The 57671-nt window shown below is 71.7% G+C and carries 36 protein-coding genes, 2 rRNA genes and 1 pseudogene (2 of these 39 cut by a window edge); 20 read left to right on the top strand and 19 right to left on the bottom strand.

Features of this window, described 5'->3' with window-relative positions; translation table 11 throughout:
• From prfB to OHS82_RS25935, 3 genes are all read right to left on the bottom strand, one after another.
• Positions 1 to 229, bottom strand: partial view of a peptide chain release factor 2 gene (gene prfB / locus OHS82_RS25945; protein ID WP_057574410.1) — the start only. The gene continues 875 nt to the left of window position 1, outside the view; only the first 229 of its 1104 coding nucleotides appear in the window; the start codon lies at positions 227 to 229; its stop codon lies off the left edge, out of view.
• A gap of 135 nt (positions 230 to 364) precedes the next feature.
• Entirely contained in the window at positions 365 to 1612 is a 1248-nt protein-coding gene (locus OHS82_RS25940) for a serine/threonine-protein kinase (protein WP_266718267.1), read from the bottom strand.
• Between the two features lie 143 nt (positions 1613 to 1755).
• On the bottom strand, positions 1756 to 3459 hold the full coding sequence (locus OHS82_RS25935) for a serine/threonine-protein kinase (protein ID WP_328434634.1): 1704 nt from the start codon (positions 3457 to 3459) through the stop codon (positions 1756 to 1758).
• Between the two features lie 394 nt (positions 3460 to 3853).
• Here OHS82_RS25935 and OHS82_RS25930 point away from each other — a divergent pair, with 394 nt between their 5' ends.
• The 8 genes from OHS82_RS25930 (at position 3854) to OHS82_RS25895 (ending at position 19104) form a co-directional block, all read left to right on the top strand.
• Entirely contained in the window at positions 3854 to 7447 is a 3594-nt protein-coding gene (locus tag OHS82_RS25930; RefSeq protein ID WP_328436106.1) for an FHA domain-containing protein, read from the top strand.
• A 166-nt stretch (positions 7448 to 7613) separates the two neighbouring features.
• Positions 7614 to 8990, top strand: a complete 1377-nt coding sequence (locus OHS82_RS25925) for an ABC transporter substrate-binding protein (protein WP_057574403.1) — start codon at positions 7614 to 7616, stop codon at positions 8988 to 8990.
• Between the two features lie 69 nt (positions 8991 to 9059).
• Positions 9060 to 10343 (top strand): carbohydrate ABC transporter permease, encoded by a 1284-nt coding sequence (locus OHS82_RS25920; RefSeq protein WP_057574401.1) that lies wholly within the window; start codon positions 9060 to 9062, stop codon positions 10341 to 10343.
• Between the two features lie 20 nt (positions 10344 to 10363).
• A complete protein-coding gene (locus tag OHS82_RS25915; protein ID WP_242432936.1) occupies positions 10364 to 11191 on the top strand; it encodes a carbohydrate ABC transporter permease in 828 nt (275 codons plus the stop codon).
• 152 nt (positions 11192 to 11343) lie between these two features.
• Entirely contained in the window at positions 11344 to 13620 is a 2277-nt protein-coding gene (locus tag OHS82_RS25910; protein WP_328434633.1) for a bifunctional glycosyltransferase/CDP-glycerol:glycerophosphate glycerophosphotransferase, read from the top strand.
• 152 nt (positions 13621 to 13772) lie between these two features.
• Positions 13773 to 16019 carry a bifunctional glycosyltransferase/CDP-glycerol:glycerophosphate glycerophosphotransferase gene (locus OHS82_RS25905; RefSeq protein WP_328434632.1) on the top strand — a complete coding sequence of 749 codons (2247 nt, stop codon included), beginning with the start codon at positions 13773 to 13775 and terminating at the stop codon, positions 16017 to 16019.
• 5 nt (positions 16020 to 16024) lie between these two features.
• Positions 16025 to 18316 (top strand): bifunctional glycosyltransferase/CDP-glycerol:glycerophosphate glycerophosphotransferase, encoded by a 2292-nt coding sequence (locus tag OHS82_RS25900; protein WP_328434631.1) that lies wholly within the window; start codon positions 16025 to 16027, stop codon positions 18314 to 18316.
• A 179-nt stretch (positions 18317 to 18495) separates the two neighbouring features.
• Positions 18496 to 19104, top strand: coding sequence for a hypothetical protein (locus OHS82_RS25895; protein ID WP_328434630.1), 609 nt, complete (start codon positions 18496 to 18498; stop codon positions 19102 to 19104).
• Positions 19105 to 19206: 102 nt separating this feature from the next.
• Here OHS82_RS25895 and OHS82_RS25890 read toward each other — a convergent pair whose 3' ends face one another.
• Positions 19207 to 19620: an organic hydroperoxide resistance protein gene (locus tag OHS82_RS25890; RefSeq protein WP_057574394.1), complete on the bottom strand. Its 414-nt coding sequence runs from the start codon at positions 19618 to 19620 to the stop codon at positions 19207 to 19209.
• 118 nt (positions 19621 to 19738) lie between these two features.
• Between OHS82_RS25890 and OHS82_RS25885 the strand changes: the two genes are divergently transcribed.
• Complete coding sequence (locus tag OHS82_RS25885) at positions 19739 to 20239, top strand: MarR family winged helix-turn-helix transcriptional regulator (protein WP_057574392.1); 501 nt, start codon at positions 19739 to 19741, stop codon at positions 20237 to 20239.
• A 145-nt stretch (positions 20240 to 20384) separates the two neighbouring features.
• Here OHS82_RS25885 and OHS82_RS25880 read toward each other — a convergent pair whose 3' ends face one another.
• Together OHS82_RS25880 and OHS82_RS25875 are read right to left on the bottom strand one after the other, a co-directional pair.
• The gene (locus OHS82_RS25880) at positions 20385 to 21926 is read right to left on the bottom strand and encodes a glycosyltransferase family 39 protein (protein WP_328434629.1); all 1542 of its coding nucleotides are present in this window, start codon (positions 21924 to 21926) and stop codon (positions 20385 to 20387) included.
• Positions 21927 to 22238: 312 nt separating this feature from the next.
• Complete coding sequence (locus OHS82_RS25875) at positions 22239 to 22874, bottom strand: TetR/AcrR family transcriptional regulator (RefSeq protein WP_057574822.1); 636 nt, start codon at positions 22872 to 22874, stop codon at positions 22239 to 22241.
• A gap of 186 nt (positions 22875 to 23060) precedes the next feature.
• Between OHS82_RS25875 and OHS82_RS25870 the strand changes: the two genes are divergently transcribed.
• Both OHS82_RS25870 and OHS82_RS25865 read left to right on the top strand, forming a co-directional pair.
• Positions 23061 to 23978, top strand: a complete 918-nt coding sequence (locus tag OHS82_RS25870; RefSeq protein WP_057574390.1) for an ABC transporter permease — start codon at positions 23061 to 23063, stop codon at positions 23976 to 23978.
• 1 nt (position 23979) lies between these two features.
• Positions 23980 to 24831: an ABC transporter ATP-binding protein gene (locus OHS82_RS25865; protein WP_057574821.1), complete on the top strand. Its 852-nt coding sequence runs from the start codon at positions 23980 to 23982 to the stop codon at positions 24829 to 24831.
• Positions 24832 to 24923: 92 nt separating this feature from the next.
• Here OHS82_RS25865 and OHS82_RS25860 read toward each other — a convergent pair whose 3' ends face one another.
• The 3 genes from OHS82_RS25860 to OHS82_RS25850 all read right to left on the bottom strand — a co-directional run bounded on the left by OHS82_RS25860 (position 24924) and on the right by OHS82_RS25850 (position 32065).
• Positions 24924 to 29870 (bottom strand): NAD-glutamate dehydrogenase, encoded by a 4947-nt coding sequence (locus OHS82_RS25860; protein WP_057574388.1) that lies wholly within the window; start codon positions 29868 to 29870, stop codon positions 24924 to 24926.
• 550 nt (positions 29871 to 30420) lie between these two features.
• Positions 30421 to 31086, bottom strand: a complete 666-nt coding sequence (locus tag OHS82_RS25855; RefSeq protein ID WP_057574386.1) for an HAD family hydrolase — start codon at positions 31084 to 31086, stop codon at positions 30421 to 30423.
• Positions 31087 to 31489: 403 nt separating this feature from the next.
• Positions 31490 to 32065 carry a DUF6912 family protein gene (locus tag OHS82_RS25850; RefSeq protein ID WP_057574384.1) on the bottom strand — a complete coding sequence of 192 codons (576 nt, stop codon included), beginning with the start codon at positions 32063 to 32065 and terminating at the stop codon, positions 31490 to 31492.
• Between the two features lie 357 nt (positions 32066 to 32422).
• On the opposite strand from OHS82_RS25850, the gene OHS82_RS25845 reads away from it, so the two are divergent.
• Entirely contained in the window at positions 32423 to 33046 is a 624-nt protein-coding gene (locus OHS82_RS25845; protein ID WP_328434628.1) for an Rv3235 family protein, read from the top strand.
• 121 nt (positions 33047 to 33167) lie between these two features.
• On the opposite strand, the gene secA is transcribed toward OHS82_RS25845, so the two are convergent.
• A complete protein-coding gene (gene secA / locus OHS82_RS25840; protein ID WP_057574381.1) occupies positions 33168 to 36011 on the bottom strand; it encodes a preprotein translocase subunit SecA in 2844 nt (947 codons plus the stop codon).
• 279 nt (positions 36012 to 36290) lie between these two features.
• On the opposite strand from secA, the gene OHS82_RS25835 reads away from it, so the two are divergent.
• Both OHS82_RS25835 and OHS82_RS25830 read left to right on the top strand, forming a co-directional pair.
• A complete protein-coding gene (locus tag OHS82_RS25835) occupies positions 36291 to 36872 on the top strand; it encodes a GNAT family N-acetyltransferase (RefSeq protein WP_057574379.1) in 582 nt (193 codons plus the stop codon).
• A 139-nt stretch (positions 36873 to 37011) separates the two neighbouring features.
• The gene (locus tag OHS82_RS25830) at positions 37012 to 38184 is read left to right on the top strand and encodes a winged helix-turn-helix domain-containing protein (RefSeq protein ID WP_057574377.1); all 1173 of its coding nucleotides are present in this window, start codon (positions 37012 to 37014) and stop codon (positions 38182 to 38184) included.
• A 31-nt stretch (positions 38185 to 38215) separates the two neighbouring features.
• Here the strand turns inward: OHS82_RS25830 and OHS82_RS25825 are convergent, their stop codons facing one another.
• The 6 genes and pseudogenes from OHS82_RS25825 to mtrA form a co-directional block, all read right to left on the bottom strand.
• Positions 38216 to 38971: a response regulator gene (locus OHS82_RS25825; protein WP_057574375.1), complete on the bottom strand. Its 756-nt coding sequence runs from the start codon at positions 38969 to 38971 to the stop codon at positions 38216 to 38218.
• Between the two features lie 206 nt (positions 38972 to 39177).
• A complete protein-coding gene (gene hpf, locus OHS82_RS25820; protein WP_057574373.1) occupies positions 39178 to 39870 on the bottom strand; it encodes a ribosome hibernation-promoting factor, HPF/YfiA family in 693 nt (230 codons plus the stop codon).
• 721 nt (positions 39871 to 40591) lie between these two features.
• Positions 40592 to 41353: pseudogene (locus tag OHS82_RS25815) on the bottom strand (ComF family protein); the annotation flags it as partial.
• Positions 41354 to 41593: 240 nt separating this feature from the next.
• Entirely contained in the window at positions 41594 to 43429 is a 1836-nt protein-coding gene (locus OHS82_RS25810; protein WP_057574371.1) for an LpqB family beta-propeller domain-containing protein, read from the bottom strand.
• Positions 43419 to 45590, bottom strand: coding sequence for an MtrAB system histidine kinase MtrB (gene mtrB, locus OHS82_RS25805; protein WP_443061800.1), 2172 nt, complete (start codon positions 45588 to 45590; stop codon positions 43419 to 43421). The genes OHS82_RS25810 and mtrB overlap by 11 nt, the downstream gene beginning before the upstream one ends.
• 1 nt (position 45591) lies before the next feature.
• Positions 45592 to 46281 carry a two-component system response regulator MtrA gene (mtrA, locus tag OHS82_RS25800; RefSeq protein ID WP_187281934.1) on the bottom strand — a complete coding sequence of 230 codons (690 nt, stop codon included), beginning with the start codon at positions 46279 to 46281 and terminating at the stop codon, positions 45592 to 45594.
• Positions 46282 to 46499: 218 nt separating this feature from the next.
• Here mtrA and OHS82_RS25795 point away from each other — a divergent pair, with 218 nt between their 5' ends.
• Entirely contained in the window at positions 46500 to 47351 is an 852-nt protein-coding gene (locus OHS82_RS25795; RefSeq protein ID WP_443061799.1) for a GNAT family N-acetyltransferase, read from the top strand.
• 27 nt (positions 47352 to 47378) lie between these two features.
• On the opposite strand, the gene mtnA is transcribed toward OHS82_RS25795, so the two are convergent.
• Entirely contained in the window at positions 47379 to 48578 is a 1200-nt protein-coding gene (mtnA, locus tag OHS82_RS25790) for an S-methyl-5-thioribose-1-phosphate isomerase (RefSeq protein ID WP_057574364.1), read from the bottom strand.
• 140 nt (positions 48579 to 48718) lie between these two features.
• Between mtnA and OHS82_RS25785 the strand changes: the two genes are divergently transcribed.
• The 5 genes from OHS82_RS25785 to OHS82_RS25765 are packed head-to-tail and all read left to right on the top strand — an operon-like array spanning position 48719 to position 54437.
• Entirely contained in the window at positions 48719 to 50098 is a 1380-nt protein-coding gene (locus tag OHS82_RS25785) for a glycerophosphoryl diester phosphodiesterase membrane domain-containing protein (protein WP_328434626.1), read from the top strand.
• 4 nt (positions 50099 to 50102) lie between these two features.
• Positions 50103 to 50945, top strand: a complete 843-nt coding sequence (locus tag OHS82_RS25780; RefSeq protein ID WP_107105066.1) for a DUF4129 domain-containing protein — start codon at positions 50103 to 50105, stop codon at positions 50943 to 50945.
• Positions 50942 to 52138 carry a DUF4350 domain-containing protein gene (locus tag OHS82_RS25775; protein WP_057574360.1) on the top strand — a complete coding sequence of 399 codons (1197 nt, stop codon included), beginning with the start codon at positions 50942 to 50944 and terminating at the stop codon, positions 52136 to 52138. The genes OHS82_RS25780 and OHS82_RS25775 overlap by 4 nt, the downstream gene beginning before the upstream one ends.
• Complete coding sequence (locus OHS82_RS25770; protein WP_107105065.1) at positions 52138 to 53127, top strand: AAA family ATPase; 990 nt, start codon at positions 52138 to 52140, stop codon at positions 53125 to 53127. The genes OHS82_RS25775 and OHS82_RS25770 overlap by 1 nt, the downstream gene beginning before the upstream one ends.
• Positions 53127 to 54437 (top strand): DUF58 domain-containing protein, encoded by a 1311-nt coding sequence (locus OHS82_RS25765; protein WP_057574356.1) that lies wholly within the window; start codon positions 53127 to 53129, stop codon positions 54435 to 54437. Before OHS82_RS25770 ends, OHS82_RS25765 begins: the two co-directional genes overlap by 1 nt.
• 105 nt (positions 54438 to 54542) lie before the next feature.
• On the opposite strand, the gene rrf is transcribed toward OHS82_RS25765, so the two are convergent.
• A 5S ribosomal RNA gene (gene rrf, locus OHS82_RS25760) occupies positions 54543 to 54659 on the bottom strand.
• Between the two features lie 91 nt (positions 54660 to 54750).
• A 23S ribosomal RNA gene (locus tag OHS82_RS25755) occupies positions 54751 to 57671 on the bottom strand (it continues 202 nt past the right edge of the window).

The raw sequence follows: 57671 nt of genomic DNA, 5'->3' as shown, positions 1-57671 counted from the left end.
CGATCCGGCCGCGCAACGTGTCGGCCTTCCTGACCTCGGCCTGGAGGTGGGAGAGCTTGCTGGTGATCTTCTGCGCCTCGTCCGGGTTGTCCCACAGGGACGGCGCGGCCGCCTGCTCCTCGAGCACGGCGATGTCTGCCCTCAGCTTGTCGAGGTCCAGAACGGCCTCGATCGACTCCATGGTCGAGGAGAGGGACTTGAGCTCTTCGGATACATCGACGACTGCCACGCCTCCAGCCTAACGGACCCGGCATCCGGGCCCGTCCGGGCTTGGCGTCCAGGCCCGCCGGCGGTCGCGGACGAGGCCTCTCCAGGGCCGCAGCAGGTGCCGGAGACCCGGCCCCCAGGTCACGGGATCAGGGGGTCACGGGGAAGCAGGCGCCGAGTTCTTCGTGTCCTGCGGGGTGGCTCCCGCGTCGTCTCCCGAGGTGGCCGCCCACGTGCCGATTCCGGCCGCCGCGACCAGCGCGGCCGCCGCCACGCTCAGCGTCACGCGCCGGCGCCGGGCGGCGGAACGGTTCCGTGCCGATCCGGGACGCGGCGCCCCGGCAGCCCTCGGCACCCGCGCCGTGCCGTGCGCGCCGCCCGCCAGCTCGTCCGGCGCGGGCACGCGCATCGACGTGTGGGTGTCCCGGTTGGAGTCCGGCTTGGCGCCCGGCACCAGGGGAACCGAGCCCCGTCGCTCCCGCCGGGCGGAGGCGGGCGCGGCGGAGGCGTCGGGCGTGATGTCGTCCGGTTCGCCGCCCTCCGGCTCGGTGTCCGGCTCGTCCACGTCCAGCGGCGGCATCCCGGCCAGCGACGGCAGCTGCTCACGCAGCCGGGCGGCCAGCTCGGACGCCCGCAGCCGGGACGCCGGCGCCTTCGCCAGGCACTGCACGAGCAGCTGCCACAACTCGTCCGGAATGCCGGGGAGCGGGGCGACGGACTCCGTGACATGCCGGCGCAGCACCGCGCCCGGGTGGCCGCCGCCGAACGGGGTGAAGCCCGCCAGCAGCTCGTAGAGCACCGTCGCCAGCGCATAGATGTCGACGGAGGCACGCGGCGGCAGGCCCTCCACGATCTCCGGCGCCAGGTAGTCCGGCGTACCGATGATCTTGGTGGCGCGGGTCCGTTTGGGGGTGTCGATCAGTTTCGCGACGCCGAAGTCGGTCAGCAGCGCACGGTGCGAGCCGCCGGGGCCGAGCGGGCCCTGCATGTCGAGGAGCACGTTCTCCGGTTTGACGTCGCGGTGCACGACCCCGGCGGCGTGGGCGGCGGCCAGCCCTTCGGCGACGTCCGCCACGATCGCCACGGCGGCCTCCGGCGCGAGCCGCCGTTCGCGTTCGAGGCGGGTGCGCAGGTCGGTGCCGCGGACCAGGTCCATGACGAGTGCCAGGTCGTTGCCGTCGACCACGAGATCGCGGACGGACACCACATGGGGGTGCTCCAGGCCGAGCAGCGCGGTGCGCTCCTGCACGAAGCGCCCCACGAGCTCCTCGTCGGAGGCGAGGTCCTCGCGCAGCAGCTTGACGGCGACGGGCCCCTCCGGTCCCTCGCCCAGCCACACCGTGCCGGCGCTGCCCCGTCCCAGGATCTGGTGGGCGGTGTACCGGCTGCCGATCTTCCGTGCCAAGGCTGCTCCTACAGACGCGTGTTGCCCATCAAAGTACGCGTCCTGAGAGCCAACCTTCACCGCGGAGACGGAAATCACCCGCCGGATGTCGACAAGTCCACAGACTCACGACGCTCACGGCCGGCTCGGAGCCCGCGGGACGGTCAGCCGGTTCCGCTTCCGCTTCCGCCGGAGCTCGACCCCAGCTCGCCGATCCAGCCGGTGATGTCGTGGAACCAGCCGCTGATGAGCTTCCAGTAGCTCTGCCCCGTGCCGATCCAGTCCTGCAGCGGGGTCAGCTCCCAGACCAGCCAGCCGGCCACGAACAGGATGACGATCGTGAACAGGCAGCCCTTCAGGCAGCCCAGGCCGGGGATCTTCATCGGGTTGGCGCCGCGCTGCCGGGGCTCGCGCGGCTGCCGGGGCTCGGCCGGCGGCCGCTGGCGCGGCTGCTGCTGGGGCGTGGGCGCCGGAGTGTACCGCTGGGGCTGCTGCTGGGGTTGCTGGGCCGGCGCGTACTGCTGCTGCGGCGGCTGCCCCGGATACCCGTAGCCGGCCTGCGGCTGGGGGCGCTGTTGCTGACGCTGTGGGGGCCGCTGCTGCTGGTAGGGCTGCGGCGGCTGCTGGGGCTGGCGGGACACCTGCCGCTGGGGGCGGCGGCGCAGCGGGTCCTCACCGGGGTCGAGGTACTGCTGGACCTGGGTCTGCTCGTTGCGGTCGCGGGCGCCCTGCATCTGGGTCTGCCAGGGGTGCGGCTGCTCGGGAGGCTGCGCGGGCCCGCCGTACTGGCCCGGCGGCACCGGCGGCAGGACGGCCGTCGGGTCGGCCGCGCCCTGCGGACCGCCCGTGTGGGGCAGGACGGCGGTCGGGTCGGCGGCGCCGGCCGGGCCACCGGTGTGCGGCAGGACGCTGGTGGCGGCGTTCGGGTCGTAGCCGCCGCCCGGCACGGCAGCGGGCGCCGGATCGGGCGCGAGCACATGGCCCACGCCTTCCGCCGCGGCGATCTGCAGGGAGTTGGCGTGCACGCCGATGCCCTCGGCGACGATCCGCAGCCCGCGCGCGAGGTTCTCGGCGCTCGGACGGTCGTCGGGGTTCTTGCGCAGGCAGCGCTCGATGACCGTCCAGAGCGGGTCGGGAACCGTGGAAGGGCGGCGCGGCTCGGCGTTCAGGTGCTGGTGCAGGACCTCGAGGGCGGAGCCGCCGGAGAACGGCGGACGGCCGGTGACCAGCTCGTACAGCAGGATGCCGGCGCCGTAGATGTCGACGGCGGAGGTCTGCGGGCGGCCCTCGGCGGACTCCGGGGCCACGTACGCGGGCGTGCCGACGAACTCGCTGGTCCGGGTCAGGCCCGGGGAGTCGGCGAGGCGCGCGATGCCGAAGTCCGTGAGCAGCGGATGCATCTGCCCGCCGTTCTGCATCATCAGGACGTTGGCGGGCTTCAGGTCGCGGTGCACGACGCCGTCGGCGTGGCTGGCGGCGAGCGCGTCGGCGACCTGCGCGGTGAGCAGGGCGGCGGCGACGGGCGTGAAGGGGCCGTTCTCGCGCAGATAGCGGTGCAGGTCGGGTCCGTCGACGAGGTCCATGACCAGCGCCAGCAGGTCGCCCTCGACGACCAGGTCACGGACCCGGACGATGTTCGGGTGGGTCAGGCGCAGCAGCACGGACCGCTCCCGCAGGAAGCGCATCACGACGTCGGGGTCGTTCGCGAGCTCCTCCTTGAGGACCTTGATCGCGACGGTCTCCCCGGGCTGGCCGGCCACGGCCGCCTCGGCGCCCGCGGTCTCGCGCTGGCGGGCTCGCCAGACGGTGCCCGTGGCGCCGCGTCCGAGCGGCTCCTCGAGCAGGTACTTGCTGCCTACCGGCCGCACGTCATGCGCTCCCTGCTGCTTGCTTGCCAGTCCTGCTGATCCCGCCAGTACCGCCGATCCGCCGGACTTCCCGGTCCCGCTCGGCCGTCCTGCCGGTGTTCCGACCCACTGTAGTGCCGCGGTGCGGGCACCGGGCTGTCGTCGCATTTCGAAGGAAAGACGTTTTGCCCGGTCGTCTTGGTTGCCCGAGCCGGACGTGACCGATCTCAACTGATCGTCGGCGAGGCACTTGTCCGGCACTTTTGCGGGCAGAGCCGACCAATCAAGATCACTTGTCCCCGGCGGGTGGGCGCGTTGTCAGTGACAGGTGCGAGGATGCCTGCAGTACTGGCCGCTGTGCTCGTGTGGGGTGGGGGGGAAGCCCGCGCCCGTGCAGAAGGGACCGCTGACGGCGATGCAGATCCGGCTGACCGTCGTAGACCCGCAGGGCCCGCCCGGCCCGCCTGTCGATGTCCGGGCCCGGGCCGCGAGCTGCGACGTACTGGTCACCGCCCCCGCCGGCACGGCTCTGGCCGAGGTGGCGTCCGCGCTGGCCGCCGCCGTCTGCGGGGAGGGCTCCGCTTCGTCTCCGTCCGCCGCGGCGGTCGTGCTGTACGCGGGCGTGGAGCGGCTCGACGGCCGACGGTGCACTCTCGGCGAGCCCCCGCTGATCGACGGCGCGGTGCTGTCCCTGGGCGCGCCGGCCGACCCCGAGCCGCATCCCGAGGTCGACGAGGCCCCGGCCCGCCTGCACGTGGTGGCCGGGCCGGACGCGGGCGGGGTCCACCTGCTGCACGGCGGCCAGGTCCGGGTGGGCCGTTCGGCCGACGCCGACATCCCGCTGGACGACCCGGACGTCTCCCGTCTGCACTGCGCGGTGACGCTCTCGGCCGACGGCCGGGTCACGGTCGCCGATCTCGGCTCCACCAACGGCACCGCGCTGGACGGCACGCGCGTGCAGGACCGCCCCGTGCGTCTCGCCCCCGGCGCCCTGCTGCGGGTCGGCGAGTCGGCGCTGCGGCTGGCCCCGCCCGGCGGCCCGGGCCCCCGGGTGGCGACGACGCCGGACGGCGAAGGGCATGTACGGGTGCCGTGCGGGGACACGGCGGCCGACCCCACAGCCGGGCCTTCGGACGGCACGGCCACGGGCCCGGCGGGGCCGCCGAGCCCGGCGGGGCCGACCGGACCGTCCGGGCTCGCCGGGTCCGCCGGGCCGTCCGGTGCGACCGGCCACGCGTACGGCACCGCGGACCGGAGCGCCTCCGGCGAGGCCCGCGGCGAACTGCTGCGCGGCGCCCGGGAGATCCCCCTCGCGTCTCATGTCGTGCCCGGCCAGGGCGCGGCGCCGCGCATCGAGAGCCGGCTCGCCGGCGACGCGTCCACGCGCGCGGCGGGCGAGGGTTCTGCCGCCACCCACGGCGGCCACGCGGGCCTCGGCTCGTTCACGGCCGCGCACGACGACCAGGGCGCCCGCGGACCGCACACCGCCCACCCCGCGACCTCCGGCACCGGTAGCGGGATCGGCAGCGGCGTCGGCCCGCGGCACGACCCCGCCTCGCCCGACGGCTCCTTCTCCCCCCTCGGTGACGCGTCCGGCGCATCCGGGGAGATCGACCACGCCGGCGCCGGCCGCAAGGGCACCCCCCTGCGCGGCACCGACGTCCCCGCGGGCGTGCGCCGCCGCGGAGGCCTCTCCGCCTGGGCCCGGCGGCTGGCCGGAGGCCGCGGCGGCCAGGACGAGACCGCCGCCGGCGCGCCCGGCGAGGAGCCGGCGGCGGCGGCCGAGAGCCGGCCTTCGGCCGCCGTGCCCGCCGCGCCCGAGACCTGGCCGGACCCGGCGGCGCTGCTGCTGACGGCGCTGGGCCCGGGTCCCCGGCTGTGGGAGCGCGGACCGGGCCACCCGGAGACGCTCACCGTGCGGCTCGGCACGGCTGACCGGCCGGCGCCCGACGGCTCGGGACTGCTGCCCGCGGTGCCGGTCACGGCGGACCTGCGCGAGGTCGGCGCGCTCGGCCTGGCCGGGCCGCGACCGCGGCTGTCCGGGCTGGCGCGCGCGGTGCTGGCCCAACTCGCCGCGCTGCACTCCCCCGACGCCCTGGAGATCGTCCTGATCAGCACGGACCGGGCGCGTTCCGAGGAGGAGCGCACCGCCGAGTGGTCCTGGCTGGGCTGGCTGCCGCATCTGCGCCCCGGGCACGGACAGGACTGCCGGCTGCTCCTCGCCTACGACCGCGACCAGGCCGCGGCCCGCGCGGACGAACTCCTGCGCCGGCTGGAGGACTGCCTCGCGGACGGCGCGGGCGGGGCCGACGGCGCGGGCCGGACGGGCGGCGCGCGTGCCGCCGTCCCTGCTCAGACGCCCCCGCTCCGGGACGCGGCCCGCCGCCCCTCCTGGGCCGTGGCGGACGATCCGGCCGACGGAGGCTTCCCCGGCCCGTACACGGTGGTCGTGGTGGACGGCGACCCCGGCGGCGCGGACCTGCGGCAAGCGGTGGCGCGGCTGGCGACGGCCGGACCGCGCGCCGGGATACACGTGGTCTGCCTGGCCGAGACGTCCGCCGCCTCCCCCTCCTCACCGGTGAGCGACACCTACGAGGCGGCCTGCGCGGCGGCGCCCACGTTCCGCGCGTGCGGGGCGGTCGCCCTGCTCAGCGGAGACGTGGCGACGGCGCTGCGGCTGCTGCGGGTCGCGCCGGCCGGAGCACGGACGGAGCGGCCCGGCCCGGTGGGACCCGGCACGGTCGGCGCGGTGGACGCGGTCTCCGCGGCCTGGGCCGAACGCTTCGCGCGGGCACTGGCGCCGCTGCGTCCGGACGGCGCGGGGGCGGGCGACCGGCACCCGCGGGTGTCCGCGCCGCTGCCGCCGTCGGCCCGGCTGCTGGACGAGCTGGGTCTCGCCCGGGCGACGCCCGCCTCCCTGATGGCCCGCTGGGCGGACGCGGCCGACGACACCACCGCACTGGGCGGACGGGTGCGGGCCGTGCTCGGCGCGGGCCCGCGCGGCCCGGTCGCGGTGGACCTCGTGGCCGAGGGCCCGCACGTGCTGATCGAGGGGCCGGGCGGCAGCGGGCGCACCGAGCTGCTGCGGGCGTTCGTCGCCTCGCTGGCCGCCGCCGAGCGGCCCGAGCGGCTCGGCGTGATCCTGCTGGACGGCCGTGACACCGTCGGCAAGGGCGGCGCCGGCGACGGCCTGCGGGTGTGCACCGACGTCCCGCACGTCAGCGCCCACCTCACCGCCAACGACCCGGTCCATATGCGGGAGTTCGCGCAGTCGCTGAGCGCCGAGCTGAAGCGGCGGGCCGAGCTGCTGGACCGCTCCGACTTCGCGGAGTGGCACACGCACCGCGCGGTCTTCGGCCGCATCGTCCCGCAGCGCACGCCGGGAGCGCCCCCGGCCGGGGCGGGCGCGGGCGCCGCCGATCTGGACACCCCGCCGAGTGCCACGCTCCGGCTGCGTCCGGGCGCGGCGGCCCGACAGCGGACCGAGACGCCGTCCCCGCTGCCCCGCCTGGTGGTCGTCGTCGACGATCTGGACGCGCTCGTCTCCCCCGCCCTCGGTTCCCCGGGCCGGCCCGCCGCCGGCTCGGTGATGCGCGCGCTGGAGGCGGTGGCCCGCGAGGGCGAGCGGCTCGGCGTCCATCTGGTGGCCGCGACCGGGCCCGGCGGCCGTACCGCGGAGTCCGAGCCGGCCCGCCGCGCCACCGTGCGCATCGCCCTCGAGGTGCCGGGTTCCGGCCCGGACGAGCCGGCGCCGGGCCGTGGCCGCCTCCAGGGCGCGGACGGCCGTCCGACGCCCTTCCAGGGCGGCCGTGTCACGGGCCGCATCCCCCGCACGGCGACGCTGCGCCCCACCGTGGTCCCCCTGGACTGGCGGCGCATGGGCGATCCGCCCACCCGCAGGCCGGTGCGCGAACTGGGCAACGGCCCCACCGACCTGGCGCTCCTGGCCAGCGCCCTGGAGCGGGCGGCCGGCCGGCACACCGCCCGGTCCAGCCCGTCGGGGGTGTGAGGCCCGGCCGCCGGGTCCCGCCCCGCGGACGGCGCTCACGATCACGACGCGGTCACGATCCCCCGCTTGACACCGTGGGCACTCTTGCCGACCCCCAACACCCGGCGTAGACCAGTTGCCACGGACAGCGCTCAACGTTCGACGACGAACGAAGAACGGGGCAGTGATGCGCAGTACGAGCAACACCATCCGGACACGCAGGACCGTGAGGGCGGCGGCCACGCTCCTGGCGGGGACCCTGGCGCTCTCGCTCAGCGCCTGCGGAAGCGACGACGACAAGAGCAACGACGGCGGCACGACGGCCGAGGAGACCGGCGCCTCCGTCACCCTTCCCAAGCTGGACGGCAAGAGCCTGGAGGTGGCCGCCGTCTGGACCGGCGCCGAGCAGGCCAACTTCAAGAAGGTCCTCGCGGAGTTCGAGAAACGGACGGGCGCCAAGGTCACGTTCGTGCCCGCCCAGGACCCGATCGTCAACTTCCTCGGCTCGAAGGTCGCGGGCGGGCAGCCGCCGGACGTCGCGATGCTGCCGCAGCCGGGCGCCATCAAGCAGGCTGTGGACAAGGGGTGGGCGAAGCCGCTGGGCGCGGCGGCCCTGAAGGAGCTGCAGAAGAACTACTCGCAGGGCTGGCAGGACATCGGCAAGGTCGGCGGCAAGCAGTACGGCGTCTACTACAAGGCCGCCAACAAGTCGCTGATCTGGTACAACGCCAAGGTCTTCGAGAACGCGGGGGCTTTTGAACCCAAGACGTGGAGCGAGCTGCTCACCACCGCGCAGACGGTCTACGACTCCGGCGTCACACCGTTCTCGGTCGGCGGCGCCGACGGCTGGACCCTGACCGACTGGTTCGAGAACATCTACCTCTCGCAGGCGGGCCCGGAGAAGTACGACCAGCTGGCCAAGCACGAGATCAAGTGGACGGACCCGTCCGTGAAGGCCGCGCTGACGACGCTGGCGCAGGTCTGGGGCAAGAAGGACTACATCGCCGGCGGCGCGGCGGGCGCCCTGCAGACGGACTTCCCGGCGTCGGTGACGCAGACGTTCTCCGGCGGCGACCAGCCCAAGGCGGCCATGGTCTACGAGGGCGACTTCGCGCAGGTCAACATCGTGCAGGCCGGTGCGAAGGTCGGCACGGACGCGAAGGTGTTCCCGTTCCCGGCGGCCGGCGGCAGCTCGCCGGTGGTCTCCGGCGGCGACGCGGCGGTGATCCTGAAGGACTCCGAGGCGGCCCAGGCGCTGGCCACCTTCCTGGCCTCGCCGGAGGCGGCGACGATCCAGGCGAAACTGGGCGGCTACCTCTCGCCGAACAAGAACGTGCCGGAGTCGGCGTACCCGAACCCGGTGCAGCAGAAGATGGCCAAGGCGCTGATCGCGGCGGGCGACGACTTCCGCTTCGACATGTCCGACCAGGCCCCGCAGGCCTTCGGCGGCACCCCCGGCAAGGGCGAGTGGAAGGCGCTGCAGGACTTCCTGAAGAACCCGACGAACGTGGCCGGCACCCAGGCGACCCTGGAGTCGGGCGCGGCCGCGGCGTACGGGAACTGACGCGGCGTGACGAAGCCCGCGACGGCGGGGGCTCCCGGAGCCCCCGCCCCTCCTCGCCCGCGCAGAAGCGTGACCGGCACCCGCAAGGCCGTGGCGGCGTTGTTCCTGCTGCCCGCCCTCGTGCTGCTCGGCGCGCTCGTGGTCTACCCGATCGGGTACTCGGTCGTGCGCAGCTTCTACGACCAGTCCGGCGACGGTTTCGCCGGAGTCGACAACTACAAGGCCCTCTTCACGGACGCCGGCATCCGCACCGCCCTGAAGAACAACGTGATCTGGGTGGTGTTCGCGCCGACGGTGGCGACCGCGCTCGGTCTGATCTTCGCGGTGCTGACCGAACGGGTGCGCTGGGGCACCGCGTTCAAGCTGGTCGTCTTCATGCCGATGGCGATCTCGATGCTCGCCGCCGGCATCATCTTCCGGCTGGTGTACGACCAGGACCCGGACAAGGGCGTCGCCAACGCGGTGTGGGTGGGCGTGCACGACACGTTCGCCGAGGCGTCGGCGTTCCCGAAGGCGCACCCGGGCCGTGACTCGCCGCTGCGGCCGGAGCAGGGCGGCGGCTTCGTCACCAGGTCGGCGGTGCGCGCCGGCGACCCGGTCGCGCTGCCGCTGGTCGGCGTGGCGCCCGACCAGATGCCGGACGGCGCGAAGGGGGCCGTGGCGGCGCGGCCCGAGCCGGGGAAGGTCACCGGCACCGCCTGGCAGGACTTCACCCGCGGCAAGGGCGTGGGCACGCTCGGCGTCCCCGATCCGTCCGAGCTGGGCTACACCGGGATGCGGATCGAGGCGGTGAAGGACGGCAAGGTCGTCGCGTCGACGAAGGCCGCCGCCGACGGCGCCTTCACCCTTCCGGCCGCGGCCGACGGGGCCGTTCTCCGGCTCCCCGCGAGCAACTTCACGGAGGCGTACAACGGCCTGGACTGGCTCGGCCCCTCGCTGGTCACGCCGGCGATCATCGGCTCGTACATCTGGATGTGGGCGGGCTTCGCGATGGTGCTGATCGCGGCCGGGCTGGCCGGGGTGCCGCGCGAGCTGCTGGAGGCGGCACGCGTGGACGGCGCGGGCGAGTGGCAGGTGTTCCGCAGGGTCACCGTCCCGCTGCTCGCGCCGGTCCTCGCGGTCGTCACCGTCACCCTGATGATCAACGTGCTGAAGGTGTTCGACCTGGTCTTCATCATCGCCCCGGGTTCGTCGCAGGACGACGCGAACGTGCTCGCCCTGGAGCTGTACCGCAAGGGCTTCTCCGAGGACCAGCCCGGCGTCGCCAGCGCGATCGCGGTGTTCCTGCTGCTCCTGGTGATCCCGGTGATGTGGTTCAACGTGCGGCGGCTGCGACGGGAGGTGCGGCGGTGACGAAGCGACTCGCCTGGGTCATGGAGAAGCTCAACGGCGGACTGGTCCGCGCCTTCCTGATCGTCGTCGGCCTGTTCTGGCTGGTGCCGACCGTGGGGCTGCTCATCTCCTCGCTGCGGCCCCCCGAGGAGATGAGCGCCAGCGGCTGGTGGGAGGTGTTCGCCAAGCCCTCCCAGCTGACCTTCGACAGCTACCAGAAGCTGCTGGAGAACGGCGACATCACCGACTCGCTCGTCAACACGGCGCTGATCACGGTGCCGGCGACGGTCCTGGTGGTGGTCATCGGCTCGCTCGCGGGATACGCGTTCGCGTGGATGGAGTTCCCCGGCCGCGACTGGTGGTTCCTGGGCGTCGTGGGACTGCTGGTGGTGCCGGTGCAGGTGGCGCTGATCCCGATCGCCGAACTGTTCGGCAAGATCGGCCTGTTCGGGTCGATCATGGGCGTGGTGCTGTTCCACGTCGGGTTCGGGCTGCCCTTCGCGGTGTTCCTGCTGCGGAACTTCTTCGCGGAGATCCCGCGCGAGCTGCTGGAGGCGGCCCGTCTCGACGGCGCGGGCGAACTCCGGCTGTTCGCACGGGTCGTGATGCCGCTCGGCGGCCCGGCGATCGCGTCGCTGGCCATCTTCCAGTTCCTGTGGGTGTGGAACGACATGCTGGTCGCGCTGGTGTTCAGCGACGCCGGCAGTCAGCCGATCACGGTCGCCCTGCAGACCCAGGTACGGCAGTTCGGCAACAACATCGACGTGCTGGCGCCCGGCGCGTTCATCTCGATGGTGATCCCGCTGGCCGTCTTCTTCGCGTTCCAGCGGCAGTTCGTGTCGGGGGTGATGGCGGGCGCGGTCAAGTAGCCGTGAACGGCAGGGCGGTCAGTGTCACCGGTCCGCCCTGCTCTGTTCACCCGAAATTCCCCCGTATGCCACAGAAACCGTAACCACGTCACTCCATCGGCCGTTTCCGGGCAAGGCCCTGTCTACCGCCCGCGCCGACCCATGGATGTCCCTTGCCCAGGTTCAGTGTCATCGTTCCCGCGTACAAGGTTCAGGCGTACCTGCACGAGTGCCTCGAGTCGGTGCTGTCCCAGTCCTGTGCCGATCTCGAACTGATCGCCGTCGACGACTGCTCGCCGGACGCCTGCGGCGAGATCATCGACGAGTTCGCGTCCCGGGACGCGCGGGTGCGCGCCGTGCATCTGCCGGAGAACGTGGGCCTCGGGCGGGCCCGCAACGCGGGCCTGGAGCGGGCGACCGGCGACTACCTGGTGTTCCTCGACTCCGACGACACGCTCACCCCGGGCGCGCTGCAGGCGATCGCCGACCGGCTGCGGGAGACGGGCGAGCCGGACGTCCTGGTCTACGACTACGCGAGCACGTACTGGACGGGTGAGTCGCTCCGCAACAAGTTCGCCGAGCAGCTCGGCGAGGAGGGCCCCGCCCCGTTCCGGCTCAAGGACCGTCCCGGACTGCTGCGGGTGCTGATGGTGGCCTGGAACAAGGCCTACCGGCGGGAGTTCGTCGACGGCGTGGGCCTGGTCTTCCCGCCCGGCTACTACGAGGACACCCCGTGGACGTATCCCGCGCTGCTGTCGGCGACGTCGATCGCGACACTGGACCGGGTCTGCGTGCACTACCGCCAGCGCCGCCGGGGCAACATCCTGTCCACCACGAGCCGGGGCCACTTCGACGTCTTCGAGCAGTACGACCGGGTCTTCGCGTTCCTCGAGGACCACCCCGAACTCGCCTGCTGGCGGCCGGTGTTGTTCCGCCGCATGGTCGACCACCTCTCGACGGTGTTCACCAAGCGCGACCGCCTGCCGCGTGGCTCGCGCGCCGAGTTCCTGCGCAAGGCCCGCGCCCACTACCGCCGTTACCGCACCCCCGGCGTCCCGGTCCCGCTGCGCTCGCGGCTGCGGCACACCCTGGTCCACTTCGGCGTGCACCGCGTGTATCGGGCGCTCCAGGCGTCCATGACCGTGCGTCGGCGCACGCACAAGGCCGTGTCGAAACTCGCCCGCTCCCTGAAGGCGGCCGTCCTGCAAGCTCACTACCGGGTGCAGCTGCGGTTGCCGCTGCGCGCCGACCGGGCCGTGTTCGCCGCCTACTGGGGCCGCGGGCACAGTTGCAACCCGGGTGCGCTGGAGGCCGCGTTCCGCACCTTCGCACCACAGGTGCGCACGGCGTGGGTGGCCCGCCCCGAGCACCGCGGAGCCGTCCCGCCCGGGCCGCGCCAGGTGCGCCCCGGCACGGCCGCCTACTGGACGGCGCTGGCCCGCTCCAAGTACCTCGTCAACAACGTCAACTTCGACCGGCGGCTGGTCAAGCGTCCCGGCCAGGTCTTCGTGCAGACCCAGCACGGCACCCCCCTCAAGCACATGGGCCTGGACCTCCAGGAACGCCCGGCGGCCGCCCGTGACATGGACTTCGCGGAGCTGCTGCGGGGCGTCGACAAGTGGGACTACGTCCTGTCGGCGAACCGCCACACCACCCTCACCTGGGAGCGGGTCTACCCGGGCCGCTACGAGACCCTCGAGTACGGCTATCCCCGCAACGACGTCCTCCTGCGGGCGACCGGGGCGGACGTGGCCCGGCTGCGCGAGTCGCTGGGCATCCCCCGCGGCACGGTCGCCGTGCTGTACGCGCCCACCCACCGCGACTACCGCCGCCTCCAGCGCTGCCACCTCGACCTGGAACGCGTCATGCGCCGGCTGGGCCCGCGCTTCGTCGTCCTGGCCCGCGCCCACTACTGGCAGGAGAGCCCGCTCGAGCGCGGCACGCCCGGCGTCATCGACGTCAGCGACCACCCGAGCGTGGAGTCCCTCTGCCTGGCCTCGGACGCCCTGCTCACCGACTACTCGTCCCTCATGTTCGACTACGCCAACCTCGACCGCCCGATCGTGATCCACGCCGACGACTGGGAGGCGTACGAGGCGGCCCGCGGCACCTACTTCGACCTGCGGTCCTTCCCGCCGGGCGCGGTCGCGCGCAGCGAGGACGAGCTGATCGACATCTTCACGACCGGGCACTGGCGCGGCTCCCGCTCGGCGCAGCTGCGGGCCGCGTTCCGCGAGCGGTTCTGCCCGCACGACGACGGACGCGCCGCCGAGCGCGTCGTACGGCGGGTGGTGCTGGGCGAGACGGCCGTGCCGCCGGCCGTGCCGCTCGCCGAGCGCCGCCCGGCGCCGTCCGCGGCGCAGTCGCAGGCGCCGGCATCGTCGGGGCGTCCGCCGCTCGGCACCGTGCCGCATCCCTCCGGTCCGCCGGCCGTCACCGAACGCCGTTGAACGCCGTTCGCCCACCGGGAGTCCCCATGCCCACCGGCTCGTCGCGGCCGACCCCGACCCGACCCTCCACCTGGCGCCCGACCGGGCGCCCCGGCCGGGTCCGTACGGCCTGAGCATCAGGCACCTCACCGAACAGACGGAGAAAGAGCAGCATGCCCCGCTTCAGCATCATCGTCCCGTCCTACGGGGACGGGGGTCCCCCCGGCCGAGTGGATACGCGGCTGGGGGAGGGCCGGCTGTCCCTGGCGCTGGACTCCGTGCTCGCCCAGTCCTTCGGCGATCTCGAGCTGATCCCGGTCGCCGACGCGCCCGACGCCGTGGCCGCGGGCACCGCCGCCGGGTACGCGGCGCGCGACTCGCGGGTGGTCCCCGTGCAGGCGCCGCCCTCGTCGGGCCTCGCCGGCGTCCGCAACGCCGGGATGCGGGCGGCGACCGGCGCGTACGTGCTGTTCCTCGACGGCGACGACACCCTCGCCCCGGGCGCCCTGGCCGCGCTGGACGCCCGGCTCGCCGAGACCGGCGACGTGGACGTCCTGTACGCCGAGCACGAGCGCGTCCACTGGTGGGAGGGCCGCCCGGACGGTCCGGCGGCCGCGCTGCCCGCGCGGACCCCCGACGGCGCCTTCGCACCCGACGAGGCGCCCCGGCTGACCGGGCTGCTCCTCCCGGTGTGGGGCACTCTCTACCGTCGCTCCTTCCTCGACGAGCACCGGCTCGCCTTCCCCGAAGGGCGCTTCACGGACGTCGGCTTCGGCGGCCTGGTCACCGTGCACGCGGGCCGGGTCGCCGTGACGCGTTCGGTCGTCGTCCGGCATCTGCTGCGACGTCAGGGCGACCCGCTGAACCTGCCGGGCGAGCACCATCTGGAACTGCTCGACCAGGCCGCGCTGGTGCTGACCCGGGCGGCCGGGCGCGGGCTGTCCGAGGACCGGTCCGGCGCGCTGTTCGACCAGCTCTTCGCGGCCGTCCTGAAGACCGCCGCGCACCCGGCGCGGCTGCCGGGGCGCAGCCGCCGGGCCTTCTTCCGCGGCGCGCGCAGGCTGTACCGGCGTCACCGCCCGGCCGGTCACCGCAGGCCGGCCGGGAGCCTCGGGGTGCAGCACCGGCTGCTGGCGGCCGGGGCGTACACGGCGTTCCGGGCGCTGCGCGGCGCCAACCGGAAGGCGTCGTCGGCCGCCCGGCGCGTCCCGCGCGCGCGAGGGCTGCGCACCCGCCTGTACTACCGGCGTCAGCTGCGCCGCCGCATCGATCCCGGTCTGGCCGTGTACTGCGCCTACTGGGGCCGCGGTTACGCCTGCAACCCGGCCGCGATCCACGCCAAGGCCGCCGAACTCGCCCCGCACATCCGCTCGGTGTTCCTCGTCGAGGCCGACCAGGCGCACACCCTGCCGGAGGGCGTCGAACACGCCGTCATCGGCAGCCGCCGTTACTGGCAGGTGCTGGCCCGCGCCAAGTACCTCGTCAACAACGCGAACTTCGAGGGAGCCGTCGTCAAACGCCCCGGCAGCGTGCACCTGTCGACGCAGCACGGCACGCCGCTGAAGAAGATGGGCGTCGAGCAGGCCGAGCATCCGGTGGTCGCCGCCGCCACCGGCAGCTTCGAGCGCCTCCTCGGCCGGGTCGACCGCTGGGACTTCAACCTGAGCTCGAACCGGCTGTCCACCGAGGTGTGGGAGCGGTCCTTCCCCGCCTCGTACGAGATGCTCGAGTACGGCTATCCGCGCAACGACGTCTACTACACCGCGTCGGCGGACGACGTGCGCCGCGTGCGCCGGCGGCTCGGCGTCCCGGAGGGCCGCATCGCGGTCCTGTACGCGCCCACCCACCGCGACCACGACGCCGGTTCCGACTCCCGGCTCGACCTCGGGGCGCTCTGCGACGCCCTGGGGGACGACTTCGTGATCCTGCTGCGCGCGCACTACTTCCACGACGACGACCGGGCCCGCCCGCGCGACGCGCGGATCATCGACGTCACGGCGCACCGCTCGTCCGAGGACGTCTGTCTCGCCGCGGACGCCCTCGTCACCGACTACTCGTCGATCGTCTTCGACTACGCCAACCTCGACCGGCCGGTCGTCGTGTACGCCGACGACTGGGACGTGTACCGCGAGACGCGCGGCGTCACCTTCGACTTCCCGGGCTCCCCGCCCGGGCCGGTCGCCCGCACCCCGCGGGAACTGGCCGAGGTGTTCCGCTCCGGCCGCTGGGCCGACGCGGAGGCGGACGAGCTGCGCGCCCGGTTCCGCGCACGCTTCTGCGAGTTCGACGACGGGCGCGCCGCCGAACGCGTCGTGCGCCGGGTGCTCCTCGGGGAGCCGGCCGAGCGCATCGAGCCCGCCGTTCCGCTCGCCCGGCGCACGCCCGCGCCCGCCGCCGTGACGACCTCTTCGAGGAGCTGACCTTCGTGCCCCGCTTCAGTGTCATCGTCCCCGTCTTCAAGGTGCAGGGCTTCCTGCGCGAATGCCTCGACTCCGTGCTCGGCCAGTCGTTCGACGACCTCGAGGTGATCGCCGTCGACGACTGCTCGCCCGACGGCTGCGGCGCGATCCTCGACGAGTACGCGGCGCGCGACCCGCGGGTCAAGGCCGTCCACCTGCCGGAGAACGTGGGCCTGGGCCGCGCCCGCAACGCCGGCCTGCCCCACGCCACCGGCGACTACGTCCTGTTCCTGGACAGCGACGACCGCTACACGCCCGGACTGCTGCGGGCGGTCGCCGACCGGCTCGACGTGACCCGCGATCCCGACATCCTGGTCTTCGACCATGTGCGCACCCACTGGTGGGGCCGCGCGGGCCGCAGCGACGCGGCGGGACTCCTCGAACGGGCCGGCGCCGACACCTTCGACGTCCGCCGCTCCCCCGAGTACCTGCGGCTGTTCCTGGTCGCCTGGAACAAGGCCTACCGCCGGGACTTCTTCGTCGGGCACGGCTTCCGGTACCGGCCGGGGCTGTACGAGGACGCGCCCGTCACCTACCAGACCATGGTCACCGCGGAGCGGATCGCCTGCCTGGACCGGGTGGGCGTGGAGTACCGGCAGCGGCGGCAGGGCGCGATCACCCGCACCCCCGGGCGCAAGCACTTCGACATCTTCGAGCAGTACGAGGGCCTGTTCGCGTTCCTCGCCGAACGGCCAGGCCTCGACTGGGCGCGGCCGCTGCTGTTCGAACGGGCCCTGGACCACATGCTGTTCGCCGTGGCCCGCCCCGAACGCGTGCTGCGCGGCGACCGCAAGGAGTTCTACCGGCACATCCGGGCCTTCTACCGGCGGCACGTGCCGCCGGGGTTCACGCCGCCGCCGGACAGCCGCCGCGCGGAGATCCGGCTGCTGGCCCTCGTCCCCCACCATCGCGCGCACTTCGGTCTCGACCTGTGGCGACGCGGCGGCACGGCGGCCGCGCGCACGGCGAGCCGGCTGCGCGGCCTGGTCGCCCGGCACGTCAAACGGTCCTGGTACCGCGTCCAGCTGCGGCGGCCGCTCGACCCGCGGCTCGCCGTGTACTCCGCCGGACACAGCCGCGCCGTGAACGGCGACCCGCGGGCGATCCACGCCCGAGCGGCGGAACTGGCGCCACAGGTGCGGGGCGTGTGGGTGGTGCACCCCGACGCGCTGGACCAGGTGCCGCCGGGCGTCGAGTGCGTGACGACGGGGTCCTGGCGCTACTACCGGGTGATGGCGCGTGCCATGCACTGGTTCAACGACTGCAACTGGGCCGGCGACCTGGTCAAACGGCCGGGTTCGGTGCATGTGCAGACACACCGCGGCACGCCGCTGAAGCACATGGCGCTGGACCTCCTCGACCGGCCGGGCGCCCGGCACGGCACGAACGTGCGCGGCATGCTCCGGCGCAGCGACCGGTGGGACGTCAGCCTGGTCGCGAACCGGCACTCCGAGGAGGTCTGGCAGCGCGCCTACCCCTGCCACTTCGCGTCGCTGCGCAGCGGCAGCCCGCGCAACGACGTCCTGGTGAGCGGCGGGGGCGGGCGCGGCGCCGAGCTGCGCGAACGGCTCGGCATCGACGCCTTGGAGACGGTCGTCCTCTACGCGCCGACCCTGCGCGACTACCGCAGGGGCCGGCATGCCTGGCGGGTCGACCTGGAGGTGCTGACCGCGTCCCTCGGTCCCGGGCACCGGCTGCTGGTGCGCCTGCACCCGAGCCTGGCCCGGCATCACGAACGGGCGCTGGTCCTGCGCGACCTGCACCGGCGCGGCGCGCTGACGGACGTCACGGACGAGCCGCACGTCGAGGACGTCCTGCTGGCCGCCGACGCCCTGGTCACCGACTACTCGGCACTGATGTTCGACTACGCGGTCCTGGACCGGCCGATCGTGATCCACGCCGACGACTGGGCGGCCTTCCGGGCGACCCGGGGCGCCTACTTCGACATCACCGCCGCGCCGCCGGGACACGTGACGCGGTCCGACGAGGAGCTGGCGAAGGCGTTCACCTCGGGCGCCTGGCGGGACGCGGAGTCGGCCCGGCTGCGCGCCGCGTTCCGGGAGCGGTTCTGCGAGTACGACGACGGGCGGGCCGCGGAGCGCGTCGTCCGGCGGTTCCTGCTCGGCGAGCCGCCGGAGGCGACGACGGCCGACGGCGCGGGTGACGACGCGGGTGACGGCGACGGCCGGGAGGCGGGCGGGGTCGTCCGGATCCCGAAGGCCGTCGACCGCTCGGCGCGCCGGCCGCAGCTCCGCTGACCCCCGGCCCGCCCCGGCCCGTCGGGCAGGCGGAGAGCCGAGAGGCGCGGAGGGCCTGTCACGCACCACACCGGACGCCGTGTCCGCGGCGACGCGCCGCGCCACCGCCGCGGACACGGGCGTCCCCCGTGCGGCCTAGCCGCCGAGAACAACGCGTCGGGAGAGGGAAGGCGCGTGGCATGCGCCCCACTGTCCGCACCCCCTGGCCCCTGACGCCCTACCGGTTCGTCGGCGTCCTGCTCTGGACGGCGATGTCCCTCGCGTACTGGCACGATCCGCTGAGCCGCACGGCGGCGGCGGGCCCGTTCCACCTGCTGGTGCTGCTGACCGGCGTCGGCCGCTTCGCGCGCGTGCTGACGGGCCGGCCCTGGGCGGCGGCCCTGGGCCTGGTCGCCATGGCCCTGGTGTGGCGCGGACACCTCGGCTGGACGGCGGCCGCCGGCGACCTCGGTCATCCCTCGACGCTCGCCGTGGGGCTCGCCTTCTGGGTCTGGGCGTCGACGGCCGCGCGCGCGGGGGCGGTGCGCTGCCGGGTCCGCTATCTCGGCCCGAGCGGCCTCAGGAGTTGCTGGGGGTACGCCTGGCTGGGCGCGCTGTACGGGCTGATCCTGCTCGTGGACCCGGTCGCGTGCGCCGCGGCGGCCGTCGGGGCGGCGGCGATCGTCGTCGGCTGGGAACGCGAGCGGCGGGCCGCCGTGTGGGGCCGGTGGGCGCTCACCGCAGCGGTGCCGCTGGCGCTCGCGTGCTGCGGACCGTACGTCGGCGTCGTGCCCGGGGGGCGCTGGTAGCGCGGCCGACCGCGCCCGCCGGACGCGAGCGGCCCCCGGAGGGAGCGGGACCGCTCCGCCCGAGGGCTGCCTGACGCCTGGGGGCTCGACGGCCCCTCGGGACTACTCGATGACGAGCTCGACCGGGACGTTGCCGCGGGTGGCGTTGGAGTAGGGGCAGACCTGGTGGGCCTGCTCGACGAGCTTGCGGCCGGTCGCCTCGTCCACGGTCTCGGGCAGCTCGACGCGCAGGGTCACCTTGAGCGCGAAGCCCTCGCCCTGCTTGCCTATGCCGACCTCGGCGGTCACGGCGGCGTCGCTGACGTCCACCTTCGCCTGGCGGCCCACGAGGCCGAGGGCGCTGCCGAAGCAGGCGGCGTAACCGGCGGCGAAGAGCTGCTCCGGGTTGGTGCCCTGTCCGTTGCCGCCCAGCTCCGCGGGCATGGCCAGCGCCAGGTCGATCTTGCCGTCGGAGGAGACGGCGCGGCCTTCGCGGCCGTGGGTGGCGGTGGCGACAGCGGTGTAGAGCGCGTCCATGGAATCCATCCCTCTCAGGTCGATCCGGCGGCCCGGTCCGGCCGCCTCACACCCAGAAGTAGAGCACACAATTTAATTGGGCACAACCAAATGGCGCGTTAAGAGCTACCCTGGAGACATGACCGCCCCACCGCCACCCGCCGGCCACGAGAACGCCACGGCGAACTGGCTCCGACTGGACAGCCAGATCTGCTTCTCCCTGCACGCCGCTTCGCGCGCCTTCAACGGCGTCTACCGCGTGATCCTCAAGGACCTCGGGCTCACCTACCCGCAGTACCTGGTGATGCTCGTCCTCTGGGAGCAGGGCACGCTGCCCGTCAAGCGGCTGGGCGAGCACCTTCGCCTGGACTCCGGCACGCTCTCGCCGCTGCTCAAGCGCCTGGAAGCGGCCGGTCTGGTACGCCGTGAGCGCAGCGCCCGCGACGAGCGCTCGGTGGAGGTGCGGCTGACCGAGGAGGGCGCGGCGCTGCGCGACCGGGCCGTGGAGGTCCCGCGCAGGATCGTCACCGCCACCGGCCTCGACCTCGCCGAGATCGGCGAACTGCGCGCCCGCCTGGACCACCTCACCAGCGCCCTGGACACGGCGAGCGCACAGGACACGACACCGGAGACCCACTGACCGCCGAACTCCGGGCACCGACGAGCGCCGGAAGCCTGCGGCAACGCAACGCTGAACGCCGGAAGCCCGCCAGGCACCGGAAGCCCTGGGGCACCCAACGCCGGGGCCGCCGGGCGCCGGAGGGGCGCCCGGTGCCTGAAGGCCGCTAGCCGTCCGATGCCGGAAGGCCGGGCGAGGGCGGGGAGCCGCCGTCCGATGCCGTGCCCGGCCCGCGGCGGACGTAGAGGCGCAGGGTCACGCCGGACCGCGCGCGCTCCCACCGCGGAGTGAACCGCTCCTCCACGGCAACCAGCTTCAGATGCTCGGTCGGGTCGCCCGGGAACCAGCGCGAGCGCAGCGCGTACGGCTCGGCGACGACCCACAGCCGGTCCACGCCGGCGAGCCTGCGCTGCAGTTCGCGCGGCCCGACCTCGCGGCCGTACAGCGTGCCGGACCGGGCTCCGGGCGCTTTCAGCGCCAGATCCCGCGCCCCGCGGAACCCTGCCGGATACGCGAGCGCCGCCCGCCGCCCCAGCGCCGGCAGGAACAGCACCGGGTCGCCGGGGCGGACCGCGCCCGCCGCCAGGGCGGCGACGGCGGCGAGGTCGTCCGGGCGGTGCGCGAGCGTGCGGTAGTACCGGTGCAGCGGAAGCAGCTGGACGAAGACGAGCGCCACGGTGAGCACGCCGGCCGCGGTGACGACCCGTGAGCGTGAGGGACGTCCGGCGAGGGCGGCCAGCCGGCGGACCAGCAGGTCGGCCCCGGCCGCGACCAGCAGCGGCGCCCCCGCCAGGGCATACAGCACGTACCGCTCGTGGTACAGCGGCATCACCTGCGAGAACAGCATCAGGAGGGCCGGCGGCACCAGCATCACCGGCGCCGTGACAGCCGCCGTCCGCCCGGACAGCAGCCCCACCGCCATCAGGGTCACGCAGCCCCAGAACACCGCGCCTTCCGGGCCGACGGCGAAGGCGCGCAGCAGACTCTCGGCGCTCTCCCGGTCCGGCACTGGCAGCCACTCCACCTGACGCGACTGCCTCCGCGACTCCAGCACCAGCGGCAGCAGCACGGTGACCGCTCCGCCGGCCGCGCGCGTCCAGCTCCGCCACACCGCCCGCGGCGACCGCAGCAGCGCCAGCGTGAGCGCGTGGGCGCAGAGCACGAGCACCGCCAGCTCGTGCAGCAGGCACGTCGCGGCGACGACGCCTCCGTACGCCCACCACATCCGCGGGGTGCCGCCGTCCAGGGTCCGCGCCAGCAGCAGCGTCGCTCCGGCCGCGCCCGCCGCGACCAGCGCGTACGAGCGGCCCTCCTGGGCGTAGTGACCGGCGAGCGGGGTCACCGCGTACAGCAGGCCCGCCCACAGGCCGACCCGGGGCCGGGCCAGCCGCACCCCGAGCGCGGCGACCATGCCCGCGGCGGCGGCCGCCGCGCACACGGACGGCAGACGCAGCACGACCTCACCGGGGCGGACGGCGAGGACGGCGTGCATGACGAGGTAGTACAGGCCGTGCACCGCGTCCACCCCGTGCAGCAGGCGCCAGATCTGCGGCACGGTCCGCCGCGCGACCTGGAAGGTGACGGCCTCGTCACGCCATATGCCGCCGCGGTCGAGCCCCCACAGACCGACCGCGAGCATGACGGCCGCCGGGACGGTGACGGCCAGGACCTCGGTACGGCGCGTCGGCCGCGAGCGTGCGCACACCACGGGCCGATTCTGCGCGGCGCGTGCGCCCATCACGGGGACTGACATCACATGACGTACAGATTAGCCCAAAAGCGATATTCATCACTATTACCGTCCGTCGAGATGAGCACCTCGGCGAAGCGTCACCTCCCGGGGGTCGCCGTCATCCGACTCGCCGCCCGCACGCCGATGCGGGCGACCGCCCGCCCGCACCACACGCCCGTGCCGCTCCACCCGCTCCGCCCCGTCGCCCGCACGGGACTCCACCGTCGGCGCGCCCCGCCGGACGATCCGGTGACGGCCTCGCGGTCGAGGACCGTGGTGGAGCAGGCGTCACAACGTCTTGATCGCCTCGGCGGTCGCCCGGGCCAGCGACCCCAGGTACCCCTTGGGCAGCTTCGGGCTGCGGATCACCACCGAACGCCAGTAGAGCGGGCCCGAGATCAGGTCGAGCGCCAGCTCCTCGTTCAGCCCGGCGCGGACCTCGCCGCGCCGCTCCGCCGCCGCAACGATCTTCAGGGCGACGCCCTCCTGCCCCTCCTTGAGCGCCTTCTGCAGAGCCTCGGCGATGTCGGGGTTGCGGGCCGCCTCGGCCTGCAGGTCGGGGATGATCTGCGAGGCCACCGGATGGCGCAGCGCCCGGGAGGTCACCTCGTACAGCATGCGCAGGTCGCCTTCGAGGCTGCCCGTCTCCGGGGCCGGCAGGCCCTGCACGGCGATCACCGAGACGATGTCGAGGACCAGGTGCAGCTTGGAACGCCAGCGCCGGTAGACCGCTGTCTTGCCCACGCCGGCCCGGCGGGCGATGCCCTCGATGGACATCCGGGCGTACCCGACGGACGCCAACTCCTCGAACACGGCTGCCCGGATGGCTTCCGTCACATCCTCGCGGAGCACGGCCGCGCCCGCGGGGGCCCGGCGGCGCGGGCGCGCCCCTGGTCCGTCGGCGTTCGTCGCGTTCGTCGTCATGCGACCCAGCATAGGGCGTTACGACGAAACGGTTGCGTTCCGACGTCAGATCGGCCTACTCTCACGTTGCGACGATACGGTCCCGTTCCGACGTAAGAAAACGTGAAGAAAAGCGTAAGGAAACGATCGGACGACTGCGGGAGCCGCCGCCGCCCGAGCCCCCCTCCCCGAGTGAAAGCAGCGGATGTGAGTCAGGTCCTCCACACACCGCCCCGCACGGAGGCCGCGCCCCACGGCGACCTCGCGGCCCTGGCGGCCCGACACGGCCTCACGGTCAGTGGCGCCCGGCCCACACTGCCGGAGTACATCCGCCAGCTGTGGGCGCGCCGCCACTTCATCACCGCGTTCGCCACCGCCAAGCTCACCACCACCTACAGCCAGGCGAAGCTGGGCCAGGTCTGGCAGGTGATGACCCCGCTGCTGAACGCGGCGGTCTACTACTTCATCTTCGGTGTGCTGCTGAACACCAAGCGGGGTGTGGCGGACTTCATCCCGTTCCTGGTCACGGGCGTGTTCGTCTGGACGTTCACCCAGACCTCGATCATGACCGGCACCCGCGCCATCTCCGGCAACATCGGCCTGGTGCGCGCCCTGCACTTCCCGCGGGCCGCGCTGCCGATCTCGTTCTGCCTGCAGCAGCTGCAACAGCTGCTGTTCTCGATGGCCGCCCTGGTGTTCATCCTGCTCGGCGTCGGCGTCCCGCCGGCCTTCTCCTGGTTCCTGGTCATCCCGGCCCTGGCACTCCAGTTCGTCTTCAACGCCGGCGTCTCCATGATCCTGGCCCGGCTGGGCGCCAAGACGCCGGACATCGCGCAGCTCATGCCGTTCGTCCTGCGCACCTGGATGTACATGTCCGGCGTGATGTGGAGCCTCGACAACCTGGTCAAGGCCCACCACGGCATGCCGGCCTGGGCCGCCGACCTGCTCCGGGCCAACCCCGCCGCCGTCTACATCGACCTGATGCGGTTCGCGCTGATCGACACCTTCCACGCGAGCCAGCTGCCGCCGCACGTGTGGCTGGTCGCCACCGGCTGGGCGCTGGTCGCCGGCGTCGGCGGGTTCATCTACTTCTGGAAGGCCGAGGAGACGTACGGACGTGGCTGACATCGCAAACCGCACCGACACCCGCGACGCCGCCGGCACGCCGGCCCCCGCGGTCGCCGACGAGCGGACCCCCACCGTCATCGCCGACAGCGTCGACATCGTCTACCGGGTCAACGGCACGGTCGGCGGCAAGGGCAGCGCGACGGCCGCCCTCAACCGCATCGTGCGCCGCAAGCAGGCCGACAAGGCGGCCGGCGTACGCACCGTGCACGCGGTGAAGAACGTCTCCTTCGTCGCCTACAAGGGCGAGGCGATCGGCCTGATCGGAACCAACGGCTCCGGCAAGTCCACGCTGCTCAAGGCGGTCGCCGGCCTGCTCCCGGTGGAACGCGGCAGGATCTACACGGACGGCCAGCCCTCCCTCCTCGGCGTCAACGCGGCCCTGATGAGCGACCTGACCGGCGAACGCAACGTCTACCTCGGCGGCCTGGCCATGGGCATGACGCGGGAACAGATCAAGGCGCGCTACCAGGAGATCGTCGACTTCTCCGGCATCAACGAGAAGGGCGACTTCATCTCCCTGCCGATGCGCACCTACTCCTCCGGCATGGGCGCCCGGCTGCGGTTCTCCATCGCCGCCGCCAAGGACCACGACGTCCTGCTCATCGACGAGGCGCTGTCCACCGGCGACGCCAAGTTCCGCGGCCGCTCCGCCGAACGCATCCGCCAGATGCGCGAGCACGCCGGCACGGTGTTCCTGGTCAGCCACAGCAACAGCTCGATCCTGGAGACCTGCGAGCGGGCCCTGTGGCTGGAACGCGGCGAACTGCGCATGGACGGGCCCGCGGAGGACGTCATCAAGGAGTACGAGGCCTTCACCGGCGACGGCAAGAAGAAGCCCGCGGCGAAGTAACCGCAACCCCCTCGAGCGACACGCGCGTGAAGGGCGCCCCCGAATCGATCGGGGGCGCCCTTCACGCGTGCCTACGGCCTGCCGCTCACCGCCTACGAGTGCGTCCGCAGCAGCGTGCGCATCGTCCGCATGGCCACCGACAGGTTGGCCAGGTCGAAGGTCTCCGAACTCTGGATCTCCTCCAGCGTGGTGCGCGCCCGGCCCAGGATCGCCGCGTTCTTCTCCTCCCACGCCGTGAACCGCTGCTCGGGCGTCGAGGTCCCGTTGCCGACCGCCAGGACGTCCGCGGTCAGCGCCGCGTGCGCCGCGAACAGGTCCTCGCGGATGGAGGCGCGGGCCATCGACTGCCAGCGATCGGCGCGCGGCAGCTCGATGATCCGGTCCATCAGCCGGCTGATCTGCAGGCGGTCGGCGAGGTCGTAGTACACCTCGGCGACGTCCAGCGGGTCCTTGCCCATACGGTCGGCCACCGACACGATGTCCAGCGCCGGGAACGCCGAGGAGAACCCGGCCACCCGCGTCGCCAGCTCGTCCGGGACGCCGGACGCGGCCAGCTCGTCGTGGATGCGCTGCCACCACTCCAGGTCCGCGCCCCGCAGCAGCTTCGTCAGCTGCGACCACACCTGCTCGACGCGCTCGGCGAAGAAGTCGACCGTCTCCGCGAGCTGCAGCGGCTGCGGTCGGTTGTTCAGCAGCCACCGCGTGCCGCGCTCGACGAGCCGCCGCGAGTGCAGCCGGATCCGGGTCTGCACGTCGGCCTCGACCCGGTTGTCCAGCTCTTCCACCGCGTCCCACACCGGCGCCGAGCTGAAGATCGCCCGGGCCACCGTCTGCGCCCGCACGATCTCCTCCAGCGACGCGCCGGTCTCCTCGCGCAGCCGGTGCAGATACGTCGTGCCGCCCGTGTTGACCGTGTCGTTGACCAGGACGGTCGTGGTGATCTCACGGCGCAGCGGGTGACTGTCGACGCCCTCGGGGAACCGCTCGCGCAACGCCGTCGGGAAGTACGCGTGCAGCAGCGTCCGCAGGTACGGATCGTCCGGCAGCGAGGTGTGCAGCAGCTCGTCCGACACCGTGATCTTGGTGTACGCCATCAGGACGGCCGTCTCCGGACTGGTCAGACCCTGGCCGGCGCCGAGACGCTCGCGGATCTGCCGGTCGGTGGGCAGGAACTCCAGGGCCCGGTCCAGATGCCCCTCCCGCACCAGGTGGCGCAGGAAGCGCTGCTGCGCGTGGAGCATGTCCTTGGACTGGGCGAGGGCGTTGGCGATCGCCGTGTTCTGCGCGTAGTTGTTGCGCAGGACGAGCGCGCCGACCTCGTCGGTCATCTCCGCGAGCAGCTTGTTGCGCTGCTTGACGGTCATGTCGCCCTCGGCGACCAGGCCGTTGAGCAGGATCTTGATGTTCACCTCGTGGTCGGAGGTGTCCACGCCGGCGCTGTTGTCGATGGCGTCCGTGTTGATGCGGCCGCCGTGCAGCGCGAACTCGATCCGGCCGAGCTGGGTCAGCCCCAGGTTGCCGCCCTCGCCGACGACCTTGACGCGCAGGTCGGCGCCGTCCACCCGGATCGGGTCGTTGGCCTTGTCGCCGACGTCGGCGTTCGACTCCGCGGCGGACTTCACGTACGTGCCGATGCCGCCGTTCCACAGCAGGTCCACCGGCGCCCGCAGGATCGCCTTCATCAGGTCGGCCGGGGTCAGCTTGGCGACGCCCGCCTCGATGCCCAGGGCCTCCCGGATGTGCGAGTTGACCGGGATCGCCTTGGCGGTGCGGGGGAAGATCCCGCCGCCCGCGGAGAGCAGTTCGGCGTTGTAGTCGGCCCAGCTCGAACGGGGCAGTTCGAACAGCCGGCGCCGCTCGGCGTACGAGGTCGCCGCCTCCGGCTTCGGGTCGATGAAGATGTGCCGGTGGTCGAACGCGGCGACCAGCCGGATGTGCTCGCTGAGCAGCATGCCGTTGCCGAACACGTCACCGGACATGTCGCCGATGCCGACGACCGTGAAGTCCTCGGTCTGCGTGTCCACGCCCAGCTCCCGGAAGTGCCGCTTCACGGACTCCCAGGCGCCGCGGGCCGTGATGCCCATGCCCTTGTGGTCGTAGCCGGCCGAGCCGCCGGAGGCGAAGGCGTCCCCGAGCCAGAAGTCGTACGACTCGGCGACCTGGTTGGCGATGTCGGAGAACGTCGCCGTGCCCTTGTCGGCGGCGACCACGAGGTAGGTGTCGTCCTCGTCGTGCCGCACGACGTCGGCCGGCGGCACGACCTCCCCGCCGACCATGTTGTCGGTGATGTCGAGCAGCGCCGAGATGAACGTCTTGTAGCTGGAGATGCCCTCGGCGAGCCACGCGTCACGGTCCACGGCCGGGTCGGGCAGCTGCTTGGCGACGAAGCCGCCCTTGGCGCCGACCGGCACGATGACGGTGTTCTTCACCATCTGCGCCTTCACCAGGCCGAGCACCTCGGTCCGGAAGTCCTCACGCCGGTCGGACCAGCGCAGACCGCCGCGCGCGACCTTCCCGAAGCGCAGGTGCACACCCTCCACCTGCGGCGAGTACACCCAGATCTCGAACGCGGGCCTCGGCGCCGGCAGGTCCGGGATGGCCTGCGGGTCGAACTTCATCGACACGTAGTCGTGCGGCCCGCCGTCCGCGCGCTCCTGGAAGAAGTTGGTGCGCAGGGTCGCCTTGATGACGGTGAGGAAGGACCGCAGGATGCGGTCCTCGTCCAGCGAGGCCACCTGGTCGAGGGCCGCGTCGAGCTCCTCGAGCAGGGCGTCGACGATCTCGTGCCCGGCGCGCTGCCGGTCCGGCGACATCCGCGCCTCGAACAGCGACACCAGCAGCCGCGTGGTGTGCACGTTCGTGCGGAGCGTGTCCTCCATGTAGTCCTGGCTGAACGTCGACCCGGCCTGCCGCAGGTACTTGGCGTACGCGCGCAGCACCACCGCCTGCCGCCAGCTCAGCCCGGCGCCCAGCACCAGCGCGTTGAACCCGTCGTTCTCCGCCTTGCCCGTCCAGGTCGCCGAGAACGCCTCCTGGAACCGCTCGCGCCCGTCGTCGCCGAGGAAGTCGCCGCCGGGGCCCGCCAGCGCCTTGGGGATGCGCAGACCGAAGTCGTAGATCCAGGCGTGCGTGCGGTCCGAGCAGCGCAGTTCGTACGGCCGCTCGTCGATCACCTCGACACCGAGCCGGCTCAGCACCGGCAGCACCGCCGACAGGGAGATCGCTTCACCCTTGCGGTAGATCTTGAAACGGCGCTCCCCCGGCGCGGCGCCCACCGGCTCGTACAGGCTCAGCGAGAAGTTCCGCTCCTCGGTCAGCCGCTCCAGGTGGACGAGGTCGGCGACCGCGGCGCGCGGCGTGTGGTCCGCCTTGTAGCCCTCGGGGAAGGCGTGACTGTAACGCCGCAGCAGCTCCGCGGCCTTCTCCTCGCCGAGTTCGGCGTTCAGCGCCTCCTGGAACGCGTCGGCCCAGGAGCGTGCCGCCTCGACCAGCCGCGCCTCGATGCGGTCCTTGTCGGCGTCCGACAGCTCCGGCAGCTCGGTGCCCTGCGGCACGCGGACCACGAAGTGCAGCCGGGACAGGATCGACTCGGTGTTCCAGGCGGTGAAGTCGACGCTCGTCCCGCCCAGTTCCTCCTTCAGGATGTCGATGATCCGCAGCCGCACGCCCGTCGTGTACCGGTCGCGGGGCAGGTAGACGAGCGCGGAGTAGTAGCGCCCGTACTCGTCCTGCCGCAGGTAGAGCCGCAGCCGCCGCCGCTCCTGCAGGTAGAGGACGCTGGTGACGATGGACCTCAGCTCGTCCACCGGCGTCTGGAAGATCTCGTCGCGCGGGTAGGTCTCCATGATCTGGAGCAGGTCGCGTCCGTCGTGACTGTTGGGCGAGAAGCCGGCGCCCTCCAGCACGGCCGCGACCTTGCGGCGCACCACCGGCACCCGCACGACCGACTCGGTGTAGGCGGCGGACGAGAACAGCCCGAGGAAGCGCCGCTCGCCGACGACGTTGCCCGCCTCGTCGAACTTCTTCACACCGACGTAGTCGAGGTAGGACGGCCGGTGCACGGTGGCCCGGCTGTTCGCCTTGGTCAGCACCAGCAGCTTGTGCTCCCGCGCCTTGGCCCGGGCGTCGGCCGGCAGCCGCTCGAAGGACGGGCTGACGGGGTGGGCGTCACCGTCGGCGTGATGCGGGTCGGAGCGCAGGATGCCGAGCCCGGTCCCGGGAACGGCGGCCAGCGAGTCGTCCCCCCGCAGCTGGTACTCCCGGTAGCCGAGGAAGGTGAAGTGGTCGGCGGCCAGCCAGCGCAGCAGCTCGCGGGCCTCGTCGACCTCGGGCCGCGCCAGATCGCCGGGAACATGCTCCTCGGGGAGCATGTCGGCGACGCGCAGCGCCGTCTCCCGCATCTTCTCCCAGTCCTCGACGGCCTCCCGGACGTCGGACAGGACGCGCAGCAGATCGGCGGTGATCTGCTTGAGGTCGGCACGGTCCGTCTCACGGTCGATCTCGACGTGGATCCAGGACTCGACATGCCCGTCGTGCGGAAGCGTCCCCGGGGCCGGCGGAACGCTCAGCACCTCGATGAGCTTGCCGGTCACATCGCGCCGCACCATGACCTGCGGGTGGATGACGAGATGGATGCCCCGCCCCTGCCGGGTCAGCTCGTTGGTGACGGAGTCGACCAGGAACGGCATGTCGTCGGTGACCACCTCGACGACCGAGTGGCTGCACGTCCAGCCGTTCTCCTCGACGGTGGGCGTGTGCACCCGCACGTTCGCGGTGCCCTGCGGCCGGTTCTCGGCCAGCCGGTAATGGGAGAGCGCCGCCCCGAAGACGTCGACCGGGTCGCGGTCGCTCAGGTCCTCCTGGGCGGTGTGCAGGTAGTAGCGCTGGAGGAACGCGAGCAGAGCGGCGTGGTCCGGGGTACCCGGAGTGCCCTCGCCCGTCGTCCCAGTCGGTAGATGCCCCCCGACCGGGCTGTTCTCAGCGACCCGCGCCGCCCTGTCGAGCAGCTCGGCCTTGGCTTCGTCCAGCTTGGTCTGCATTGTCCTCTGACTCCTGTCGCGCGCCGTTGCGTGACGTAGAAGGAAGTACGGGCTCTTCCCCTGCGGCTCGACGCCACGAACCGGGGTCTCCGGTCTGCTCCGACGCTATGCCGCAAGGTGAGATGAGCGGGGGGTTATCGGCCATTCTCGACACCACTCCGGCGTGTGACGCTGCTCTCCGCGTCATGCTTTTCCCGCCGGGTGTGTACGGCGTCCCGGGGCACTTCGCGCCCCTGTCCCGCCCGCGCCGACCAGCGACCGCCGCCCGGTCGCGGAGATGGTCCGCACACACCGGGCGCAGGGCAGGGGCAACAGCGCCCCCGCGAGATATCGCGCTGATCACGCCACCAAGGCTATCGCTCCCCCTGGGCCCCCCGTCATGAGCCGTATGTGTACAAAAGAGGGACCAGAACTTTGACGTTCTGCACAGAACCACCAGCCCACAACCACCCCCACCCCGGCAACGGACAGGACCCAGGGCGGCGGGGGCGAGACACTCGGGCCCGCCCCCACCCTGAGCGCCCACAAGAACCGCCCCACCGCCGGAGGCCTACGCGGCGATACGCCCCGCCATCTCCACCGCCTCCCCCAGCGTGTCGACCACCGGCGCCCCGACCCCCTCCAGGCTGGCCCGGCTGTGCGACCCGCCGGTGTACAACACGGCCTTCGCCCCCGCGTGCAACGCGGCGACCGCGTCGTCGGCCGCGTCCCCGATCACCACCGTGCGCGCCGGCTCCACCCCGGCAAGCGCCGCCAGATGCCGCACCATGTGCTCGGCCTTGCTGCCGCCGGACGGCCCGATCCGCCCGTCGACCCGGACGAAGTGCGGCTCGATCCCGAACCCCCGTACCAGCGGCACGAGTTCATCGTGCACGTACATGCTCAGCAGCGACTGGCTGTGCCCCGCCGACCGCCACCCCGCGAGCAGCTCCGCCGCGCCCTCGGTGAGCCCGCACCGCACCCGGTGCTCGGCGTAGTACCGGTGGAACACCCCGTCCATCAGCTCCCACTCGGCGTCGGTGGGCAGCCTGCCCATCAGCCGCTCGTAGAACCTCGGCACCGGCACGCAGTACAGCGTCCGGTACTGCTCCAGCGTGATCGGCTCCAGCCCCAACTCGACGAACGCCGCGTTCGTCGCCCCGATGATCGCGTCGTTGTCGTGGAACAGCGTCCCGTTCCAGTCCCAGACGATGTGCGCCGCTTGCTGCTTCCCCATGTCTGCAAAAATACCCGCCGCCACCGACAGTCAAGTGGCCGTCCACCCCTGAGACGACCCGGATCGCCCCGGGGGAGAACCAGGGGGACCGGGAAGGCCGGGGCGGCGGAGGTTCGGGAGGGCAGGGGGACTCCGGAAGGCCCGGAAGCCCGGGAGTCGGGCGGTCCGGAAGGACCAGGGGACCGGCATGCCCGGGGGCCCTGAGGACCGGTAACGGGAACCGGGAGGACTGGGCGGCCCGAAGGACCGACCAGGAGCCGGGCCGCACGGGGGGCGGGGGACCGGGAACGGGGGACCGGGAACGGGGAGAGCCGGGGAGCCCGAAAGACCGGGAGCCGGGCGGCCCGGAGAGCCGGGAACCCAGGACGCCCTGCAGCGCCGAGGTCCCCCGGGCGGCTCGCGCTCAGACCCCGGACCCCAGAAGGCTCGCGATCTCCTGCGGGGCGAACCAGAGCAACTCATGGTCCTCGGCCCCGTCCACGGCGGCCTGCGCGTCGTCGTCCCCGCCGTCCGCCGCAGCGAGCGCCCGCGCGGCCGCGGTCACGTCCGCCTCGGCCTCGGGGGCGTCGACGTGCACCGCGGCCGCCTTGGCCAGCCGCACGGTGCCGCTCACCCGCACCTCGCCCGGCCCGTCGGGTGCATCCGGCCCGCCCGGCGCGTCCGGCGCATCCGAGTGGGGCGCGCGCCCGGACGCACGGTCGGCCCCACCCTCGGCGCCGACGGCGGCCATACGGTCCGGCACGTCGACGGCGACCACGACCCGCCGGCGCGGCGCGCCCGGGTCCGCGTCCAGGAGCCGCAGCGAGGCGAGCGCCGCCCTGCCGAGCGCCGCGTACTCCAGTTCCTCGGTGTCGTCGGAGAGGTACCACTCGCGCAGCGCGGGCGTGACGGCGTACGCGACGAGCGGCCCGGCTCCCAGCTCACCCGTCTTGTGCGCCTCGGCGAGGCCGGGGAGGGTCAGGGGGACGTAGACGCGCATGGCTGGCCGCTCTTCTCGTGGTCGCCGGCTCTGGTCGCCGGCTCGGACTCGGTGCCCCGGGAAGCACGGTTCCGCACCTTCCGGAGGGCCTTCAGGATACGTGCGGGCGTCCCCTTTCGGGTCCCTGTCCACACCCCGCCGGACGTCAACCCCGCACCCCGGATCTCACCCGGCCCCGGCCCACGGCAGCGGGCCCCGGGCACGCCGCCCCACCCCTGATAGGTGAACCTTCCAGCCCCTCACACCCACCCCACCGCTTCCTTGCCGCAGCGAGCCCCGACCCCGTACAAGATCCACAGCGGCAAGTTACCGCTCGGTAGATGCAGAGCTCCAAGAGCCCAGCGAACGGGGACCCCCATGGACAAGGTCATGACGAGGACGCACCACCACCCCGGCGCCCACCACCCCGGCGCCCGACCTCCCGGCCGCCGCGACACCCGGCGCCCCGCCGGCGCCCCGCCCCGCACCCCCGACGGCGGCGCCCCCCGCACCGCTCCGCCCCGCACCCCGGCCGGCGGCCACCGCCCGCCGGTCGCGCCCGTTCCGCCCGTCCCCTCGGTCCCGCCCGTGCCGCCCGTGCCGCCCACCAGCGGCTCCCCCGCCGTCCCCGCCCGGGCCCCGCGTCGTCCTCTCACCCAGCCCCGCCCCACCGACCTCTTCGCGGACCGCCTCCTCGCCGTCCTGACCGGCCGCCGCCCCGTCCACTTCATGCTCCGCCACACCCTCGGCCGCGCCTACGACGACCTCGCCCACCTCGCCGAACGCGGCCCGCTGCGCACCTCCCACGGCGCCCGTGCCGTCGTCCGCGACATCGGCTACTACGTCCCGCGCCCCGGCGCCATCGAGGCCTTCGCCCGCATCGGCGCCGGCGACCGCCTGCGCGCCATGGCCTTCCGCCTGGAACTCGGCACGGACCGCCGCTGGCGCTGCACCGCCGTGGAACTGGACGGCCCCCGCAGGCCCGCCGCCCGCGGCGACTGAAACGGCCCTGGACCCCGCCCTCAACCGGCACACGGCCCTCGACACACGGAAAGGCCGGGCCACCCACAGGTGACCCGGCCCTCACACCGTCACACAGCCGCCGCAGCGACCGTGCACCCCGCTACTTCTTGCGGCGCCGCCCGGCCTTCGCCTGCTTGCGGCGCTCCGCGCGCGTGAGACCGTCGGCCGCGGAACGGACCGGCTCGTCGTCGTCGCTCTCGAAGTCACCCTCGATCGTGCCGCCCTCACCGTCCACCGTGGGCGCCGAGAAGTGCAGCTGACGACGCTGCGGAGCGTCCAGGCCCTTCGCACGGATCTCCGGACGCGAACCCGCCTGCGCCGGCACCACGTCCTGCTTGTCCTTGTCGACCGGCGCGTCCTCCACCGGGACCTCCTCGACCTGCTGCTCGACCTGGACCTCCAGGTTGAACAGGTAGCCGACGGACTCCTCCTTGATGCCGTCCATCATCGCGGAGAACATGTCGAAGCCCTCACGCTGGTACTCCACCAGGGGGTCCTTCTGCGCCATCGCGCGCAGACCGATGCCCTCCTGGAGGTAGTCCATCTCGTAGAGGTGCTCACGCCACTTGCGGTCCAGGACCGACAGCACGACCCGGCGCTCCAGCTCACGCATGATCTCCGAGCCGAGCTGCGACTCACGCGACTCGTACTGCTCGCGGATGTCGTCCTTGATGGACTCGGAGATGAACTCGGCCGTCAGACCGGCCCGGTCGCCGGCCGCCTCCTCCAGCTCCTCCACCGTCACCTTCACCGGGTAGAGCTGCTTGAAGGCGCCCCACAGCCGGTCCAGGTCCCAGTCCTCCGGGAAGCCCTCGGCGGTCTCCGCGCCGACGTACGCGTCGATCGTGTCGTCCATGAAGTGGTGGATCTGCTCCTGCAGGTCCTCACCCTCCAGCACACGACGCCGCTCGCCGTAGATGACCTCACGCTGACGGTTGAGCACCTCGTCGTACTTCAGGACGTTCTTACGCGTCTCGAAGTTCTGCTGCTCCACCTGCGACTGCGCGGACGCGATCGCGCGCGTGACCATCTTGTTCTCGATCGGCACGTCGTCCGGCACGTTCGCCATCGACATCACGCGCTCGACCATCTGCGCCTTGAACAGCCGCATCAGGTCGTCGCCCAGCGACAGGTAGAACCGGGACTCGCCCGGGTCGCCCTGACGGCCGGAACGACCGCGCAGCTGGTTGTCGATACGACGCGACTCATGACGCTCGGTGCCGAGCACATAGAGGCCGCCCAGCTCCTTGACCTCGTCGAACTCGGCCTTGACCGCCTGCTCGGCCTTCTCCAGGGCGGCGGGCAGCGCGGCCGCCCACTCCTCGATGTGCTCCTCCGGGTCGAGGCCGCGCTGGCGCAGCTCCGCCTCGGCGAGGTCGTCGGGGTTGCCGCCGAGCTTGATGTCCGTGCCACGGCCGGCCATGTTCGTGGCCACCGTGACAGCGCCCCGACGACCGGCCTGGGCGACGATCGACGCCTCACGCTCGTGGTGCTTGGCGTTCAGCACCTCGTGCTGGATGCCCCGCTTCGACAGCTGCTGCGACAGGTACTCGGACTTCTCGACCGACGTCGTGCCGACGAGGATCGGCTGACCCTTCTCGTGCTTCTCGGCGATGTCGTCGACGACCGCCTCGAACTTCGCGACCTCGGTGCGGTAGATCAGGTCCGACTGGTCCTTGCGGACCATCGGCCGGTTCGTCGGGATCGGCACCACGCCGAGCTTGTAGATCTGGTGGAACTCGGCGGCCTCGGTCATCGCCGTACCCGTCATGCCGCACAGGCCGGGCTGTTCCTTGCCGTCGTGGTTGTGGCGCTTGTAGAGACGGAAGAAGTTCTGCAGGGTGATCGTGGCGAGCGTCTGGTTCTCGTCCTTGATGTCCACCCCTTCCTTCGCCTCGATCGCCTGGTGCATGCCTTCGTTGTAGCGGCGACCGGCCAGGATACGACCGGTGTGCTCGTCGACGATCATGACTTCGCCGTCCATGACGACGTAGTCCTTGTCCTTCTTGAAGAGCTCCTTCGCCTTGATGGCGTTGTTCAGGTAGCCCACCAGAGGCGTGTTCACCGACTCGTAGAGGTTGTCGATGCCCAGCCAGTCCTCGACCTTGCTGACACCGCTCTCGTGGATGGCGACCGTGCGCTTCTTCTCGTCGACCTCGTAGTCGCCGGTCTCCTCGATGCCCTTGAGGGGGTTGCCGGCCTCGCCCTTCTTCAGGCGCGTCACCAGCTTCGCGAAGTCGCCGTACCACTTCGTGGCCTGGTCGGCCGGGCCGGAGATGATCAGCGGCGTGCGCGCCTCGTCGACCAGGATGGAGTCGACCTCGTCCACGATGGCGAAGTTGTGGCCGCGCTGGACCAGCTCGTCCTGCGCCCACGCCATGTTGTCGCGCAGGTAGTCGAAGCCGAACTCGTTGTTCGTGCCGTACGTGATGTCGCACGCGTACATCTCGCGCCGCTGGGCCGGCGTCATGTTGGCCAGGATGCAGCCGACCTCCAGGCCCAGGAACTTGTGGACGCGGCCCATCATCTCCGAGTCACGCTCGGCCAGGTAGTCGTTGACCGTGATCAGGTGGACGCCCTTGCCCGACAGCGCGTTCAGATACGCGGGCAGCGTGCCGACGAGGGTCTTGCCCTCTCCGGTCTTCATCTCCGCCACATAGCCGAGGTGCAGGGCCGCGCCGCCCATGATCTGCACGTCGTAGTGACGCTGGCCCAGAACGCGCTTCGCGGCCTCGCGCACGGTGGCGAACGCCTCGGGCAGCAGGTCGTCCAGGCTCTCACCGTCGGCGTACCGCTGCTTGTACTCCTCGGTGAGGGCCCGCAGCTCGGCGTCGGAGAGGTCGACGAAGTCCTCTTCGATGGAGTTGACCTGGTCCGCGATGCGGTGCAGCTTGCGCAGGATCTTGCCTTCGCCTGCACGCATGATCTTCGAGAGGACGGACACGGGGGTTGGTCTCCTTGCCGGTCGGGCCTAGGACGGACGGTTTCCATATGACTCACTGAGCAACGGCCATCGTATGCGAGGACCCCACCACGCCGGGAGGCCTGCCGTGACGAGGACTGCAACCGCTGCGCAGCTTCACCCAAATCTTCTTCAAAGAGGACAACGGCCGGGCGCCGCCGATGGTGCCGCGTCCGCCCGACGAAGTGCGCGAATTGTGATCACACGCTCACGCGGCGCAAACCGATGGCGGCCACCCCCCTCTCCCAGCAGAATCGGTCGATGGAGCACCCGCCCGTCACCCTCACCGGCGCCCGCCTCGTCCTGCGCCCCCTCGGCCCCCAGGACACCGAAGCCGTCTACACGGCGGCCCAGGACCCCGACATCCAGCGCTGGACGACCATCCCCTCCCCCTACCTCCCCGAACACGCGCGAAGCTTCATCGAGCTGATCGCACCGGAGGGCTGGACGACCGGCGCGATGTTCACCTTCGGCGTCTTCCTCCCCGGCGGATCCCTCACCGGCGTCCTCAGCCTCACCATGCGCTCCCCGGGCACCGCCGAGATCGGCTTCTGGGCCGTCAGGGAACACCGCGGCCGGGGCTACACCACCGAAGCCGTCCTCACCGCCACCCGCTGGGCTTTCACCACCCTCTCCGTCGACCGCGTCGAATGGCGGGCGGAAGTCGGAAACGCCCCCTCCCTCGCGGTGGCCGAGCACGCCGGTTTCACCCTGGAGGGCACCCTGCGCTGCGCCATCGACAACAAGGGCGTACGACGGGACTGCTGGATCGCGTCCCTGCTCCCCTCGGACCTGGGACTCCCCTCCACCGCGCCGTACATACCCACCCCGTCGGACGACTGACGCCCACGGGACGGGGAGGAGGTGGGGGTGGGGAATTGAGGGGGGTGGGCCCGCCCGTCACGCCACCACCGCCCACCGCCACCCCCACGAAATCCCAGCTCACCGGCCACTGTCAGACCCACCGCCTATCGTGCGGACCATGACGACCCCGCGCCCCGCCGCCGAGCTCTCCGCAGACGAAGCCCGCCGCATCGCCCTGCGCGCACAGGGCTTCCTCGGCACGCCCGACCGCAAGGCCGGCGTCCGTGGCGTGCTCCGTCACCTCGGCGCGGTCCAGCTCGACACCATCTCCGTCCTGGCCCGCTCCCACGAGCTGATCCCCTACGCCCGCCTCGGCGCCGTGGGCCGCAAGGCGGTCGAGCGCGCCTACTGGCAGGACACCCACGCCTTCGAGTACTGGTCCCACGCCGCCTGCATCCTCCCCATCGAGGAATGGCCCCACTTCGCCTTCCGCCGCCGCGCCTACCGCAACCGGCCGCACTGGAACCACGCCCTCCCCGAGGGCACCTACGACCAGGTCCTCAAGCAACTCCGCGCCGAAGGCCCCCTCACCGCCACGGACCTGGGCGGAGCGAAGAAGACCAGCGAGTGGTGGGACTGGTCCGGCACCAAGGTCGCCGTGGAGCGCGCACTGATGTACGGCGAGGTGGTCTGCGTCGAGCGCCGCGGCTGGAAGCGCGTGTACGACCTCGCCGAACGCGCCGTACCCGCCGCCCTGCTGCACGACGAGCTCGACGACGCCGAGTGCCTGCGCCGCCTCGTCCTGCTGGCCGGCCAGTCCCTCGGCGTCGGCACGCGCGCGGACATCGCCGACTACCACCGGCTCAAGGGCGAACAGGTCGACGCGGTGATCGCCGACTCCGGCCTGGTCCCGGTCACGGTCGAAGGCTGGGGCAAGCCCGCATGGGCCGATCCAGCCGCACTGGAGACGGCTCCGCACGGCCGCCACCGCACCACGCTCCTGTCCCCCTTCGACTCCCTCATCTGGGAACGGGCACGCACCGAGCGGATCTTCGGCTTCACCCACCGCCTGGAGGCCTACGTCCCCAAGCCGAAGCGGGTCCACGGCTACTTCGCGATGCCGGTGCTGTCAGGCGGGCGGCTCGTCGGCCGCGTGGACCCCGCCCGCGAGGGCCGCACCCTGGTCGCCAAACAGGTCACCCTGGACGGCCCCAAAGCCGTCCCGGCGGTCGCCCAGGCCCTGCTCGAAGCCGCGACCTGGGTGGACTGCACGGACGTGCGCGTAGAACGCGTGGACGCCCCGGAGCTGCGCGAACCGCTCGCCGGGGAACTCGCCCGCGCAGTCGCCTGACCCGACCGCGGCACGACGGCCCGGACCGGCGTCAGCGGATCTCGAGGATCTTCTCCCGCATCGCGTACACCACCGCCTCCATCCTGGAGTGCAGCTGCAGCTTCTCCAGGATGTTGCGCACATGGTTCTTCACGGTGTTCTCGGAGATGAACAACTCCTTGGCGATGTCACGGTTGTTCATCCCCGTGGCGACCAGCTTGAGCACCTCCAGCTCCCGGTCCGTCAGCCGCGGCGCGGGGACGAGCCGACGCTCGTCGGTCCGCTGGATCATCGACTTGAACTCGGTGAGCAGCTTCGACGCCATGGAGGGGCTGATCTGCGACTGCCCGTCGGCCACCGCACGGATCGCGGTGGCGACCTCGTCCGTGGAGATCTCCTTGAGGAGGTAACCGGTCGCGCCGGCCTTGATCGCCTCGTAGAGGTCGGCTTCCTCGTCGCTGATCGTCAACATGATGATCTTCGCGCTGGGAGCGACCTCCTTGATGGAGGTGCACGCCTCGATGCCGCCGCGCTTGGGCATCCGCACGTCCATCAACACGATGTCGGGCAGCAGGTCGGCCGCCTTGTCCACCGCCTCGGCGCCGTCACCCGCCTCACCGACGACCTGGATGTCCTCCTCGGCCGCCAGCACGATCTCCAGTCCGCGGCGGAACAGGGCGTGGTCGTCCACGACAAGGACTCTGATCGGCTCCTTGCGTGGAGTGCCGTCATCACCCGCGTCCGGGCCCATGCCGACGACACCCTCGTGGGCACCCTCGTCACGCATCGGTCCGAAGCTGTCCGCCATCGTTCCTCCCCCTGAAGGCTGTGGCCGTGGTCCTGAGCCATCGCCAACCCAAGGCAACGGCCCATCGGTTGGGCCGCCCTGCCATGATTCCATGCCCGGACGACAACGCGGTGACAGAGCGACTCCCCCGAGGGGTCGCACACGGGTGCCCCTGGGGGCGCACACGCGCTCTCCAGGGGCACACCGCTCAGCTGTCACCGGGCGCGTCAGCCGCCCAGCGCGCCACCCGCCTCGGGTGAGTGCGCCTGAGCCACCATCGGGTCGGTGTCGAGGTAGATCACGCCGTAGTCGTACGCGTGCCGCCGGTAGACGACACTGGGCTGCTTCGTCTCGGAGTCGACGAACAGATAGAAGTCGTGTCCGACCAGTTCCATCTCGTAGAGGGCCTGGTCGAGCGTCATCGGAGCTGCGACGTGCGTCTTCTCACGGACCACGAGGGGGCCGTCGCCCTGCACCTCGATCGAGCCGATGCGCTTCGTCGGCACGCTCTCCGACTCTTCGGAGGGGACGGGACGGCCGTTGCCGTTGAGCGTCGCCACACCCGGAACGTGGTCGGGAACCTCGGCCGCGGACAGCCTGCGGGCACCGCGGCGCGTGTATCGCTTGTCGTGCTGCTTGCGGAGCTGGGCGTCCAGCTTCTCCGCCGCCAGGTCGAGTGCCGCGTACGCGTCGCTGGCGGCCGCCTCCGCACGGATCACCGGGCCGCGTGAGTGGAGCGTGATCTCCACTCGGTCGCACCGGTCGGCTTGTCGGGGGTTGGGCTCCTTGGACACCTCGACGTCGAGGCTGATCACCTTGCCGTCGAGCTTCTGGATCTTCTCCAGGTTCAGCTTCTCGGCCACGTGCTTGCGGAACCGCTCGGGCACCTCGGTCTTGCGGCCCTTGACGACGATGTCCACGCAGAACTCCGTTCCCGGATCACTCCGCTTCTCTGGCGGAGCGTCTCCCTTTTGCACCAGGCCCCGGTGAGCACCGGAACCTCCGACTTGGCGACTTCCACCTCCTCCTCCCCCATCGACGAGATCTACACCCCAGGTGCTGCGGATGATGACCAAAACCGCAGCACGGCATTCGGATTTGAGAGGTGTGGCCTGCGGCTTTCCCTCACAACCGAACATATCTCGCCCGGACGGATGTCGTCACCCTCTACTGCGGCGTACCTCCGTTCAGGTGAATTGACTCTCTCATTACCTGCAACGACGCAAGTTCTGAGTCAGTTCCGGTTTATTTCCAAAGAATCGGCGAAGCCGCGACCACGGCCGCGCAGAGCACACCACCGGCGCCGCCGACGTCCGACGGACCGACGTCGGACGGGCCCGCTGATCTCCCGGATCCCCTACCCCCTGCGGTCCCCGAGGCTCCCAGGGCCCCCGCAGCTCCGGCCCATCGCACCCGCGCCCCACACGTCTCGTCCGTCCCGTCGATGTCTTCCTCCCTCGCTCCGGACGACTCCTCTCTTCTGCCTTCCCTCGCGACACCCGCGTACACAGCCCACGCATCTCCACCACACACCTCCCTCGCCATCTCCTCCCCGTCCTCTCCACCCTCCACCCGATACCCCGCCTCCGCCCGTCGTCCCGCGCCCGGCCCCGACGGCTCCGCAGGCGCCGCCGCACCCGGCCGACCCGTGAAGGCCGGCGACCCGGCTTCCCCGCCCGCGCCCTCGCCCTCGCCCTCGCCCTCGCCAGCCCATGCAACCGCCTGGGTCGCCGCCCGGACCGCGCGAGCCGCCTCCGCCAGCGAAGCGCCGGTCGTCACCAGATCGTCGACGAGGACCACCGGACCGCCGCACAACAGCCGCGCCCCACCGGGCGCCACCGCCAGTGCGCCCACCAGGTTGTCCCACCGCCGCCCGGCGTCGAGCCCCGACTGGTCGGCCACGGCCCGCCGCTGCCGCAGCACCGCCGCCACCCGCGCCGGAACCCCGGCGCGCCGCAACTCACCCGCAGCCGCGAGCGCGATCCGCCGCGCCGGATCATGACCGCGGGCCCGGACGGCGGCGGGGGCGGAGGGTACCGGGACCAGCAGGACGTTGCCGGGGGGCCGGGCCCCCTCCCCCTCCCCCCACCCCACCCCCCTCTCCCTCATCCCCGCCCGCACAGCCCCCGCCAGCGCCGCTCCGAGCGGTCGTGTGAGCGCCAGCGCGCCGCGTTCCTTGTGGGCCAGCAGCACCGCCCGGACCTCGTCGGCGTACCGGGCCGACGCGTGCACGGCGGGCAGTCCGGGCGGCGGCAGCAGGGGGTGCACCCGGAACGGCGCGGTGTCGCACAGTGCCGCACGGCACCGCGGGCAGAGCACGGTGCGTGCCCTTCCGCAGCCTCCGCACTCGGCGGGCAGCACCAGGCCGGCCAGTTCCTGCCACCACCCGCGAACGCCTTCCACGTCGACCACTGTGCCGACTCGGGAAGTGGTTCACCACCCCTGTGGAAAAACCCTGTGGAAAACCACCCGGCGCCCTGTGGACAACCCCGTGGGGAAGGCGGCGGCCGGCGAAATCGGCCGACGCGAACGAAGAGAGGCCCGCCGGTGAACTCGGAGCGGTAAGCGAGGTGACCGAGGTAAGAGGGATGAGAGAGGTGAGAGGGGCAAGAAGGGGCGGGGAGACCCCGGAACGGAAAGGATCTATCCCGGATAGAGCGCCATCGAGGCGGTTTCCTTCAGCGTCCGCCACCCGCTCCCGCCGGGCAGCCAGAGCAGCCCGTTCTTGGAGGTGGCGAAGAGCGGGGTGTCGCTGTCCTCGGAGGCGGCGATGCTGGTGACCTCGGTGAGTCCGGGCAGTGTGCCCGCCTCGGGGATCGAGCCGTCGCTCTGCACGTACTGCACCTGCTCGACGCCGCCGGCTTCCCGCCCGACCACCACGAGCCGGCTGTCCCCGGCCCAGGACACCGCCCTGACCTGTTCCAACTCGGGCGTCGCGGAACGCAGTTCCTGGACCGACAGGGACGGCGGTTCGGTGTCGCCGGTGCGCTCGATGCGACCGATGAGCAGGGACTGCTTGCCGCCCTTGTCGACGACGAGGGCGATCCGTACCCCGTCGGCGGCCACGCGCACGGCGTCGACACGGCCGTCGAGTCCCGGGGTGAGGACCTCCAGCGGCTCCCCGCCGCCCTTCTGCAGCAGGAGCAGCCGCGGGTCGGCGGGGTTGCGGTCGGCCACCCAGAGGTTGCCCTCGGCGTCCCAGCTGGGGGTGGTGAGCCGGTCGGACTCCGTCTTGCCGGTGCTCTGCAGGACGGGGTCGCCGACGGTGCTGCCGGAGAGGGTGGAGGTGACGTAGAGCGCCTTGCCGTCCAGGGCCACTCCTGCCGCGCTGCGTTCGTCGCGGGCCACCGCCACGGAGCGCAGGGCCGTGGCGCCTGCGCCGAGGGCTCCGGGGACGGGGTCGGCCTTGGCGTTGCCGCTGGCGCTGCCGGCGGCCATCCGGACGAGGCGGTGCTGGCCGTCGATGAAGTACAGGTAGCCGGGGTCGCTCTGGGAGCCGCGTGCGGCGACGGTCTTGGCCTGGTCCCCGGACAGTGAGCACAGTTGGCTGCCGCCCGCGCGCAGTGCGATCTCGCTGACGGTGGGGGCCAGGCTCTGGAGGGAGAACAGCAGCTGGGCCGCCATCTCGTCGCACTTGGCGCGTCCGATGTGGGCGGCCTTGTCGTTCAGCGGGACGGTGAGTTTGTTCTGGTCGTCGGGGGCCAGCGAGGTGACGTCCTTGGCGAGTGCGGTTCCGGTGGGGAACCCGGATCTGACGACGGGGCGGAGCCAGCTGGTGGGGCCGCTGAGGACGGAGCGCACCATCTGGGTCATGGGGTCGACCCGTCCGCGGACGTAGACGGGGTCGGCGACGGCCACGGGCTGCCCGGATCCTTCGACGGCGGTGTCGGAGGCGAGGTAGTACTTGTTGACGGACACGTAGTTGCGCTGGAAGTCCGACTTGCCCATGACGACGCCGTCGGGGAGCGCGTCGATGCGCCACTGCCCGTTCTTCTTGTCGCGGGTGAGGTGAACGGTCTGTCCGTAGTCGCCCGAGGCGGGCGAGTACGCCTGCTGGGCGTCGACGACGGCGACCCTGGAGCCGGAAAGGATGTACGAGCGGTCGTCGCCCTCCCGGTTCCCGGCGGGTCCGGTCATGGTCGCCGGGCCGTCCGCGAGGACCGTCGTGGACCGTTCGGGCTGCCACTTCTGGGCGGCCTTCCCGGTCAGGTACTGGCGGGCCGTCGAGTAGCTGGGGTCGTCGCTGGTGAGCGCTTCCAGAAAGCCCTGGAGGATCTCCAGGGGCTGTGCGTCGTCGCGGGGCGGCATGGCGAACACCCGGACCTGGGTGTCCTGGCCCGGGGTGGATTCGACGCCGCGCAGGTCGCCGCTGTCGGGCATCGAGGCGCACCCTGCCAGCAGGACGACTCCGCAGACGGCGTACGCCATGGCGCGCCCCGGCGTGCGCCGGGTTCCCCCCTCGCGCTGCTCAGCGCCCACGAGTTGCCTCCCCTTGCTTGTCCGCGCTCCCGGACGCGGAATCCGCCCGGTCGGCGGTCCCGGTGTGCCCCTGCCCCTGCGCATGCCCGTGCCCCTGCCCCTGCCCGTGCCGGTCGTGCTCGTCGGCGCCCGTCGGCCCGCCCGCCGGGGCGGTCCTGTCGTCCGGGGTCTCGTCGTGCCGTGTTCCGCCGCTGGTGCTGGTCCCCGTCGCAGCGCCCGGACGGGGCACCACGCGTGCGCCGTTGCCGGGCAGTGCCGTCGGGTCGGCGGTGGGGGCGGCGGGGCGGGGCGCGAGCGGCGTCCGCGCGGCCGACTGCTGCTCGCCCGCGGGCTGCACCGGCACGGTGGCGCTCTTCTCGCCTCCGCGGCGGGGCTGACCGGCGTCGTCGAGTTCGCCGCGATTGCGGCGGGAGTCCTTGGGCTCGAGCGGTATCGGCGAGCCTCGCAGTGGCTCGTCGGCCGTCCTGGGCAGCGTCAGCCGGAACTGGGAGCCGCCGCCGGGCTCGCCCCAGGCCTGCAGCCAGCCGCCGTGCAGTCGCGCGTCCTCCAGGGCGATGGAAAGCCCGAGGCCGGTGCCGCCGGTGGTACGCGCGCGTGCCGGGTCGGCGCGCCAGAACCGGCTGAAGACGCGGGTGGCCTCGCCGGGCTTGAGTCCGACGCCGTAGTCGCGCACGGCGATCGCGACGGCTCCGCCCGCGGAGGCCAGTTTGACGACGACGTCGTTGCCCTCGCCGTGTTCCACGGCGTTGACCACCAGGTTGCGCAGTACGCGTTCCACGCGCCGGGCGTCGGCCTCGGCGACGACGGGCTGCTGGTCGCCGATGACGCGGACGGTCGACCCCTTGCGTTCGGCGAGCGGCGCGGCCCCGCTGACGACGCGCCGCACGACTTCCCTGAGGTCGATCGGCTCGGCCTCGAGGGCGGCGGCGCCGGCGTCGAAGCGGCTGATCTCCAGCAGGTCGGCGAGGAGTGTCTCGAACCGGTCGAGCTGGTCGGCGAGGAGTTCCGCGGACCGCGCGGTGACGGGGTCGAAGTCGACCCGGGCGTCGTGGATGACGTCCGCGGCCATGCGTACGGTGGTCAGGGGCGTCCGCAGCTCGTGCGACACGTCGGACACGAACCGCCGCTGCATCCGCGACAGGTCCTCCAGCTGCTGGATCTTCAGTTGGAGGTTCTGGGCCATCTTGTTGAAGGCCTCGCCGAGCCGTGCGATGTCGTCCTCGCCGGTGACCTTCATGCGTTCCTGGAGCCGCCCGGCGGACAGCCGTTCGGCGATCCCGGCGGCCATCCGCACGGGGGTGACGACCTGCCGCACGACGAGCCAGGCGATGGCCCCGAGGAGGACGACGACGAAGAGTCCGGCGGTCGCCAGCGTGCCCTTGACCAGGCTCAGCGACTTCTCCTCCTGTGTGAGCGGGAAGAGGTAGTACAGCTCGTACGGGTCGCCGTTGGGGTCGTTGACCTGCTTGCCGATGACCAGGGCGGGCTGGGATTCCTTGTCGTTGAGGTAGTCGATGCGCGAGTAGCTCTGGAAGGCGCCGGTGCCGGTGTTCACGCGCGCGCGGAGGTTCTCGGGAACGCTCTTGTTGGGGTCGACGTATCCGGAGGCACGCGGTCCGTACCCGCCGCCGTTGTCGAAGCCGGGGGGCAGGGTGACCACGTCGAAGGCGCCCTGACCGCCGCTGGACAGCGACAGCACGAGCTCGCTCATCCATTCGATGACGTTCTGCGAGGTGCGGCCGTCCGCCGGGGTCCCCCCGTCGGCGGGCGTGCCGGCGGCCTCGTCGGCCTTCTGTTTGGCCACGGCGAACCCACCGGTGGCCTGGCTCTGCGATGCCTTGACCTTGGCGTCCAGCAGGCCGTTGCGCACCTGCCCGATCACGACGAAGCCCAGCAGCAGGACGACGCCGAGCGACATCAGCAGCGTCGTGGCGACGACCTTCAGCTGGATGTTGCGCCGCCACAGCCGCATGACCGGCAGCAGCGGCCGGCGTATCCACCGCATCAGCAGCCTGAGGACGGGGCTGCCGTTCACCCCGCCCCTCAGCAGCCCGCCTTCGAGGAGGCGCGCGAAGCGTGAGCCCGCTGTCCCACGGCCGACAGGCCGCTCCGGACGGGCCCCGGACCGGCCGGGGGCCGAAGCGGCACTGTCCTGCGACATGTCAGCTGGGTCCTGCCTTGTATCCGACGCCACGGACGGTCACCACGATCTCCGGCCGCTCCGGGTCCTTCTCGACCTTCGAGCGCAGCCTCTGTACATGCACGTTGACCAGGCGGGTGTCGGCGGCGTGCCGGTAGCCCCACACCTGCTCGAGCAGGACCTCGCGGGTGAACACCTGCCAGGGCTTGCGCGCCAGGGCGACCAGCAGGTCGAACTCCAGCGGGGTCAGCGCGATCGACTGGCCCTCCCGCTTCACGGAGTGACCGGCCACGTCGATGACGAGGTCGCCTATGGCGAGCTGTTCGGGCGCCGGCTCCTCCGACCTCCGCAGCCGGGCCCGGATGCGGGCGACCAGCTCCTTCGGCTTGAACGGCTTCACGATGTAGTCGTCGGCGCCGGACTCCAGTCCGACGACCACGTCGACGGTGTCGCTCTTCGCCGTGAGCATCACGATCGGCACGCCGGACTCCGCCCTGATCAGGCGGCACACCTCGATGCCGTCCCGGCCGGGCAGCATCAGGTCCAGCAGCACCAGATCGGGCTTCGCCTCACGGAAAGCAGCCAGCGCCTTGTCGCCGTCGGCTACGAAAGACGGCTCAAAACCTTCACCACGCAGCACAATGCCGAGCATCTCGGCCAGTGCGGTGTCGTCGTCGACGACAAGGACTCGTCCCTTCATAAACGACATCATCCCATTCTCATAACGGTGAAGGAGGCGCAGGTGAGAAGGCTCACCGGCCAGTGACGATAGTCGTACGCGGCCGTCACTGTCTGCCCCCGTCCTTCGCCGCGGCCTCCGGCGGGCCTTCCGGCGGTGATCCAGCGGCGCTTCGGCGCTGCGCTCACGGCGATCCGCGAGCGGTCCGGTGGCGAAAATCTTCGTGCAGCGCGGTGTCCTCCAGTGGTGGGATGCGCCCCATGAGCGACCCGTTGCGCGACCGCGTCCAGGAGTACTACGCGGCCGTCCCTCTCCTTTTCGCCGCCGCCGAGGACTTCGGCCCGCTGCGCCTCTTCGTGCGCGAGGAGCCCGGCGCCCCGTACTACGGCGGTCCCGGCCACGCCCAGCCCACCACGCAGGGCGCAGCTCGGATCGGCGCCGACGACATCGCGCGGGTGCGCGCCCGTCAGCGGGAGCTCGGCGTGCCGGAGGCGTTCGAGTGGCTGGCCGAGGCCGCGCCGGCCCTGCGCGCCCTGATCGAGGCCGCCGGCCTCACGGTGCTGGAGCGCCCGCTCATGGTGCTCCCGGCCCACCCTCCGCTCCCTGCCCCCACGCTGCCGGACGGCGTGACGCTGCGTGTGCTGACCGCGGACGACCCCGCGCTGCCCGCCGCCCTCGCCCTGCCCCGTCTGGCCTTCGCCCAGCGGCCCGGCACAGGGCCGGCGGACCGTGCGGAGCTGTCGCGGCTGACCCGCGAGGTGACCGAGGACGGCACGGTCGCCGCCGTGCGCCCCACGCTCCGCGCCGGACACAAGACACTCCTCGCCGCGCTCGCCCGGGACGGCGTGCCCCTGGCCGTCGGCCACTACCACCCGGCGACGGGCGCGACGGAGATCGGCGGCGTCGGCACTCTTCCCTCCGCCCGACGGCAGGGTCTGGGCGCAGCCGTGACGGCGGCCCTGGCGGTCCACGCCCGCGAACACGGCGTCGACACGGTCTTCCTCGCCTACGCGCAGGAGTCCGTCGCCCGCATCTACGCCCGCCTGGGTTTCCGCCCCGCCGGCACGACCCTCCTGATCGCCGGCCAGCCCGCCCGCTCATAGACCAGCCCCGACGACCCCTGCCTCGGATCAGGACTGCTCAGGTTCCCCGCCCCGGACCCTGGCGTCGGCCCCTACCCCGGCCCCGGCCTCGGTGGTGCCCCTGCCCGCTTTGGCGCACAGCTCGGCGAGCGCGTCTGCCGTCACGGGCGAGATCACGCCCTGCTCCGTGACGATCGCCGTCACCAGCTCGGGCGGCGTCACGTCGAACGCCGGGTTGTACGCCTGCGTCCCCAGCGGCGCCACCGGCACCCCTCCGCCCGCTCCCGTGACCGGCGCCTGCGGGGCCGCGGTCTCCGTCACCTCGTACCCCGGACGCTGCTCCACCTCGATCGACGCCCCGTCCGGTGTCTTGGGATCGACCGTCGTCACCGGCGCCACCACGATGAACGGCACATGGTGGTAGCGGGCGAGGACCGCGAGCGGATAACTCCCCACCTTGTTCGCCACCGAGCCGTCCCCCGCGATGCGGTCCGCCCCGATCAGCACCGCGTCCACCTCGCCCGCCGCGAAGAGCGAACCCGCCGCGTTGTCCGTCAGCAGGGTGTACGCCATACCGTTGCGCGCCGCCTCGTACGCGGTGAGTCGAGCGCCCTGCAACAGCGGACGGGTCTCGTCCACCCACAGCCGACGCAGCCGCCCCACCCGGTGCGCGGCGAGCGCCACCGCGAACGCCGTCCCCTCGCCGCCCGACACCAGCGCGCCGGTGTTGCAGTGGGTGAGGATCCGGTGTCCGCCGCCGGGCAGGAGTTCGTCGAGCAGCGCCAGCCCGTGCGCAGCCATCCGGGCGCTGGCCTCGGCGTCCTCCCGGTGCAGCTGCCGTGCGGCCGCCAGCGCGGCCCGCGCTCCCCGGCCCGGGTCGCCGCCCTCGGCGAGCTCCGCCTGATATGCGGCGCGAGCGCGGCGCACGCCCAGGGACAGGTTCACCGCGGTGGGGCGGGCCGACGCGAGCGCGTTCGCGGCCTCGTCCACGTCGAAGCCGCGGGCGGCGGCGAGCGCGACGCCGTACGCCCCGGCGATCCCCAGCAACGGCGCCCCGCGCACGGCCAGCGACCGGATCGCCTCCACCAGCGCGGACGCGTCCGTACACACCGTTTCGACCTCTTCGCTGGGAAGTCTCGTCTGGTCGAGGAGGACCAGCACGGGGCCTTCCGGCAGCTCCTCCCAACGGATCGCAGGTATCTCGGCCGGCCGCTTGTCCTCGCCGGATTGCGCGTACTGATCAGCCATGAAGTCAGTCTGCCCCCTATCCGACGGACCATTGAAGGTGTGCGGCCCGTACCGCGGCCGGTCACCCGGTGAGCACCCCATGGCACGATGGCTCCCAACCTGCCGCCGCGCCCGCGGACGGGCACCGTGAAGGAGCGACGATGAAAGACACTCCGGGCTGGGCCTCGCCCGGATCCGCCCCGTCCGACGGACAGGAGCCCGGCGCGTCCCACCCCGCCGAGCCCGCGGCCCGGCCCGCCGGCGATCGACCCGCGGAGCAGCCGGACGCGAGCGCGAACCCGCAGAGCCCCGGCACGAAGTGGTCCAAGGAACAGCCGCCTCCCGGCCAGTGGTCCGCGCCGGCAGGCCTCCAGAACCCGGCTCAGCCGCCGCCCCCTCCTCCGCCCCCGCCCGCCCAGCACTGGGGCGCCTACCCGCCCGCGGGCCCGGGCGGACACCCGGGAGGCCCGGCCGGCCACGGCGGTCCCGGAGGCTACGGCGGTTACGGTCCTCCCGGCGGCTGGGGCGCCGGCTGGGGCGGCCCTCCGCCCGCCGCCAAGCCCGGCGTGATCCCGCTGCGTCCGCTCGGCGTGGGCGAGATCCTCGACGGCGCCGTCGCCACGATGCGCGCCCACTGGCGCACGGTCCTCGGCATCTCCCTGACGGTCGCGATCGTCACCGAGGTGTTCATCGTCCTGCTGCAGGGCCTGATCCTGAACGACGCCACGGACACCGCCGCCCTCGGCGACCCGAGCGCCACCGCCGACGAGCAGCTCAACGCCATGGGCGACGCCATGCGCGCCTCCGGCCCGGTACTCCTCATCAGCCTCATCGGCACCGTCGTCGCGACCGCCCTGCTCACCACGGTCACCAGCCGCGCGGTGCTCGGGAAAACGGTCACCCTCAAAGAGGCATGGCGTGACGCCCGCCCGCAGCTGCCCCGGCTGTTCGGCCTGATCTTCCTGTTGATGCTGATCGCCGCCGGCATCGTCCTCGTCTGCCTGCTGCCGGGCATCCTCGCGAGCGCCGCCGGAAACAGCGACGGGGGCGCCGCGCTGAAGGCGTTCGGCATCCTCGGCTCGATCGTCCTCGTGCTCTGGCTGCTCATCCGCTTCTGCCTGGCCTCGCCGGCACTGATGCTGGAGAAGCAGGGCATCAAGAAGGCCCTCGGCCGTTCCGCGAAGCTCACCCGCGGCTCCTGGTGGCGCGTCTTCGGCATCCAACTGCTCGCCCTGCTCATCGCGAACATCATCGCGATGATCGTCGTCGTGCCCTTCGCGCTCCTCGGGGCCGCCCTGAGCGACGGCGGCATCAGCGGCATGGTCGAAGCGAGCAGCGACTACGGCTGGACGTACCTGATCGTCAGCGGCATCGGCTCGGTCATCGGCTCCATGATCACCTTCCCGATCGCGGCCGGCGTCATCGTGCTCCTCTACATCGACCAGCGCATCCGCCGCGAGGCCCTCGACCTCGACCTGGCCCGAGCCGCAGGCCTCCAGGACTACGGCTCGCCCACCCCCGGCGCCACCCCGGGGAGCTGATGCGGTGAGACCGACGGGGGGAGTTCTCACAGCGCTGCCGCACACGGACGGCCTGTCCCTACGGGCACTGCCCGGCCTCACCGACACAGCCCCGGCGGCCCTGTGCCGCGCCGCCGACAAGGCTGTGCGGGCCCTCTCGCGGGCAGGCGACGGCACGGCGCTGTCCCTGGCCCGCTCGGGCGACGAACCGCCGCTGACCGTCCCCCGCGACCCCGCGCGGGAGGCGGCTCGCCGCGAGCTGTCCAAGGACCTGTACCACCAGAACGACCCCGGCCTGTTCCAGCGCGCCCTGGACACCCTCTGGAACTGGATCGGCGACCTGTTCGACACCGCCTCGACCGCCACCCCCGGCGGCACCCTCGGCCTGCTGGTCGTCGTCCTCGCCGTCGTCGCCGTCGTCGCCGCCCTGTGGTGGCGCCTGGGCTCACCCCGGCGCCGCCCCACCTCCACGCCCGCACTGTTCGACGACCGCCCCCGCAGCGCCGCCGAACACCGCGCGGCCGCCGAAGCGCACGCCGCCCAGGGACACTGGAACCAGGCCGTCCAGGAACGCATGCGAGCCGTCGTCCGCGCCCTGGAGGAACGCGCCCTCCTCGACGCCCGCCCCGGCCGCACGGCCGACGAGGCCGCCGCCGAGGCCGGCCGCAGCCTGCCCGTCCACACCGACCGGCTGCGCGCCGCCGCAAGCGACTTCGACGACGTGACATACGGTGGCCGCCGGGCGACCCAGCAGTCGTACACACGCATGGCGGCACTCGACCACGACCTGGAGCGCACGAAACCCGAGCTGACGGCCCACAGCCCCCACGACGCGGCCCACACCGCCCACCGGGGGGCCGCCGAATGACGACCGAGGCCAAGCTCCCCGCCACCTCGGCCCCGCCCACCGCCCTCCGACTGTGGACCCGCGCCCGAGGACCCGTCCTCGCCTTCGCCCTGCTCCTCGTGGCGGCGATCACGCTCGCCGCACTGCGGTCCGACACCCGCCACGGCGCCCTCGACCCACGCTCCCCCGATCCCTACGGCAGCCGCGCGATCGCCGAGCTCCTCGCCGACCGCGGCGTGACCACCCGCGTGGTCACCGACCTGGCCGACGCCCGCACCGCGGCGGACCCCGACACCACGCTCCTGGTCGCCGCTCCCGACCTCCTGACCAAGCGTCAACAAGAAGAGCTGCACACGGCGACAGCCGGCTCCGGCGGCCGCACCGTCCTCGTCGCGCCGAGCAGCTGGTCCGTGGGGACCCTCGCCCCCGGCGTGACCGCCGACCCGGCCAACAGCCGCGACTCCACGCTCTCCCCCGACTGCACCCTGCCCGCAGCGCGCCGCGCCGGCACCGCGGACACCGGCGGCATCCGCTACACCACCCGCCGCCCAGGTGCCGACGAGTGCTATCCCAGCGAGCGCCTGGCCACCCTGCTGCGCCTCCCCGACACCACCGGCGACGGCGACACCCTGGTGCTCGGCGCACCCGACATCCTCTACAACAACCGCCTCGACCAGCAGGGCAACGCCTCGCTGGCCCTGCAGCTCCTCGGCTCCCGCAGCCATCTCGTCTGGTACCTCCCCTCGCTCGCCGACACCACCGCCACCGACCCGGACGACGAGAAATCCTTCCTCGACCTGCTCCCCTCCGGCTGGCTCTGGGGCACCCTGCAACTCTTCTTCGCGGCAGCACTCGCCGCACTGTGGCGGGCACGCCGCTTCGGCCCCCTCGTCACCGAGAAACTCCCCGTGGCGATCCGCGCCTCCGAGACCGTCGAAGGCCGTGCCCGCCTCTACCGCAAGGCCGACGCCCGGGACCGCGCGGCCGCAGCTCTCCGCTCCACCGTCCGCACCCGCCTCGCCCCTCTCCTGGGAGTCCCGGTACCCCAGGCACACGCGCCCGAGGCACTCATCCCCGCCCTGACCGCCCACCTCCACGGCAACGGACAGGCCCTGCACTCCCTCCTCTTCGGCCCGCCGCCCGGCGACGACGCGGCCCTCATCGCCCTCGCCGACCAACTCGACGCCCTCGAAAGAGAGGTACGCCGTCCATGATGGACCCGACCACCGACAACGCCGGGACCACCGGGGACCAGGGCCGCGCCCGCGCCTCCCTGGAAGCCCTGCGCGCCGAGATCTCCAAGGCCGTGGTCGGCCAGGACCCCGCCGTGACCGGCCTCGTCGTCGCTCTGCTCTGCCGCGGACACGTTCTCCTTGAAGGAGTCCCCGGAGTGGCCAAAACGTTGCTCGTCCGCGCCCTCGCCTCCGCACTCGAACTCGACACCAAGCGCGTCCAGTTCACCCCCGACCTCATGCCGAGCGACATCACCGGCTCCCTCGTCTACGACGCCCGCACCGCCGAGTTCTCCTTCCAGCCCGGCCCGGTCTTCACCAACCTCCTCCTCGCCGACGAGATCAACCGCACGCCGCCCAAGACGCAGTCGGCCCTCCTCGAGGCGATGGAGGAACGACAGGTCACCGTCGACGGCACCCCCCGTCCCCTCCCCGACCCCTTCCTCGTCGCCGCGACCCAGAACCCCGTCGAGTACGAGGGCACCTATCCCCTCCCGGAAGCCCAGCTGGACCGCTTCCTCCTCAAACTGACGATCCCGCTCCCCTCCCGCCAGGACGAGATCGACGTCCTCACCCGTCACGCCGAAGGCTTCAACCCCCGCGACCTGCACGCCGCCGGCGTACGCCCCGTGGCCGGACCCGCCGACCTCGAGGCGGCCCGCGCCGCCGTCGCCAAAACCGCGATCTCCCCGGAGATCACCGCCTACGTCGTCGACATCTGCCGCGCGACCCGCGCATCGCCCTCCCTCACACTCGGCGTCTCCCCACGAGGCGCGACCGCCCTCCTGGCCACTTCGCGCGCATGGGCCTGGCTCACCGGCCGCGACTACGTCATCCCCGACGACGTCAAAGCCCTCGCCCTGCCCACCCTCCGCCACCGCGTCCAACTCCGCCCGGAGGCCGAAATGGAAGGCGTCACCGCGGACTCCGTCATCACCGCGATCCTCGCCCACGTCCCCGTCCCCCGCTGATGGCTCTCACCGGACGCACCGCGCTCCTCGCGGCACTCGGCTCCCTCCCCGTCGGCATCTGGGGCCCCGGCTGGCCGGGCATCCTGGCCGTCAACGCGCCACTGGCACTGGCCTGCGCCTGCGACTTCGCGCTGGCCGCCCCCGTACGCCGACTCGGCCTGATCCGTTCCGGCGACACCACCACCCGCCTCGGCGACCCCGCGGACATCACCCTCACCGTCACCAACCCGTCCCGCCGCCCCCTGCGCGCCCACCTGCGCGACGCCTGGCCTCCCAGCAGCCGGCAGCCGGGCGCGGAGACGGAGGCCTCCCGCCACCGCCTGACGGTCCCGCCCGGCGAACGCCGCCGCGTCACGACCCGCCTGCGCCCCACCCGCCGAGGCGACCACCACGCCGACCGCGTCACCATCCGCTCCTACGGTCCCCTCGGCCTCTTCTCACGCCAGGGAGCCCACCAGGTCCCCTGGACCCTACGCGTCCTGCCTCCTTTCACCAGCCGTAAGCACCTGCCGTCGAAGCTGGCCCGCCTGCGCGAACTCGACGGCCGTACCAGCGTCCTGACCCGCGGCGAGGGCACCGAGTTCGACAGCCTGCGCGAGTACGTTCCCGGCGACGACACCCGCTCCATCGACTGGCGTGCCACGGCTCGCCACTCCACGGTCGCGGTCCGCACCTGGCGTCCCGAACGCGACCGGCACATCCTCCTGGTCCTCGACACCGGCCGTACCTCCGCAGGCCGCGTCGACGACGCCCCCCGCCTCGACGCCTCCATGGACGCGGCACTTCTCCTCGCCGCCCTGGCGTCCCGGGCCGGCGACCGGGTCGACCTCCTCGCCTACGACCGCAGGGTGCGCGCACTCGTCCAGGGCCGCACCGCACGCGACGTCCTCCCCTCCCTGGTCAACGCCATGGCGACCCTCGAACCAGAACTCGTCGAGACGAACGCCCGCGGACTCACCGCCGCAACCCTGCGCACAGCGCCCCGCCGCTCCCTCATCGTCCTGATGACGACGCTGGACACCGCCCCGGTCGAGGAAGGCCTCCTCCCCGTCCTGCCTCAGCTCACCCAACGCCACACGGTTCTCGTCGCGTCGGTAGCCGATCCGCACGTCGCCCGCATGGCCACCTCACGCGGTGACGCCGACGCGGTGTACGAGGCCGCAGCCGCCGCCCAGGCCCAGACCGAACGGCACCGGATGGCCGAGCAACTCCGCCGGCACGGCGTCACCGTCGTCGACGCCACACCCGATGAGCTCGCCCCGGCCCTCGCGGACGCCTACCTCGCACTGAAAGCAGCCGGACGCCTCTGACGCAAAAAGGGCTCTCCCATGGGAGAGCCCTTCAAAAACAACGTCGAAAAACCCTGAACGCAGAAAACCCCCGTGCCGAATGGCACGGGGGTTTTCGCAATGATTGTTCGGCGGTGTCCTACTCTCCCACAGGGTCCCCCCTGCAGTACCATCGGCGCTGTGAGGCTTAGCTTCCGGGTTCGGAATGTAACCGGGCGTTTCCCTCACGCTATGACCACCGAAACACTATGAAACTGTTTCAGCCGCACCACACCGTGACCATGGCATGGGGCTGTTCGTGGTTTCAGAACCAACACAGTGGACGCGAGCAACTGAGGACAAGCCCTCGGCCTATTAGTACCAGTCAGCTTCACCCATTACTGGGCTTCCACATCCGGCCTATCAACCCAGTCGTCTACTGGGAGCCTTACCCCATCAAGTGGGTGGGAATACTCATCTCGAAGCAGGCTTCCCGCTTAGATGCTTTCAGCGGTTATCCCTCCCGAACGTAGCCAACCAGCCATGCCCTTGGCAGAACAACTGGCACACCAGAGGTTCGTCCGTCCCGGTCCTCTCGTACTAGGGACAGCCCTTCTCAATATTCCTGCGCGCGCAGCGGATAGGGACCGAACTGTCTCACGACGTTCTAAACCCAGCTCGCGTACCGCTTTAATGGGCGAACAGCCCAACCCTTGGGACCGACTCCAGCCCCAGGATGCGACGAGCCGACATCGAGGTGCCAAACCATCCCGTCGATATGGACTCTTGGGGAAGATCAGCCTGTTATCCCCGGGGTACCTTTTATCCGTTGAGCGACGGCGCTTCCACAAGCCACCGCCGGATCACTAGTCCCGACTTTCGTCCCTGCTCGACCCGTCGGTCTCACAGTCAAGCTCCCTTGTGCACTTACACTCAACACCTGATTGCCAACCAGGCTGAGGGAACCTTTGGGCGCCTCCGTTACTCTTTAGGAGGCAACCGCCCCAGTTAAACTACCCATCAGACACTGTCCCTGATCCGGATCACGGACCCAGGTTAGACATCCAGCACGACCAGACTGGTATTTCAACGACGACTCCACCTGAACTGGCGTCCAAGCTTCACAGTCTCCCAGCTATCCTACACAAGCCGAACCGAACACCAATATCAAACTGTAGTAAAGGTCCCGGGGTCTTTCCGTCCTGCTGCGCGAAACGAGCATCTTTACTCGTAGTGCAATTTCACCGGGCCTATGGTTGAGACAGTCGAGAAGTCGTTACGCCATTCGTGCAGGTCGGAACTTACCCGACAAGGAATTTCGCTACCTTAGGATGGTTATAGTTACCACCGCCGTTTACTGGCGCTTAAGTTCTCAGCTTCGCCACACCGAAATGTGACTAACCGGTCCCCTTAACGTTCCAGCACCGGGCAGGCGTCAGTCCGTATACATCGCCTTACGGCTTCGCACGGACCTGTGTTTTTAGTAAACAGTCGCTTCTCGCTGGTCTCTGCGGCCACCCCCAGCTCATGGAGTAAATCCAATCACCAGTGATGGCCCCCTTCTCCCGAAGTTACGGGGGCATTTTGCCGAGTTCCTTAACCATAGTTCACCCGAACGCCTCGGTATTCTCTACCTGACCACCTGAGTCGGTTTAGGGTACGGGCCGCCATGAAACTCGCTAGAGGCTTTTCTCGACAGCATAGGATCATCCACTTCGCCACAATCGGCTCGGCATCAGGTCTCAGACTATGTGGTGTGCGGATTTGCCTACACACCGTCCTACACCCTTACCCCGGGACAACCACCGCCCGGGATGGACTACCTTCCTGCGTCACCCCATCACTCACCTACTACAAGTCTGGTCCGTCGGCTCCACCACTTTCCATTCCCCGAAGGGTCCGGAACGGCTTCACGGACTTAGCATCGCCTGGTTCGATGTTTGACGCTTCACAGCGGGTACCGGAATATCAACCGGTTATCCATCGACTACGCCTGTCGGCCTCGCCTTAGGTCCCGACTTACCCTGGGCAGATCAGCTTGACCCAGGAACCCTTAGTCAATCGGCGCACACGTTTCTCACGTGTGAATCGCTACTCATGCCTGCATTCTCACTCGTGAACCGTCCACAACTACCTTCCGGTGCTGCTTCACCCGGCACACGACGCTCCCCTACCCATCACGATCCCCGTTGGGGGTATATATCGCAATGACACGACTTCGGCGGTACGCTTGAGCCCCGCTACATTGTCGGCGCGGAATCACTAGACCAGTGAGCTATTACGCACTCTTTCAAGGGTGGCTGCTTCTAAGCCAACCTCCTGGTTGTCTCTGCGACTCCACATCCTTTCCCACTTAGCGTACGCTTAGGGGCCTTAGTCGATGCTCTGGGCTGTTTCCCTCTCGACCATGGAGCTTATCCCCCACAGTCTCACTGCCGCGCTCTCACTTACCGGCATTCGGAGTTTGGCTAAGGTCAGTAACCCGGTAGGGCCCATCGCCTATCCAGTGCTCTACCTCCGGCAAGAAACACACGACGCTGCACCTAAATGCATTTCGGGGAGAACCAGCTATCACGGAGTTTGATTGGCCTTTCACCCCTAACCACAGGTCATCCCCCAGGTTTTCAACCCTGGTGGGTTCGGTCCTCCACGAAGTCTTACCTCCGCTTCAACCTGCCCATGGCTAGATCACTCCGCTTCGGGTCTTGAGCGTGCTACTGAAACGCCCTGTTCGGACTCGCTTTCGCTACGGCTACCCCACTCGGGTTAACCTCGCAACACACCGCAAACTCGCAGGCTCATTCTTCAAAAGGCACGCAGTCACGAGACGCCAAGCAAGCTTGACGTCCGACGCTCCCACGGCTTGTAGGCACACGGTTTCAGGTACTATTTCACTCCGCTCCCGCGGTACTTTTCACCATTCCCTCACGGTACTATCCGCTATCGGTCACCAGGGAATATTTAGGCTTAGCGGGTGGTCCCGCCAGATTCACACGGGATTTCTCGGGCCCCGTGCTACTTGGGTGTCTCTCAAACGAGCCGTTGATGTTTCGACTACGGGGGTCTTACCCTCTACGCCGGACCTTTCGCATGTCCTTCGCCTACATCAACGGTTTCTGACTCGCCTCACAGCCGGCAGACTGTGAAAGAGAGATCCCACAACCCCGTACACGCAACCCCTGCCGGGTCTCACACGTATACGGTTTGGCCTCATCCGGTTTCGCTCGCCACTACTCCCGGAATCACGGTTGTTTTCTCTTCCTGCGGGTACTGAGA

The sequence above is a fragment of the Streptomyces sp. NBC_00425 genome (assembly GCF_036030735.1).
Taxonomy (GTDB): domain Bacteria; phylum Actinomycetota; class Actinomycetes; order Streptomycetales; family Streptomycetaceae; genus Streptomyces.
This window is presented reverse-complemented; position numbering and strand designations above follow the sequence as displayed.

Coding starts and splice junctions, on each gene's coding strand:
- OHS82_RS25785 (WP_328434626.1), top strand. CDS start 48,719: ATGAAAGACACTCCGGGCTGGGCCTCGCCCGGATCCGCCCCGTCCGAC.
- OHS82_RS25895 (WP_328434630.1), top strand. CDS start 18,496: ATGCGCCCCACTGTCCGCACCCCCTGGCCCCTGACGCCCTACCGGTTC.
- mtnA (WP_057574364.1), bottom strand. CDS start 48,578: ATGGCTGATCAGTACGCGCAATCCGGCGAGGACAAGCGGCCGGCCGAG.
- OHS82_RS25875 (WP_057574822.1), bottom strand. CDS start 22,874: ATGACGACGAACGCGACGAACGCCGACGGACCAGGGGCGCGCCCGCGC.
- OHS82_RS25890 (WP_057574394.1), bottom strand. CDS start 19,620: ATGGACGCGCTCTACACCGCTGTCGCCACCGCCACCCACGGCCGCGAA.
- OHS82_RS25905 (WP_328434632.1), top strand. CDS start 13,773: ATGCCCCGCTTCAGCATCATCGTCCCGTCCTACGGGGACGGGGGTCCC.
- OHS82_RS25925 (WP_057574403.1), top strand. CDS start 7,614: ATGCGCAGTACGAGCAACACCATCCGGACACGCAGGACCGTGAGGGCG.
- OHS82_RS25795 (WP_443061799.1), top strand. CDS start 46,500: ATGCGCCCCATGAGCGACCCGTTGCGCGACCGCGTCCAGGAGTACTAC.
- OHS82_RS25930 (WP_328436106.1), top strand. CDS start 3,854: ATGCAGATCCGGCTGACCGTCGTAGACCCGCAGGGCCCGCCCGGCCCG.
- OHS82_RS25825 (WP_057574375.1), bottom strand. CDS start 38,971: ATGGCGGACAGCTTCGGACCGATGCGTGACGAGGGTGCCCACGAGGGT.
- OHS82_RS25850 (WP_057574384.1), bottom strand. CDS start 32,065: ATGCGCGTCTACGTCCCCCTGACCCTCCCCGGCCTCGCCGAGGCGCAC.
- OHS82_RS25860 (WP_057574388.1), bottom strand. CDS start 29,870: ATGCAGACCAAGCTGGACGAAGCCAAGGCCGAGCTGCTCGACAGGGCG.
- OHS82_RS25830 (WP_057574377.1), top strand. CDS start 37,012: ATGACGACCCCGCGCCCCGCCGCCGAGCTCTCCGCAGACGAAGCCCGC.
- OHS82_RS25855 (WP_057574386.1), bottom strand. CDS start 31,086: ATGGGGAAGCAGCAAGCGGCGCACATCGTCTGGGACTGGAACGGGACG.
- OHS82_RS25835 (WP_057574379.1), top strand. CDS start 36,291: ATGGAGCACCCGCCCGTCACCCTCACCGGCGCCCGCCTCGTCCTGCGC.
- OHS82_RS25775 (WP_057574360.1), top strand. CDS start 50,942: ATGACGACCGAGGCCAAGCTCCCCGCCACCTCGGCCCCGCCCACCGCC.
- OHS82_RS25915 (WP_242432936.1), top strand. CDS start 10,364: ATGGAGAAGCTCAACGGCGGACTGGTCCGCGCCTTCCTGATCGTCGTC.
- OHS82_RS25765 (WP_057574356.1), top strand. CDS start 53,127: ATGGCTCTCACCGGACGCACCGCGCTCCTCGCGGCACTCGGCTCCCTC.
- OHS82_RS25885 (WP_057574392.1), top strand. CDS start 19,739: ATGACCGCCCCACCGCCACCCGCCGGCCACGAGAACGCCACGGCGAAC.
- mtrB (WP_443061800.1), bottom strand. CDS start 45,590: ATGTCGCAGGACAGTGCCGCTTCGGCCCCCGGCCGGTCCGGGGCCCGT.
- OHS82_RS25770 (WP_107105065.1), top strand. CDS start 52,138: ATGGACCCGACCACCGACAACGCCGGGACCACCGGGGACCAGGGCCGC.
- mtrA (WP_187281934.1), bottom strand. CDS start 46,281: ATGATGTCGTTTATGAAGGGACGAGTCCTTGTCGTCGACGACGACACC.
- OHS82_RS25845 (WP_328434628.1), top strand. CDS start 32,423: ATGGACAAGGTCATGACGAGGACGCACCACCACCCCGGCGCCCACCAC.